This window comes from Curtobacterium luteum (genome assembly GCF_001475545.1).
Classification (GTDB): domain Bacteria; phylum Actinomycetota; class Actinomycetes; order Actinomycetales; family Microbacteriaceae; genus Curtobacterium; species Curtobacterium luteum_A.
Window position 1 is genome coordinate 1 of sequence record NZ_LDQC01000038.1, and the last position, 55032, is coordinate 55032.

The following is a 55032-nucleotide window of genomic DNA, read 5'->3' on the forward strand; positions in this document are numbered from 1 at the left end:
GCGTATACGCATCACCACCGACCTCCGCTCCACGCCGGCCCCTGCGCGGGTCCCCGGCGGGCCACTCCGCTCGGCCGTCCCGGACCTGCCCGAACCCCGGGTCTTCGCCTCGCTGCGGGCGCACCACGCGACGCACATCGACAACCTGCCGGACATCGTGTCCGCCGGCGCGGTCCTCGCCGCCACCGAGGCTGCGCCGACCATCGACGTCAGTTCCGACACGACCCGGGAAGCCCGTGCCGAGGCGTCCGCGCCGGACGGGTCGCCCGTCGCCGGCCACGTCACGTTCTCGCTGTCGCCCGACGCGACGCGCTGGGACGAACTCCGCCGCGGTGCCGAGGGGGAGCGGTGGTCCGACGCCGCCCGTCGGTCCCGCGCGACCGACTACGTCGTGCTCGTCGTCCCGGTGTCGGCGTTCGGCGCCTCCGTGATCGTGGCCGACCAGGATGCCGAGGCCGAGGACGTGCGCTTCGCTGTCGGTCCGGAGGCGGCGACGAACCTCATCCGTCGCACCGACTTCACCGACCCGGAGATGCACGACCTCGAGCTGCTCGCCGGGCCGAGCGTGTCGTTCTCCGCCGTCGCCGTGATCGGCGTGCCGAACGACCGCGCGCGCCAGCACGTGAAGGCGATCCTCGCCGAGCACGGCGGCCACGCTCCCCGGGTCGCCGTCTTCCCACCGTGGTTCGTGCCCCCGGTGACCGCCGAGTAGGACCGCGTCGCGAAGTCGGCCGCACGTCCGCCCGGCCGCGTCCGGCGTGCCCTCCCGACGAAGTCGGGAGGGCACGTTGCGTGGCGGGGGCGGGTCGTGCCTCCAGGCCACCGATCCCCGTCGTTCCGGGGAAGCGCGCCGATTCCGACACGCCCACGATCCGCGACACGCCCGGGTTGCACGGATGCCGTGCCTATGGGAGACTTGTCCGGTTCCGAATTCCGCAGGGCGTCCGCGCCCGCAGGATCACTGCTCTGGCAGTGCACAACCCCCTTGTTCAGCAGGGCTGGGTTGGGCCGCAGGCAGCAGAACACGATCGAATCCCCTGCGAAGCGCTGCGAGCACTGCTGTGTCCGGAGCGTGGGGGAAGCGACATGCCCACGCTGGACGGCCCAGGTCGCCCGCGCGGTTGACAGGAGAACAGCGGTCATCCCCAGCGGATGCGGCCGGTTGGTTCAGGAAAACAGCCAAGCCCTGCAGGAATGCACGGTGACGGCGGCGTCAGGCGGCCCGAGGGTGCGCGGCGCAGAGAGGACAAAGAGACACATGGCGGGACAGAAGATCCGCATCCGGCTCAAGTCGTACGACCACGAGGTCATCGACACGTCGGCCCGGAAGATCGTCGACACGGTGACCCGTGCCGGTGCGACCGTGGTCGGCCCGGTGCCGCTCCCCACCGAGAAGAACGTGGTCACCGTGATCCGTTCTCCCCACAAGTACAAGGACTCGCGCGAGCACTTCGAGAAGCGCACGCACAAGCGGGTCATCGACATCGTCGACCCGACGCCGAAGGCCGTCGACTCGCTCATGCGACTCGACCTCCCGGCCGACGTCAACATCGAGATCAAGCTGTAAGGGGGCTGACCAATGGCGAACTCCACCAAGACCGTCAAGGGCCTCCTCGGCAAGAAGCTCGGGATGACCCAGGTGTGGGATGAGAACAACAAGTTCATCCCCGTGACCGTGATCGAGGTCGGCCCGAACGTGGTCACCCAGATCCGCAACGTCGAGCGCGACGGCTACGAGGCGATCCAGATCGCCGCCGGCGCCATCGACCCGCGCAAGGTCAACAAGCCGACCGCCGGCCACTTCGAGGCCGCAGGCGTGACCCCGCGTCGCACCCTCACCGAGATCCGTACCAACGACTCCGCTGAGTACACGCTCGGCCAGGAGCTCACCGTCGACACGTTCGAGGCGGGCCAGAAGGTCGACGTCGTCGGTACCTCCAAGGGCAAGGGCTTCGCCGGTGTCATGAAGCGCCACGGCTTCGCCGGCGTCTCCGCATCGCACGGTGCGCACCGGAACCACCGCAAGCCCGGTTCGATCGGCGCCTCGTCGACCCCGTCGCGTGTCTTCAAGGGCATGCGCATGGCCGGTCGCATGGGTGGCGAGCGCGTGACCGTCCTCAACCTCACGGTGCACGCCGTCGACGCCGAGAAGGGTCTGCTGCTCGTCAAGGGCGCCGTCCCCGGTGCTCGTGGCCGCTCCGTCTTCGTCCGCACCGCCGTGAAGGGTAAGTGATCATGGCCACCGAGACCGCAACCACGATCGACGTCCTCGACGCGACCGGGGCCGTCGCCGGCAGCATCGAGCTGCCCGCCGCGCTCTTCGACGTCGAGACCAACGTCCCGCTGATCCACCAGGTCGTCACCGCGCAGCTCGCCGCCGCGCGTCAGGGCACCCACAAGACCAAGAACCGCGGCGAGGTCCGCGGTGCTGGTCGCAAGCCGTTCAAGCAGAAGGGCACCGGCCGCTCCCGTCAGGGTTCGGTCCGCGCTCCGGAGCACACCGGCGGTGGCGTCGTCCACGGACCGACCCCGCGCGACTACTCGCAGCGCACCCCGAAGAAGATGATCGCCGCTGCTCTGCTCGGCTCGCTCTCGGACCGCGCCCGCGGTGGACGCATCTCCGCGGTTGAGTCCTTCGTCCCGGCCGAGGTGCCGTCGACCAAGACCGCCCGCACGCTCCTCGAGAAGGTCGCGCCCGTCAAGAACGTGCTCGTCGTGCTCGAGCAGGACGACGAGCTCGCGCTCAAGTCGATCCGCAACCTGCCGGGTGTCCACGCACTCTCGTACGGCCAGCTCAACGCCTACGACGTGCTCAAGTCCGACGCCCTCGTCTTCAGCAAGAGCGCACTCGACGCCTTCATCGCGTCGAAGTCCGCGAAGGAGGTCTCCGCATGAGCGGCTTCAACAAGGACCCGCGCGACATCATCATCTCGCCGGTCGTCTCGGAGAAGAGCTACGGCCTGATCGACCAGGGCAAGTACACGTTCATCGTGGACCCCCGTTCGAACAAGACCGAGATCAAGCTCGCCATCGAGAAGATCTTCGACGTCAAGGTCGCGAGCATCAACACGCTGAACCGTCCGGGCAAGACCCGTCGCACGCGTTTCGGCATGGGCAAGCGCAAGGACACCAAGCGCGCCATCGTGACGCTCAAGTCCGGTTCGATCGACATCTTCACGGCTGTCGGCTGAGGACCAGAGGGATAAATCATGGCTATTCGTAACTACAAGCCGACGACCCCCGGTCGTCGCGGCTCGTCGGTCGCCGACTTCGCCGAGATCACCCGTTCGACGCCGGAGAAGTCGCTGCTTCGTCCGCTGCCGAAGACCGGTGGGCGCAACAGCTCCGGCCGCATCACGACCCGTCACATCGGTGGTGGCCACAAGCGCCAGTACCGCGTGATCGACTTCCGTCGTCACGACAAGGACGGCGTCGACGCCAAGGTCGCACACATCGAGTACGACCCGAACCGCACCGCGCGCATCGCACTCCTGCATTACGTGGACGGCACGAAGCGCTACATCATCGCGCCGAACAAGCTCAAGCAGGGCGACGTCGTCGAGCAGGGCCCCGGCGCCGACATCAAGCCCGGCAACAACCTGCCGCTGCGCAACATCCCCGTCGGTACCGTGGTCCACGCGATCGAGCTCCGCCCCGGTGGCGGCGCGAAGATGGCCCGGTCCGCCGGTGCCTCGGTGCGTCTCGTCGCCAAGGACGGCCCCTACGCGCAGCTCCGCCTGCCGTCGGGCGAGGTCCGCAACGTCGACGCCCGCTGCCGCGCCACCATCGGCGAGGTCGGCAACGCCGAGCAGTCCAACATCAACTGGGGCAAGGCCGGCCGCATGCGCTGGAAGGGCGTCCGCCCGACGGTGCGTGGTGTCGCCATGAACCCGGTCGACCACCCGCACGGTGGTGGTGAGGGCAAGACCTCCGGTGGTCGTCACCCGGTCAGCCCGTGGGGTCAGGCCGAGGGCCGGACGCGCAAGCCGAACAAGCCGAGCGACAAGCTCATCGTCCGTCGCCGTAACGCCGGCAAGAAGCGCAAGTAGGAGTTCAGAAGATGCCACGCAGTCTGAAGAAGGGCCCCTTCGTCGACGAGCACCTGCTCCGCAAGGTCGTCACGCAGAACGAGGCCAACACCAAGAACGTGATCCGCACGTGGTCGCGTCGCTCGATGATCGTCCCGAACATGCTCGGGCACACGATCGCCGTGCACGACGGCCGCAAGCACATCCCGGTGTTCGTCACCGAGTCGATGGTCGGTCACAAGCTCGGCGAGTTCGCGCCGACCCGCACCTTCCGTGGTCACGTGAAGGACGACAAGAAGGGCCGTCGCCGCTAACGCGGGGACGCAGAGGAGGAACGAAATGGTGGAGTCGATCGCACGCGTGCGACACATCCGCGTCACGCCTCAGAAGGCCCGTCGCGTCATCGAGCTGATCCGCGGCAAGCAGGCCCACGAGGCGCTCGCCATCCTGAAGTTCGCGCCGCAGGCCGCTTCGGAGCCCGTGTACAAGCTGGTCGCCTCGGCGATCGCGAACGCCCGGGTGAAGGCGGACTCGACGAACAGCTTCCTCGACGAGCGCGACCTCTACGTGAGCCGCGTCTTCGTCGACGAGGGCACGACCCTGAAGCGGTTCCAGCCGCGTGCCCAGGGCCGCGCCTTCCGCATCAACAAGCGCACCAGCCACATCACGGTCGTCCTCGCGACGCCGGAAGAGGCTGAGGCCGCCGCGACGAGCAAGAAGGCGAGCAAGTAATGGGCCAGAAGGTCAACCCGTACGGCTTCCGTCTCGGGATCACGACGGACCACGTCTCGCACTGGTTCACCGACAGCACCAAGGCCGGTCAGCGCTACGCCGACTACGTGGCCGAGGACATCAAGGTGCGCGAGTACCTGAAGAAGACCCTCGACCGTGCCGGCGTCGCCCGCATCGAGCTCGAGCGCACCCGTGACCGTGTCCGCGTGGACATCCACACGGCGCGTCCGGGCATCGTCATCGGTCGTCGTGGTGCCGAGGCCGAGCGCGTCCGCGGTGAGCTCGAGAAGCTCACCAAGAAGCAGATCCAGCTCAACATCCTCGAGGTCAAGAACCCCGAGACCGAGGCCCAGCTCGTCGCGCAGGGCATCGCCGAGCAGCTCTCCGCCCGTGTCGCGTTCCGTCGCGCCATGCGCAAGGGCCTGCAGGGTGCGCAGCGCGCCGGCGCCAAGGGTGTCCGCATCCAGGTGTCGGGTCGTCTCGGCGGCGCCGAGATGTCGCGCTCGGAGTTCTACCGCGAGGGCCGCGTGCCCCTGCACACGCTCCGCGCGAACATCGACTACGGCTTCTACGAGGCCCGGACCACGTTCGGCCGCATCGGCGTGAAGGTCTGGATCTACAAGGGCGACATCACGAACAAGGAGCTCGCTCGCGAGCAGGCGAACCAGCGTTCGTCGCGCCCGGAGCGTCGTGGCGGCCCCCGTGGCGAGCGCGGCGACCGTCGTGGCGGCGACCGTGGCGGCCGTCAGCAGCAGGCCCCGCAGGACGCGCCGGCCGGCGCAGGAGTTGAGGCGTAACCATGCTTATCCCCCGTCGAGTCAAGCACCGCAAGCAGCACCACCCGAAGCGTTCGGGTCAGGCGACCGGTGGCACCAAGGTCAGCTTCGGCGACTTCGGTATCCAGGCGCTCACCCCGGCGTACGTGACGAACCGGCAGATCGAGTCCGCTCGTATCGCGATGACCCGTCACATCAAGCGTGGCGGCAAGGTCTGGATCAACATCTACCCGGACCGTCCGCTCACCAAGAAGCCCGCCGAGACCCGCATGGGTTCCGGTAAGGGTTCCCCCGAGTGGTGGGTCGCCAACGTCAAGCCGGGTCGTGTGCTCTTCGAGCTCTCCGGCGTCAACGAGGACATCGCCCGCGAGGCGTTGACCCGTGCAATCCACAAGCTGCCCCTCAAGGCACGCATCATCAAGCGCGAGGAGGGCGACGCATAATGGCGATCGGTTCCAAGGAGCTCCGTCCGACTGAGCTCGACACGTTCGAGAACGAGCGGCTCGCCGACGAGCTGAAGAAGGCCAAGGAGGAGCTGTTCAACCTCCGCTTCCAGTCGGCCACCGGCCAGCTGGAGAGCCACGGTCGTCTTCGTGCCGTCAAGCGCGACATCGCCCGCATCTACACCGTCCTCCGCGAGCGCGAGCTCGGCATCCGTGCCACCCCCGCGCCCGTCGAGACCGCCCCGAAGGCCAAGAAGTCGACGAAGAAGGCTGACAAGCCCGCCGAGTCGACCGCGGCCGAGACCGCCGAGGAGAACTGATGGCGAACGAAGAGAACACCTCCGCCGCCTCGACCCGCGGCTACCGCAAGACGCGCCGCGGCTACGTGACGAGCGACAAGATGGACAAGACCATCGTGGTCGAGGTCGAGGACCGCGTGAAGCACGCGCTCTACGGCAAGATCATCCGCCGCACGTCCAAGGTGAAGGCCCACGACGAGCTCGGCACCGCTGGTGTCGGCGACCTCGTCGTGATCAGCGAGACCCGTCCCCTCAGCGCCTCCAAGCGCTGGCGCCTGGTCGAGATCCTCGAGAAGGCCAAGTAGGCCACGGCCTGCTTCGGAACAGGAGACAACAGTGATTCAGCAGGAATCCCGCCTGAAGGTCGCCGACAACACGGGTGCCAAGGAGATCTTGACCATCCGCGTGCTCGGCGGCTCGGGCCGTCGCTACGCCGGTCTCGGTGACGTCATCGTCGCCACGGTGAAGGACGCCATCCCCGGCGGCAACGTGAAGAAGGGTGACGTCGTCAAGGCGGTCATCGTTCGCACCAAGAAGGAGACCCGTCGTCAGGACGGCTCCTACATCAAGTTCGACGAGAACGCGGCAGTGATCCTCAAGGCTGACGGCGACCCGCGCGGCACGCGCATCTTCGGTCCGGTCGGTCGCGAGCTCCGTGACAAGAAGTTCATGAAGATCATCTCGCTCGCGCCGGAGGTGCTGTAAGCCATGGCGAACATCAAGAAGGGTGACCTCGTCGAGGTCATCACGGGCGCCACGCAGGAGCGTGGCGGCGACCGCGGCAAGCAGGGCAAGGTCATCGAGGTGCTCGTTGACTCGGAGCGCGTCGTCGTGGAGGGCGTGAACTTCGTCACGAAGCACGTCCGCGTCGGCCAGACCCAGCGTGGTTCGAAGACCGGTGGCATCGAGCAGCACGAGGCTCCGATCCACGTCTCGAACGTCGCGATCGTCGACCCGAAGACCAAGAAGCCGACCCGCGTCGGCTTCCGTACCGAAGAGGTGGAGAAGGACGGCGTCAAGAAGACCGTCCGCGTCCGCTACGCCAAGAAGTCGGGTGAGAAGCTCTGATGACCGACACGACTGCCGCGCCGGCGACCAAGGTCGAGCCGCGCCTCAAGCAGAAGTACAAGAACGAGATCAAGGCTGCCCTCACCGAGCAGTTCGGGTACGCGAACGTCAACCAGGTCCCCGGCCTGGTCAAGGTCGTCGTGAACACCGGCGTCGGCGAGGCGGCTCGTGACTCGAAGATCATCGAGGGGGCCATCAAGGACCTCACGGCGATCACGGGTCAGAAGCCCCAGGTCAACATCGCTCGCAAGTCCATCGCGCAGTTCAAGCTGCGCGAGGGTCAGGCGATCGGTGCGCACGTCACCCTCCGCGGTGACCGCGCCTGGGAGTTCCTCGACCGCCTGATCTCCCTCGCCCTGCCCCGCATCCGCGACTTCCGCGGCCTCAGCGACAAGCAGTTCGACGGGAACGGCAACTACACGTTCGGTCTCACGGAGCAGTCCGTGTTCCACGAGATCGACCAGGACCGCATCGACCGCGTGCGTGGCTTCGACATCACCGTCGTGACCACCGCGAAGTCGGACGACGAGGGCCGCGCGCTGCTCAAGCAGCTCGGGTTCCCGTTCCGTTCTGCCGAGCAGACGGTCTAAGATACTTCGGGCGGTGCGGGCCGGAGGATTCACGTCCTCCGGCCCGCACGCACGAACACACAGGTCTCCGGGAACCGCCCGGGGACCCCGATCGCTCAGGTCGGCATTCGTGGAACGGGTGTCGAAACCAGGCGAGAATGGATACGCATCATGACGATGACCGATCCGGTCGCAGACATGCTGACCAGATTGCGGAACGCGAACTCGGCGCACCACGACGCCGTCTCGCTTCCCAGCTCCAAGCTGAAGAAGAACATCGCTGAGATCCTCAAGCGCGAGGGCTACATCAGCGAGTGGAAGATCGAGGACGCCCGCGTCGGGCAGACCCTCACGATCGACCTGAAGTACGGCCCCGAGCGTGAGCGCTCGATCGCCGGCATCAAGCGCGTCTCGAAGCCGGGCCTCCGGGTCTACGCGAAGTCGACGGAGATCCCCCAGGTCCTCGGTGGCCTCGGTGTGGCGATCCTCTCGACGTCGTCCGGCCTCCTGACCGACCGCGAAGCCGAGCAGAAGGGCGTGGGTGGGGAAGTCCTCGCCTACGTGTGGTGATCGACAATGTCTCGAATCGGACGTCTTCCCATCGACATCCCCGCCGGCGTGACCGTCTCCATCGACGGCCAGAACGTGGCGGTCAAGGGCCCGAAGGGCGAGCTCGCGCTCGTCGTCGCTGAGCCCATCCAGGCCAAGGTCGAGGAGAACCAGGTCCTCGTCACCCGTCCGGACGACGAGCGCTCCTCGCGTTCGCTCCACGGCCTGACCCGCACCCTCATCGCGAACAACATCGTCGGCGTGACCCAGGGGTACTCCAAGGGCCTCGAGGTCGTCGGCACCGGTTACCGCGTGCAGGCGAAGGGCACCAGCGTCGAGTTCGCGCTGGGCTACTCCCACCCGATCACGGTCGAGGCGCCCGCGGGCATCTCGTTCGCCGTCGAGGGCAACAACAAGCTCACCGTGACCGGCATCGACAAGCAGGCCGTCGGCGAGGTGGCCGCCAACATCCGCAAGCTGCGCAAGCCCGAGCCCTACAAGGGCAAGGGTGTCCGCTACGCCGGCGAGATCGTGCGCCGCAAGGCCGGAAAGTCAGGTAAGTGATCATGGCTCTCGGTATCCGAGGAAAGAGCAAGTCGGCCGCCAAGGCGCGCCGTCACAACCGACTCCGCAAGAAGATCACCGGCACCGAGGCGCGCCCGCGTCTGGCCGTCACGCGTTCGTCGCGTCACGTGTTCGTGCAGGTCATCGACGACGCGAAGGGTCACACCCTCGCCAGCGCATCGACGATGGAGGCCGACCTCCGCTCGTTCGACGGCGACAAGACCGCCAAGGCCCGTCGCGTCGGTGAGCTCCTCGCCGAGCGCGCGAAGGCCGCCGGCGTCGAGGCCGTGGTCTTCGACCGTGGTGGCAGCAAGTACGCCGGTCGCGTCGCCGCGATCGCCGATGGCGCCCGTGAAGGAGGGCTGAACCTGTGAGCGACACCGCGAACACCACCAGCAACACCGCCAAGGAGACGACGACCGAGGCCGCGGCCACGGCCGAGCGTCCGGTCGAGACCGCCGCTGGCTCCGCGTCGAACAACCGCGACTCCGCCGACCAGCGCGGCCGTCGTGGCGGCGGGCGTGACCGCCAGCAGGGCCGCGACCGCAACAACCGCGGTGGCGACAGCCAGTTCCTCGAGCGCGTGGTGACCATCAACCGCGTCTCGAAGGTCGTCAAGGGTGGTCGTCGCTTCAGCTTCACGGCGCTCGTCGTCGTGGGTGACGGCAACGGCCTCGTGGGCGTCGGCTACGGCAAGGCCAAGGAGGTCCCGACGGCGATCTCCAAGGGCGTCGAGGAGGCGAAGAAGAACTTCTTCCGTGTCCCGCGCGTCGGCAACACCATCCCGCACCCGGTGCAGGGTGAGGCCGCTGCCGGTGTCGTGCTCCTGCGTCCGGCCGCTGCCGGTACCGGTGTCATCGCCGGTGGTCCGGTCCGCGCCGTGCTCGAGTGCGCCGGCATCCACGACGTCCTGAGCAAGTCGCTCGGCTCGTCGAACACCATCAACATCGTGCACGCGACCGTCGAGGCGCTGCAGCAGCTCGAGGAGCCCCGCGCGGTCGCAGTCCGCCGTGGCCTCGACGTCGACGCGGTCGTCCCGGCCCGTCTGCTGCGTGCCGAGGCCGCCGCAGCGCGTGCCGCGTCCGAGAAGGCAGGTGCGTGATGGCGACGCTGAAGATCACGCAGACGAAGTCCGTTATCAGCGAGAAGCAGTACCAGCGCGACACCCTCCGCAGCCTGGGTCTCAAGCGCATCGGCCAGACGGTCGAGCGCGAGGACAACTCCCAGAACCGCGGGTACGTCGCGACGGTCGCGCACCTTGTGAAGGTCGAGGAGGTCGACGCATGAGCGACGAGAAGAACGAGCGCGTGCAGGTCCTGAAGCTGCACCACCTCCGCCCGGCCGCCGGTGCGAAGAAGGACCGCACCCGTGTGGGTCGCGGTGAGGGCTCGAAGGGCAAGACCGCAGGCCGCGGTACCAAGGGTCAGAAGGCTCGGTACCAGGTCAAGGTCGGCTTCGAGGGTGGGCAGATGCCGCTGCACATGCGCACCCCGAAGCTCCGCGGGTTCAAGAACCCGTTCCGTGTCGAGTACCAGGTCGTGAACCTGGACAAGATCGCGGAGCTCTACCCGAACGGTGGCGACGTCACCGTCGCGGACCTGGTCGCCAAGGGCGCGGTCCGCAAGAACGAGAAGGTCAAGGTTCTCGGTCAGGGCGACATCAACGTGAAGCTCACGGTCTCGGTCGACAAGGTCTCGGCGTCCGCCGCCGAGAAGATCGCGGCTGCTGGCGGCACCGTCTCCCAGTAACACCCGTCGGCGGCCCGTGCGTTTGCGCACGGGCCGCCGTTACGGTTTCCTTGACAGTGGTCGACGTCCGTCGGCCTGGTCGGCCCTGCCGGCCGACACCGGAACGGTCGCGCTCGACGGCCCCGGTCCCAGAAGTTCGGAGTCCTCGTGTTCAGAGCGGTCGCGCGCATCATGCGCACCCCAGACCTTCGCAAGAAGATCGGCTTCACCCTCGCGATCATCGCGCTCTTCCGCCTGGGGTCGTACATCCCCGCCCCGTTCGTCGACTACGCGTCCGTGCAGAGCTGCCTCGCCAGCGCGTCCTCGCAGCAGGGTCTCTACGACCTGATCAACCTCTTCTCCGGCGGCGCGCTGCTGAAGCTCTCCGTCTTCGCGCTCGGCATCATGCCGTACATCACCTCGTCGATCATCGTGCAGCTCCTGCGCGTGGTCATCCCGCACTTCGACGCCCTCTACAAGGAGGGCCAGTCCGGTCAGGCCAAGCTGACGCAGTACACGCGCTACCTCACCATCGCGCTCGGTGTCCTGCAGTCCACCACCCTGATCACCGTCGCACGCTCGGGTGCCCTGTTCGGCACGAACGCGTCGGCCTCCTGCTCGTCGATCATCTCGAACGACAGCTGGTACGCCATCATGCTGATGGTCATCACCCTGACCGCCGGCACCGGCCTCATCATGTGGATGGGCGAGCTCGTCACCGAGCGCGGCATCGGCAACGGCATGTCGCTCCTGATCTTCACGTCGATCGCGGCGCAGTTCCCCTCGGCCCTCTGGGCGATCGAGCAGTCGAACGGCTTCGAGCTGTTCCTGTTCGTGATCCTCGTCGGCCTGGTCATCATGATGGCCGTCGTCTTCGTCGAGCAGTCGCAGCGGCGCATCCCGGTCCAGTACGCGAAGCGCATGGTCGGGCGTCGGACCTTCGGCGGGAACAACACCTACATCCCCATCAAGGTGAACATGGCCGGCGTCGTGCCCGTCATCTTCGCCTCGTCCCTGCTGTACCTGCCGGCCCTGGTCGCGCAGTTCAACCAGCCCTCGGACGGTTCCGCGCCGGCCGCGTGGGTGACCTGGATCCAGAACAACCTGACCTCGGGTGACAACTGGTTCTACATGGTCCTGTACTTCCTGCTCATCGTCGGGTTCACCTACTTCTACGTCGCGATCACCTTCAACCCCGAAGAGGTCGCGGACAACATGAAGAAGTACGGCGGCTTCATCCCGGGCATCCGCGCCGGACGCCCCACCGCCGAGTACCTCGACTACGTCCTGACCCGGGTGACGTTGCCCGGTTCGCTCTACCTCGGTCTGATCGCACTCATCCCGCTGGGCGCCCTGGCGTTCTTCGGTGCGAACCAGAACTTCCCGTTCGGTGGCGCCAGCATCCTGATCATCGTGGGTGTCGGCCTCGAGACGGTGAAGCAGATCGACTCCCAGCTCCAGCAACGTCACTACGAAGGGCTTCTCCGTTGAGCGCACGTCTCATCATCGTCGGACCTCCCGGAGCCGGGAAGGGCACGCAGGCCGGCCGCATCGCCGAGGCCTTCGGCGTCCCGGCGATCTCGACGGGCGACATCTTCCGCAAGAACGTGGCCGAGGGCACCCCGCTCGGCATCGAGGCGAAGAAGCTGATGGACGCCGGCGAGTACGTGCCGGACCAGCTGACGAACGAACTCGTGAAGTCGCGGCTCGCCGAGCCGGACGCCGAGCACGGGTTCCTGCTCGACGGATACCCACGCACGCTGAACCAGGTCGCGTACCTCGACACCATGCTGACCGAGCAGGGCACCCAGCTCGACGCCGTCGTGCAGCTCGTCGCGGACCAGGACGAACTCGTCGGTCGCCTCCTCAAGCGCGCCGAGGACCAGGGTCGCAGCGACGACAACGAGGAGACGATCCGTCGTCGGCAGGAGGTCTACCTCGAGCAGACCGCTCCGATCGTCGGCGCCTACGCCGACCGCGGTCTCGTGCTCGACGTCGACGGACTCGGTGGCATCGACGAGGTCGGCGACCGCATCCAGTCGGCGCTCGTCTCGCGCGGTCTGACCGCGGGCGTCTGACCCCGACGTGGTCCGCTTCCGCAAGCCCTCGATCTACAAGACGCCCGAGGAGCTCCGTGCCATGGTGCGTCCGGGGCTCCTCACGGCCCAGGCGCTCGACGCGGTGCGTACCGCGATCCGGCCCGGCGTCACGACCGGTGAACTCGACGCGATCGCCGAGCGGACCATCCGCGACGGCGGTGGCGTGCCGAACTTCCAGCTGGTCCCGGGCTACCGGCACACCCTGTGCGTCTCGGTGAACGACGAGGTCGTCCACGGCATCCCGGGCGACCGGGTCGTGCAGGCGGGCGACATCGTGTCGGTGGACGCGGGCGCCGAGGTCGACGGGTGGAACGGTGACAGCGCCTTCACGATCGTCGTCGCCGGCGGCGACGCTGCGGTCGCCGAGGCGCGGCGGAAGCTCTGCGACACGACCGAGCGGTCGCTCTGGCACGGCATCGCCGCCCTCGCGTCCGCGAAGCACCTGAACGAGGTCGGTGCGGCGGTCGAGGACGCCATCGAGGAGACCGGCGCCTGGGGCATCGTCGAGGACTACACGGGCCACGGCATCGGACGGTCCATGCACGAGGACCCGCCGGTCTTCAACTACCGCGTGCGCGGCGGCGGTCCGGTGGTGAAGCCCGGTCTGGTCGTCGCCGTCGAGCCGATGGTGACCGCCGGGACGATCGACAGCTCGACCGACGACGACGACTGGACGGTCCGGACGCTGGACGGCTCCGACGCCGCGCACTGGGAGCACACCGTCGCGGTGCACGCCGACGGCATCTGGGTCACGACGGCGGCCGACGGCGGCGCTGCGGGCCTGGCCCCGCTGGGCGTGACGCCGGTCCCGATCCCGTAGGGCGGGCCTCCCGGCGGGTCGGTCCGTCCGGTCGCACCGCGGCTCAGGCGGCACCGGCCGCCACCGGGTCGCGTCCCGACCGGCCTGGAGGCGCGGTTCGCCCCCGGCGCGCCGGCTCAGTTGCCGACGGAGCAGGTCTGCTCGCTCGCGCTCTGTCCCGTGATCGAGGACGGCAGCGGGGTCGCGCTGGTCGCGGGCGTCGCAGCGGTCGCCGGCGCGCTCGACGTCCCCGAGGCGGATCCGGAGGCGGACGTCCCGGACGAGGACGACCCCGACGAGGACGAGGCCGAGGACGAGGCCGATGACGAGGAGCCGGCGGCTCCGGCCGCGGGGGAGGACCCGGCCGACGCCGAATCCTTCGACTCCTCGGACGCCCGCCCGGTCGTGGAGTCGGACAGCGACGTCCTCTGGTCGGTCTGCAGCGCGACGTTGAGGGTGTGCGCCGCCTCCTGCGAGACGATCACCCGGGCGTTGTCCGCCGGGTCGTCGACGACCGGGTACTGCACGAAGAGCATGTTCGCCGTGCTCATGCCGCGCAGCGTGGTCGCGAGTCCGACGAGGCTCTTCGCCTGCGCGAGCCCGTCCGAGAGGGTCATGTTGTGCAGCGCCGCGGACGCGAGGCGGTACAGCGTCACCGGGTCGGACAACGTGTCGCCCGAGGTGATCTTGCGGAGGAGCGCGGAGAGGAACACCTGCTGCGAACTGATCCGTGCGAGGTCGCTGCCGTCGCCGACGCCGTGCCGGGTGCGGAGGAACGCGAGCGCGTCCGAGCCCTGCAGCGTGTGCTCCCCGGCGGTGAGGTGGAGCCCCGTGTAGGTGTCGTTGATCGGCTGGGCCACGCAGACGTCGACGCCGCCGAGCGCGTTCGACATCGAGATCACGCCGTTGAACGTGATGAGCCCGGCGTAGGGGATCTGCAGCCCGGTGAGGTTCTCGACGGTGTCCACGACGCACGAGACGCCGCCGTTGCCGAGCGCCGTGTTGAACTGCGCGGAGGTCGATGCCGGGTACGTGGTCCCGGTGGCGGGGTTGCTGCACGCCGGGATCGGCACCATGAGGTCGCGCGGGAAGCTCACGGCGGTGAGCTGCTGGTGGTCCTGCGAGATGTGCACGAGGATCGTGACGTCGTTCCGGGCGCCCTGGACGTCCTCGTCCGAGTCGAACTGGCCGATCCGGGTGTCGCTGCCGATGAGCAGGATGTTCGCGCCGCCCTTCATCGCGGTGATGTCCGCGGTGGAGGCGACCTGCTGGTCGTCCTTGCTCAGGGCGACGGTCTTCGGGGCCGCGGCGAGCGTGCCGCCGGCGATCGCGGCGACGCTCGTCCCGCTCACCAGCACGACCGCGAGGACGGACGCGACGATCCCGAGGGCCGACGCCCACGCTCGGTGACGGGGCAGGCGTCCGTGGCGGGCCAGGGGGCCGCGGGTCTTCGGCACGGTTCTCTCCGTTCGGTGGGCTGCCGTGACACGGTACGGTCGGTGCACTCGAGACGGCCCAGAACGGGCCAGGCAACCACTGTGGAACGTTCAGGCTCGGACCGGGAAGCCCCAGGTCGAGGGGCCGGGGCCGCCCGCACTTGGCAATCCGGCGTCTGGCCAGTAGGATCGATCCTTGGTGTGTCATGCCCTCCGGGCGTGGCGCCCGACCCGCAGACCGGCTCGGGGATCACACCGGTAATCCAACCAAGCGACAGTGAGGCTATGGCCAAGAAAGACGGCGTCATCGAGATCGAGGGCTCGGTGCTCGAAGCTCTGCCCAACGCGATGTTCCGCGTTGAGCTGACCAACGGACACAAGGTCCTCGCGCACATCTCCGGGAAGATGCGCCAGCACTACATCCGCATCCTCCCCGAGGACCGCGTGATCGTGGAGCTGAGCCCGTACGACCTGACCCGCGGCCGGATCGTCTACCGCTACAAGTGATCCGCGAGCTGGAAAGGAACGGCCCGGCGAACCCGCCGAGCACGAAGCCAGCGAGCAACAGGAAGCAACCATGAAGGTCAACCCCAGCGTCAAGCCCATCTGCGAGCACTGCCGAGTGATCCGCCGGAAGGGCCGCGTCATGGTGATCTGCAAGAGCAACCCGCGCCACAAGCAGCGCCAGGGCTGAGCTCCCAGCAGGACCCACAACTCAACACCGAACACGCAGTACCAGAACCCGCGGCTCCGGCAGCGGGGGACACCTCGGGGCGGAGGCCCGGGCACCGGTACTGCGCCACACCTCCACCAACCACAGGAGCAGCCAGCACATGGCACGTCTAGCAGGCGTCGACATCCCGCGCGAGAAGCGCGTGGAGATCGCACTCACGTACATCTACGGCGTCGGCCGTACCCGGTCCGTCCAGGCTCTCGCCGAGACCGGCATCTCCGGCGACATCCGCGTCAAGGACCTCACCGACGACCAGCTCGTCGCCCTCCGCGACTACATCGAGGGCAACTTCAAGGTGGAGGGTGACCTCCGCCGCGAGGTCGCCGCCGACATCCGCCGCAAGGTCGAGATCGGTAGCTACGAGGGTCTCCGCCACCGTCGTGGTCTCCCGGTGCGCGGTCAGCGCACCAAGACCAACGCGCGTACCCGCAAGGGACCGAAGCGCACCGTGGCAGGCAAGAAGAAGGCCCGATAGGAGATCATCATGGCTACCCCCAAGACTGCCGCGCGCAAGCCGCGTCGCAAGGAGAAGAAGAACGTCGCCGTGGGCCAGGCCCACATCAAGAGCACGTTCAACAACACGATCGTCAGCATCACCGACCCGTCGGGTGCCGTCCTCAGCTGGGCGTCCTCGGGTGCCGTCGGCTTCAAGGGTTCGCGCAAGTCGACGCCGTTCGCGGCGCAGCTCGCCGCCGAGTCCGCTGCGCGTCAGGCGCAGGAGCACGGCGTCAAGAAGGTCGACGTCTTCGTGAAGGGTCCGGGTTCGGGCCGCGAGACCGCGATCCGCTCCCTCCAGGCCGCCGGCCTCGAGGTCGGTTCGATCAACGACGTCACGCCGCAGGCGCACAACGGGTGCCGCCCGCCGAAGCGTCGCCGCGTCTGACGCGAGGAGCAACCGGCCGTTCCCCGCTCGTTCCCTGACCGGGACGAGCGGGGCCGGCCATTCCTGGTCGTTCGATCGCGCACGACGAGCCGTTCGTGGCCGTCGGTGCGCGTGATCACAACTCAACAGACCCGTCGGGGCCCGGTCGGCCCCGTCGTACCGCCGAGTGTCATATAGCGGACACTCCGCCGAAAGGAATCCCACAGTGCTCATTGCACAGCGCCCCACCCTGACCGAGGAGTCGATCTCCGAGCACCGCTCGCGCTTCGTCATCGAGCCGCTCGAGCCGGGCTTCGGTTACACCCTCGGCAACTCGCTGCGCCGCACGCTCCTCTCCTCGATCCCCGGCGCGGCCGTCACCAGCATCCGCATCGACGGCGTCCTCCACGAGTTCAGCACCGTGCCCGGTGTCAAGGAAGACGTCACCGAGATCATCCTCAACATCAAGAGCCTCGTCGTCTCCAGCGAGCACGACGAGCCGATCACCGCGTACCTGCGCAAGCAGGGTGCCGGTCAGGTCACCGCGGCGGACATCTCCGCCCCGGCCGGCGTCGAGATCCACAACCCGGACCTCGTCATCGCGACCCTGAACGACACCGCGCGGTTCGAGCTCGAGCTCACGATCGAGCGTGGCCGCGGCTACGTGTCGGCGACGCAGAACCGCTCGGAGTTCTCCGAGGCCGGTCAGATCCCGATCGACTCGATCTACTCGCCGGTCCTCAAGGTCACCTACCGCGTCGAGGCGACGCGTGCCGGTGAGCGCACGGACTTCGACCGTCTGGTCGTCGACGTCGAGACGAAGCCGGCGATCTCGCCGCGCGACGCCATCGCCTCGGCCGGCCGCACGCTGGTCGAGCTGTTCGGTCTCGCCCGCGAGCTGAACACGGCGGCCGAGGGCATCGAGATCGGCCCCGCGCCGGTCGACGCGGTGCTCTCGAACGAGCTGCAGACCCCCATCGAGGACCTCGACCTGTCGGTCCGCAGCTACAACTGCCTCAAGCGGGAGGGCATCAACACGGTGTCCGAGCTCGTCGCCCTCTCGGAGACGCAGCTCATGAACATCCGCAACTTCGGTCAGAAGTCGGTGGACGAGGTCAAGGACAAGCTCACCGAGCTCGGCCTGTCCCTCAAGGACACCGTCCCCGGATTCGACGGCGCCCACTTCTACAGCGGGTACGACGAGGACGAGTCCAACAACTGACCTCGCGCGCGAGCGCACGCGTGCTGAGTCAGCGCGCACCACATTCACCACTGGAGAACTGACATGCCGAAGCCCACCAAGGGCCCCCGCCTCGGTGGCGGTCCCGCCCACGAGCGCCTGCTCCTGAGCAACCTCGCCAACGCCCTCTTCACGCACGGCCGCATCACCACGACCGAGACGAAGGCCAAGCGCCTCCGCCCGGTCGCCGAGCGGCTCATCACGTTCGCGAAGCGCGGCGACCTGCACGCCCGTCGTCGCGTGATCAGCATCCTGCGCGACAAGTCCGTCGTGCACACGCTGTTCACCGAGATCGCCCCGCAGGTCGAGGACCGTCAGGGCGGCTACACCCGCATCACGAAGCTCGGCTTCCGCAAGGGCGACAACGCTCCCCTCGCGTCGATCGAGCTCGTCCTCGAGCCGGTGTCGGGCAAGCCCGCCCCGGTCAAGCGCGACGCTGCTCCGGCTGCCGCCGCTGCCCCGGTCGAGGAGACCCCGGCCGAGGACACCACCGAGGAGGCTCCGGTCGACGCGACCGAGACCACCGAGGAGTCCGCGCCGGTCGAGGCCGAGACCGAGACCGACGCTGCCGCCGAGGTCGAGGACGACGCCGCCGCCAAGGCCGACGACGCCAAGTAGTCATCTGCGCCACATCGAGGAAGCCCCCGCGACGCACGTCGCGGGGGCTTCCTCGCGTTGCAGGGTGACCGACAGGCGGCCTGGAGGCGCAGTGCGGGCCCGCCCCGCGCCTCCAGTCCGTCGCGTGGCGGTGCGGCGCGCGGGTGGCACGCCTCACAGGCCGCCGTGCGTAACCTGACCGGCCGTATGGCACGAGCAGAACGCATCACAGGCGCCGCGCGGCGCATCTGGCGGTGGAGCCGCGACTCCGGCACCCAGCCGCGGCTGCTGCTCGCCGGGAAGGCGGCACTGGCCGCGACCATCGCGTGGGTCCTCGCCAAGTACGCCCCGGGCGTCGCGGCCGAGTACCCGTACTACGCGCCGCTCGGCGCGATCGTCGCGATGCGCACGACCGTGTTCGCCGGCATCCGTTCCGGCGTGCAGACGCTCGTGGGCATCACCCTCGGCGTCCTGATCGCCTGGTTGACGATGCTCGTCGGCGACCCGGGCGTGATCGCGGTCGCCCTCGCGGTCGGTCTCGGCGTCCTCGTGAGCGGGTTCCGGATCCTCGGCGAGGGGTACTCGTGGGTGCCGATGGCGGCGCTCTTCGTGCTGCTCGTCGGCGGCGGCAACGCGGAGGGGTACTCGTTCGCGTACATCGTCCAGATGGCGATCGGGATCACGATCGGCCTCGCGGTGAACTTCGCCGTGTTCCCGCCGCTGCACTTCTGGGACGCGGAGCGACGCATCGACCAGGTGAACGGGGTCCTTGCGCAGCAGCTCGACGACCTCGCGGACGTGCTCGTCGACGGCGAGCCCGACACGGCCGCGTGGGACCGGCAGCAGGAGCGGCTCGACAAGGCGATCGCGGACGTACGGGACCGGGTCGCGACCGCGCAGGAGAGCCGGCGGATGAACCCCCGTGGCGCGCTCCGTGGCTCCCGGGCACGTCTGCAGTCGGACGGTGCTCGGTTCCGGGCGGTCGAGCGGGCGGCCTGGTACACGACGGACCTCACCGAACTCGTGGCGCGCTCCGGGCCGGTGGCTGACAACATCGGTCGGCCGGACTCCGCGTTCGCCGAGCCCTTCGCGGCGGCGCTGCGGCAGGTCGCGTGCGTGGTCCGTGGCGACTGCCCGGCGGAGGAGGGCGACGAGGCCCTCGCGGTACTCGAACGAGCGCTCGACGCCAGTCGGTCGAACCCGTCGCGGGTGACGGTCACGGCGAGTGCGATCGTCGCGCTGCGGGGGGTCATCGAGTCGGAGAAGCGTGCGACGGAGGACGTGGACACCGAGACCGGGCCGTTCGGCAAGAAGCAGCGCGGCGGTCCTCGACAACGATAACGTCCAGGTTATATAGTACGTGCATGCACGCCTTCGACGTCCTCGGTGATCCCGTCAGGCGACGCCTGACCGAGCTCCTCGCCACCGGCGACCGAGCCGCGGGCGAGCTGGTCGACGTCATCGCGGCGGAGTTCGGGATCTCGCAGCCGGCGGTCTCGCGGCACTTGCGGATCCTCCGCGAGGCAGGGTTCGCGTCGTCGGAACCTCGCGGGACGGCTCGCGTGTACCGCCTCGAGCCCCGTGTGGTGGCCGAGCTCGACGGCGCCGTCGAACGCTACCGCGCGCTCTGGCGACAACGACTCGATGCGCTCGGCACCGAGATCGCACGGGGGCAGCGCGAAGCTCGGCCGGCGGCACCCGAGCCGGCGTCCACGGCACCCGGGCCATCCACACGACACGACGAGGAGTCCTGACATGCGCACCACCGACGGCACCGCAGAACCGCTCTCCGAGGGCGGGTACCTCATCCGCTTCGCCCAGACCTACCCGACCAGCCCGGAGGACCTCTGGCACGCGGTGACCGACCGCGAGCGGCTCTCCCGGTGGATGGCCCCGTACGAGGGCGACCTGCGACTCGGCGGGCACTGGACCGCCCGGTACGACGACGGCAGCGTCTTCACCGTCGGGCAGGTCACAGCGTGCGACCCGCCCCGGAGCTTCACGACCACCTGACACGCCGTCGAGGAACAGCAGACCACGATCACGGTGACGGTCGAGCCGACCGAGTTCGGTGCCGCACTCCGGCTCGTGCACGAGGGGGTCGGGAGCGTCGACTACCTCGCCGGGTGGCACACGTACCTCCAGCTGCTCGAGCTCGATCTGGACGGCGACGTGGACGCGGCCGCGACGTTCGACTGGGACGCCCGGTACCGGGAACTCCGGACGCGGTACCGGGAGAACGGCGCGCGAGGCGTGACGCCCGAGCGTCCGTAGACTCGGGACGTGACCGCGCGTCCCCGTCTCGCCGTCCTCGGACCCGTGCTCGTCGAGGGGGCGTCGGGGACGCCCACCGCGGTCACCGGAGCGCTCGCGCGGTCGTTCCTCACCGCGCTGGTCCTCGCGCCCGGTCGGAGCCTGTCGACCAGCGCGCTCATCCGCGACCTCTGGCCCGACGAGCAGCCCCGTGCGGCACGGGCGGCGCTCCAGACCATGGTGTCGCGCCTGCGCCGCACGACCGCCGAGGGACTCGTCCGCTCCACCACGTCGGGCTACGCCCTGGGGTGCGACGCGGACGACGTCGACCTGCTCCGGGCGGAGCACGCGGCGTCGTCGACCGACGTCGGCGCCGTGGAGGGCGCTCTTGCGCTCTGGCGGGGTGCTCCCGGCGAGGACGTCGACGGTGACCTCGGCGATGCGCTCGCCGCGCGGGCCGCCACCGCGCGCGGCGCCCTGCGACGATCGCTCGGTGCGGTCCTGCTCGAGACCGGGCGGGCGGACGAGGCGGTCGCGGTGTGGCGGTCCGCCGCCGAGGCGGACCCCTTCGACGAGGTCAGCGTCGCGGGCACGATGCGTGCGCTCGACGCTGCCGGGCGCCCGGCCGAGGCGCTCGCCGTGTTCGCCGCGCACCGCGACCGGCTGGTCGACGAGCTCGGTGCCGACCCCTCGGGTGACCTCGTCCGACTGAACGCGGACCTGCTGCGTCGGTCGGCCGACCAGGTGCAGCGGGCGCGACGCATCGGCCTCCGGGCTGCGCCGAACCGGTTGGTCGGACGGGAGGCCGACCTCGCCGCCGTCACGGACCTCCTGTCGCGAGACCGGTTGGTCACGGTCCTCGGTTCGGGTGGGCTCGGGAAGACCCGCCTCGCGCAGGCGGTCGCTGCGGGTCTGCCGGACGACGTCGGCGTCGTCGTCGTGGAGCTCGCGTCGGTCGCGGCGGCCGAGGACGTCCTCCCCGCGCTCGGTGCCGTGCTCGGGATCGTGGAGGTCCGATCGGCCCGGACGCTGCGCGACGCCGTGGTGACGGACCTGTCGGCCAGGGTCGTGCGCTCGCTGTCGGACGGCCCGACGGTGCTCGTGCTCGACAACTGCGAGCACCTCCTCGGCCCGGTCGCCACGCTGACCGCCGAGCTGCTCGCCGCGGCGCCGGACCTGCGGGTGCTCGCGACGTCGAGGGCGCCCCTCGCGATCGCCGGCGAGGTCGTGGCGCCCCTGGCGCCCCTGCCGGTCGAGGCCGACGGTGCCGCGGTGCGCCTCTTCACCGAGCGTGCCCGCGCGGCCCGGCCCGGCGCCGTGCTGCCCGTGGACGCCGTCCGCCGGATCTGCACCCGTCTCGACGGCTCACCCCTCGCGATCGAGCTCGCCGCCGCACGCATCCGCGGCATGAGCACCGACGAGATCGAACGCCGGCTCGACGACCGCTTCGCGTTGCTGCGCGGCGGCGACCGGAGCGCCCCGGAACGACACCGCACCCTGCTCGCGGTCATCGAGTGGAGCTGGCGTCTGCTCGACGACGGCGCCCGCGATCTCCTGCCCCGACTCGCGCTCTTCCCCGACGGGCTCGCGGTCGACGCGGTGGAGGCGGTCGCGGCTCCGGGCCAGCCCGACGCACTGGACGACCTCGCCGACCTCGTCGAACAGTCCCTCGTGCAGCTCGTCGAACACGAGGGCGAACCGGTCCGCTACCGCCTGCTCGAGACCGTCCGGGAGTTCGGCGCGGCGCGGCTCCGCGACCTCGGACGCACGGACGACGTCCGACGTGCGATGCTCGGGTGGGCGCACGACTTCGGTGCCGCGCACGACCTGTTCGCCATCACCGGCCCGGAGCAGCTCGCCCGGTTCCACGAGGTCCGCCGCGAAGCCGACAACCTCGTCGGGCTCCTGCGATGGGCGCTCCGCGACCAGGACGTCGGGGCGACCGCGACGCTGTTCGGCGCTCTGGGCGCCTACTGGACGCTCCGGGGCACGCAGGAGGAGATCACCGCGGTCGCCCCGGACGTCGTGACCGTCCTGCGGTCCCGCGAGCCGGCAGCGGCAGACCGCACCGCCGCGTACATCGGGCTCGTCGTGGCCGGCGGTGCGTCCGCGTTCGACGACCGACGCACCACCGCATGGGCCGTGTCGACGCTCCGCCGGTGGCGCCGGACCTCGACCGCCGACGATCCCGTCGTCGAGGCACTCGCCGCGCTCTTCGCCGAGCTCGGTCGCCCGGAGGCCGCGACCGCACTCCTCGCGGGATTCCGTGGCGACCCGGACGACCGCGTCGCATGCATCGGCAACCTGCTCAGCGCGCCGCTCGCCGAGAACGGCGGGGAGCCGGCCGAGGCGCTCCGCTTCGCCGTCGCCGCCCAGGAGCTCGCGAACCGCGCCGGTGACGTGTGGACCACAGGGACCTCCGCGGTGACGATGACGCAGCTCCTCGCGCAGACGGGGCGGTACCGGGACGCCCTCGACGCGGCCGATCGGGCGCGGGGGCGTCTCGAGATCCTGGGTGCCGACGACGACCTGTCCGAGATCGCGTGGTCCGTCGGACTCTGCGCCGCTGCGACCGGCGACGTCGACCGGGCCCGGACGGTCGCCCGCGAGTTGCAGCACCGACCGTCCGGCGGTCGTGGCCCCGAGGCCGACGGCGCGATGGTGGCCCTCATCGCGCTGGCGATCGAGGCGGAGTGCCGGCGGGCGGAGGGCGACCCGGCGGCGGCCGCCGAGCGGTACACGGCGGCGTGGGAGGCGGCATCGGAGCGGCGCGGCCCCGCCCCGAACTGGCGGCTCATGGCCGGTGCGGCCCGCATCGCCGCGGTCGACGAGACCGCGGGTGGTCTCGACGGACTCCGCCCGGCCGAGCGAGCGGTCGCGCGACGCATGCGGAACGCGACACTCGCCCTGCTCCGGGTCCGCCCGTGGTGGACCGACCTCCCCGTGGTCGGGACGACCCTCGCCGGCCTGGCGCTCGCTGCCGCTCGTGAGGGTGCCCTCGACGCGGCCGCGCGGTGCTGGGCGCTCGCCGTGCGCTTCGGCACCCGGCAGGACTTCGCCGTGCTCGCGCACGAGCGGCTCCGGCCACTGCTGGCGGCCGCGGTCGGCGCCGAGGTGCTCCGGGACGCCGAGACGGCCTCGTCCCGGTGGGACCGGGACGAGGCCGAGGCGGCCACGCGGGGCGTGCTCGGAGACCTCAGGTCGGGACCTCAGGCCTTCCGCATGTAGGTCCGCACCGTCAGCGGGGCGAACACGGCGACGACGATCGCTGCTCCGAGGAGACTGATCCAGAGGTCGCCGGTCACCGCACCGTGGTTGACCAGCTCGCGCACCGCGGTGATGAGGTGCGAGATCGGGTTGACCTCGGTGAACCACCGCAGCCAGCTCGGGAGGGTGTCGACGGGGACGAACGCGTTCGAGAGGAACGTCAGCGGGAACAGCACGAGGTTCGCGATGCCGGAGACGCTCGACGCGGTGCGGGCCACCACGCCGAAGTAGGCGAAGATCCAGCTGATCGCCCACGCGACGACGATCACGAGGAGTCCGGCGAGCACGACGGCCGCGGGGCCGCCCTCGGGGCGCAGGCCCATGATGATCCCGACGGTGAAGGTGATCGTGGTCGCGATGGCGTACCGGACGGTGTCGGCGAGCAGGGCCCCGGCGAGCGGGGCGATCCGCGCGATCGGGAGCGACTTGAAGCGGTCGAAGACGCCCTTGTCCATGTCCTCGCGGAGCTGCACGCCGGTCACGATCGACGACGTGATGTTCGTCTGCACGAGGATGCCGGGGATGATCACGGGCAGGTAGCTGCCGATGTCGCCGGAGATCGCGCCACCGAAGATGTACGTGAACATCACGGTGAAGACGATCGGCATGAGCGTCACGTCGAAGAGCTGCTCGGGCGTGCGGCGGATCTTCACGAGGCCGCGGTAGGCCATCGTGAACGACTGCCGGACCGTCGCGCCGAGTCCGGTGCTGCCGACGCCGGCGCGGGGCGTGACACGCGGCGTCGAGGTCGGGGTGGGGGCGATGGTGGTCATGCGATGCTCCCTTCGAGCTCGCGGTCGGCGCCGTCGGACGCGTCGGCGTCCGTCGGCCTGCCGGTGATGGTCAGGAAGACCTCGTCGAGTGTCGGCTTCTGCACGCTCATCTCGGCGAGGGAGATGCCGGCCTCGCGGAACGAGACGAGCAGGTCGGTCACGCGGTCGGGGTCGGTCATCGGAGCGGTCAGGCGGGAGCCCTCGGGGCTGGCGACCGCGTCGACGCCGAGCGTGGTGCGCACGATCGTCCGTGCGGCGTCCGACCGGAGTCCGTCGGTCAGCCGGAGCTGCAGGGACGAGGTGCCGATCGACGCCTTGAGCTCGTCGCCCGTGCCCTCGGCGACGACGCGACCGTGGTCGATGACGGCGATGCGGTCGGCGAGCTGGTCGGCCTCGTCGAGGTACTGCGTGGTCAGCAGGACGGTCGAACCGGTCGCGACGAGCTCCCGGATGGTGTCCCACATCTGCGCCCGGGTCCGTGGGTCGAGCCCGGTCGTGGGCTCGTCGAGGAAGATCAGCGGCGGCTGGGCGATGAGGCTCGCCGCGAGGTCGAGGCGACGACGCATGCCGCCGGAGAACGCCTTGAGCGGTCGGGACGCCGCCTCGGTCAGGCCGAAGCGGTCGAGCAGCTCGGACGACTTGGCCTTGGCCTCGCGACGGGAGAGCCCGAGCAGCCGCGAGAAGATCACGAGGTTCTCGGTCGCGCTGAGGGTCTCGTCGACGCTCGCGTACTGGCCGGTCACGCCGATGAGCGACCGGACCGTCTGGGCTTCGCGCCGGACGTCGTGCCCGAACACGCGGGCCTCGCCGGCGTCCGCCGCGAGCAGGGTCGCCAGCATCGAGATCGTGGTGGTCTTCCCGGCGCCGTTCGGGCCGAGCACGCCGTACACCGTGCCGGCCTCCACGCGGAGGTCGACACCGTCCACGGCGCGGTTCGTCCCGAAGGTCTTCACGAGGCCGGATGCCTCCACCGCGAGGGGGGTCGTGGTCATCGCAGGTTCCTTTCGTCGATGTCGGGGTCGATCGTGCAGCCACCCGCTCACACGCCACTGACGCGTCGCTGACACCGCTACCGTGGGGGCGTGAGCGACACCGAGACCCCCGACGGCGTGCGGCTCCGGCTCGACATCGCGTACGACGGAGCAGCCTTCTCCGGGTGGGCCCGTCAACCGGGGCTCCGCACGGTGCAGGGTGCGCTCGAGTCGGCGCTCGCCACGGTGTTCACGCGGTGGGGTGAGCCGCCCGTGCTGACCGTCGCCGGCCGGACCGACGCCGGGGTGCACGCCACCGGTCAGGTCGCCCACCTCGACCTCTCCGGCGAGCAGTGGGCAGCACTGCGGTCGAAGCGCGGCAGCACCGGGCGCTCGCCGCTGGACGGCCTCGTGAAGCGTGTGAACGGCATCGCGGCACCGGAGGGTGACGTCGTCGTCACGCGGGCATCGGTCGCCCCCGAGGGTTTCGACGCCCGGTTCTCCCCGCTCTGGCGTCGCTACCAGTACCGGGTCGCCGACGCCGGGGCGCCCCGCGACCCACGTCGTCGTGGGCACACCACCTGGCACCCGACGCGCCTCGACCCCGCGGCGATGGAGCGCGGTGCGCTGGTGCTGCTCGGGCTGCACGACTTCGCGACCTTCTGCAAGCCGCGGGAGGGCGCGACCACGATCCGGACGCTCCAGGAGTTCCGCTGGGACCGCGAGCCGGACGGCACGCTGGTGGCGAGCCTCCAGGCCGATGCCTTCTGCCACTCCATGGTGCGCGCGATGGTCGGGGCGACCATCGCCGTCGGTGAGGGCCGTTTCGGCCCGGACCGTCTCGAGGAGCTGCGGACCGCGCAGCGGCGGACGAGCGAGTTCAAGGTTGCGCCAGCCCGCGGCCTCACCCTGACCGAGGTCGGGTACCCCGCCGACGACGAGCTCGCAGCCCGGGCCGACCAGACACGAGCGCGCCGGACCGAGGACGCGGCGGACGCCGGTACGGTCGGGGGATGAGTCCCCGCGCCGCCCGGTCCGTCGTCTCCGTCGCCCCCGGCGTGGTGTTCGTCGAGGGTCCGGTGTCGAACTGGGTCGTCCTCGCCGAGGAGGACGGCGTCGCCCTCATCGACGCCGGGTACCCCGCGGACACGGACCTCGTGCTCGACACGGTCCGGTGGGCGGGACACGACCTCGACGACCTCCGTCGGGTGTACGTCACCCACGGGCACGTCGACCACGTCGGTGGCGTCCCGGGGATCCTCGAACGCTTCCCGCACGTCGAGGTCCTCGCGCACGCGGACGAGGTCGACAACGTGCGCGGACCGTCGCGCCAGCAGGTCACGCCCGCGGAGATCGGCGGTCGGCTCGCTGCACCGCGGACACTGCGGTGGCTCCTGCGGGCGCTCGGCTCCGACGCGCTGCGTCCGACCGAGGTGCCGACGGTCCGGGCGTTCACCGCCGCGGACTTCGACGGCCGCGCGATCACGCCGTTCCCCGCCGACGGCCACACCGCCGGGTCGACGGCGTACCTGCTCCCCGCTGCCGACGCCATCGTGACCGGTGACGCGGTGGTCTCGCGGCACGACACCCAGCCGGCGTCCTGGGCGCCGCGGCCGCGCATGATCACGCCGTTCTTCACGGCCGACCAGGAGCGTGCCCTGGAGTCAGCGCGCGCGTTGCCGATGCCGGGCATCCTGCTCCCCGGCCACGGTCCGGCGGTCCACCGCGTCGGCGCCGAGTGGTTGCCGGTCGCGCACTGAGCCCCCCGTGACTTCGTACCGGGACGCAATCATTTACCTGACCGCAACCTGAGCGACCGGTCAGGCGGGTAGGTTCCGAGGGTCGTTGCCCCCCGACCGGGGGGAACCAACCCACGAACGCGAAGGTCCTCATGCTCCGAACCGAACGCTCGGCGGGGGTGACGAGCCGCACGCTGGTGTGCGCCGTCACCGCCGCAGCCCTCCTCGCCGCCCCGCTCGTCGCCACCGCCCCGGCGTCCGCGAACCCGGACGGCACCGGCCTCGTCATCGAGGAGGCCTACCTCAAGGGCGGCAGCGCGAACCAGCCGTTCACGAACAAGTTCGTCGAACTCGGCAACCCCACCGACGCCCCCGTCAGCGTGGACGGGTGGTCGCTCCAGTACCGCGCCGCGACGAGCACGGGGGCGCCGTCGGTCGGCAAGCTCGCCGGCTCCGTACCCGCGCACGGCACGTACCTCGTGCAGATGGGGTCGAACGGGTCGACCGGCCAGGCGCTGCCCGAGCCCGACGCGGTCACGGGCCTCAACCCGTCGGGGTCGACGGGCACGCTCGTCCTCGCCGACCAGGCGACCGCGCTGACCCTGCCCGCCGGTGCGGTGACGACCGGCACGCCCGGCGTCGTCGACCTGCTCGGCTACGGGACGTCGAACACCTTCGAGACGGCGGTCGCGACGACCGGCACCGCCAACTCGGTGCCCGACGCGCTGACCCGCACGGGGACGACCGACACCGACTCGAACGCGGCGGACTTCTCGCTCACGAGCACGGTCACGCCGGAGAACGCCGCTGGCGAGACGACCCAGCCGACCGAGCCCACCGACCCGACGGAGCCGACCGATCCGGGCACGCCTGCGACACCGGCCCAGCAGGTCACCATCGCGCAGCTGCAGGGCACGACGGACACGTCGCCGTACGTCGGCACGACCGTCCGCACCGACGGCGTCGTCACCGCGGTCTACGCCACGGGCGGCTTCAACGGCTACACGATCCAGACCGCAGGCACCGGCGGCGCCCTCGACCTCGCGACGCACACGGCGTCGGACGCGGTGTTCGTGTACTCCGCGGCCACCGTCGGGAAGGTCGCGGTCGGCGACGTCGTGCGCCTCACGGGCACGGTCTCCGAGTTCAACGGGCTGACCGAGCTCACCGTCCCGAGCACCGCGGGCCTCGAGCAGCTGCCGAAGGACGGCGTCGCGAAGCCGGTCCCGGCCACGCTCACCCTCCCGCGCACCGACGCGCAGCGGGAGTCGCTCGAGAGCATGCTCGTCGCGCCGCAGGGCGACTACACGGTCGCGGACAACTACACGACCAACCAGTACGGCGAGATCGTGCTCGCCAGCGGGAAGCAGCGCCTGCTCCAGCCGACCGAGGTCGCCCGCCCCGGCAGTGCCGAGGCCGCTGCGGTCGCCGCCGACAACGCCGCCCGCCAGGTCACCCTCGACGACGGTGCGAGCACGAACTTCCTCAGCGCCGCGAACCAGTCGATCCCCGTGTCCTGGCTGACCCAGGGCCCGGTCACGGTCGGTGCCGCCGCGACCTTCGACGAGCCGGTCGTCCTCGACTTCCGGAACGACTCGTGGAAGTTCCAGCCGACGACGCCCATCACCGGTGCCACCCCGGCGGCCGACCTGCCCGTGTCGTTCTCGAACGTCCGCACCGCGGCGCCGGAGAACGTCGGCGGCGACATCCGCCTCGCCGGCTTCAACGTCCTCAACTACTTCCCGACGACCGGCGACCAGCTCACCGGGTGCACGTACTACACCGACCGTGACGGCGACCCCGTGACGGTGCGCGGTGGCTGCGACGCCCGTGGTGCCGCGAACGCGGACGACCTCGCGCGGCAGCAGGTGAAGATCGTCAAGGCGATCAACGGTCTCGGTGCCGACGTCGTCTCGCTCGAGGAGATCGAGAACTCGGCCCGGTTCGGTCAGGACCGCGACGCGGCCGTGGCCACCCTCGTCGCAGCCCTGAACGCTGCGACCGGCAAGGACACCTGGGCCTACGCGAAGTCGCCGGCGAAGCTCCCTGCCAGCGAGGACGTCATCCGCCTCGCGCTGATCTACAAGAAGGACCGTGTGCAGCCGGTCGGCGGTTCGACGATCCTCACCGACTCGGAGGCGTTCGCCAACGCCCGGCAGCCGCTCGCCCAGGCCTTCGCGCCGGTGGTGGCCAAGCCCGGCAAGGGCAAGGGCGTCGAGAAGCCGAAGCAGGCGGACACGTTCCTCGTGATCGCGAACCACTTCAAGTCCAAGGGGTCCGGGACGGGCGCGGACGCCGACCAGGGCGACGGTCAGGGTGCCTCCAACGCCTCCCGTGTCGCGCAGTCGAAGGCGCTGGTGGCGTTCTCGACGACGATGCAGAAGACCGCCGGCACCGACAAGGTGTTCATGCTCGGCGACTTCAACGCCTACAGCCAGGAGGACCCGGTCACGGTGCTCGACGACGCCGGCTACACGGACCTCGGCCCGTCCGAGGACCCGACCGAGTGGTCGTACGTCTTCAGCGGGCTGAGTGGCTCGCTCGACCACGTGTTCGCGTCGAAGGCTGCCCTGAAGACCGTGACGGGCGTGGACATCTGGAACATCAACTCGGTCGAGTCGGTCGGTCTCGAGTACTCGCGCTACGACTACAACGTCACGGACCTGTACCGCGACGACGTCTACCGCGCGAGCGACCACGACCCGATCCTGGTCGGCATCGACCTGCCTGGCGTGGGCCAGCCCGGCAAGCCCGGCGACGGACCCGGGAAGCCCGGTGACGGACCCGGCAAGCCCGGCCACGGCCACGCGGGCAGCGGCCCCGTCGCCGCTGCGATCGCAGCGCTGATCGCGTGGTTGCGCGGCCTCTTCGGCTGACGGCCGTCCTGACGGCCGGAACCACCTGACGGACTGGAGGCGCGGTGCCAGCGGGCACCGTGCCTCCAGTCCGTTGCTGGGTGCGTTCGACAACGCGAGTCGCGTCGGGTAGGCTCTCTCCTTGGTCTGTGCGCCCCGTGCGCCGGACAGTCAGATGAGCCCTCCACCGGGCAGTTCCACGTGCATCGCGCGGGGAACACCCACCGGAGCGGGATTCACGGACTCCTCACCTCGACACGAAAGCAGCACACCTGTGACTCGTACGTTCTCCCCGAAGCCGGCAGACGTCCAGCACGACTGGATCGTCATCGACGCGACCGACGTCGTCCTCGGCCGCCTCGCCACCCACGCGGCTGCGCTCCTGCGCGGCAAGCACAAGGCCACCTTCGCCCAGCACATGGACATGGGTGACTACGTCATCATCATCAACGCGGACAAGGTCGCCCTCACCGGCTCCAAGCTCGCCAAGAAGGTCTACTACCGTCACTCGGGCTACCCGGGCGGCCTCACGGCGACCTCCTACCCGGAGATGCTCGAGAAGCACCCCACCCGCGCCGTCGAGAAGGCGATCCGCGGCATGCTGCCGAAGAACACCCTCGGCCGTGAGCAGCTCAAGAAGCTGAAGGTCTACGCCGGCGCGGAGCACCCGCACGCCGCGCAGCAGCCCAAGGCGTACACCTTCGACCAGGTCGCGCAGTAACGACGGCCACGACGACTTCAAGGACTGATACAACTCATGGCACAGATCGCTGACTCCCTCGACCAGACCCCGGAGAGCTTCACCACGGAGAGCGCACCCGTCGCTGCCGAGGCCGCTCCCCGCCAGATCCTCAACGTCTCGGGCGGTGCCGTCGGGCGCCGCAAGGAGGCCATCGCCCGCGTCCGCCTCGTCCCCGGTGGCGGCGCGTTCACGGTCAACGGCCGCACGCTCGAGGACTACTTCCCGAACAAGCTGCACCAGCAGCTGATCAACGACCCGTTCAAGGTGCTCGAGCTCCTCGGCGCCTACGACGTCACCGCCCGCATCACCGGTGGTGGCCCCTCGGGTCAGGCCGGTGCGCTCCGCCTCGCCATCGCGCGTGCGCTGAACGAGATCGACCGCGAGAACAACCGCCCGGCGCTCAAGAAGGCCGGCTTCCTCACCCGTGACGCCCGCGTCATCGAGCGCAAGAAGGCCGGTCTCAAGAAGGCCCGCAAGGCGTCGCAGTTCTCGAAGCGCTAGTCGCTCACCGAACCCGATCGCAATGCCGCGTCTGTTCGGTACCGACGGTGTTCGTGGTCTCGCCAATGGCGAGCTGACGGCCGCGCTGGCGCTGGGTCTCGCCCAGGCCAGCGCGGCCGTGCTCACACACGGACACCATGCGGACGCCCGTCGGGCGTCCGGTCGACCGCGCCCCCGTGCGGTCCTGGCGCGCGACCCGCGCGTCTCCGGTGAGTTCCTCGGTGCGGCCGTCGCCGCCGGGCTCGCCTCCGCCGGCGTCGACGTGCTCGACGCCGGGGTCATCCCCACCCCCGCCGCCGCGTTCCTCGTCGCGGACATCGACGCCGACTTCGGTGTGATGATCTCCGCGTCCCACAACCCGGCCCCCGACAACGGGATCAAGTTCTTCGCCGCCGGCGGTCGCAAGCTGCCGGACGAGGTCGAGGACCGCATCGAGGCGGCCATGCACGACCACTCGGCGCCCACCCCGACCGGCGGCGACGTCGGACGGATCACCCGGTTCGCCGATGCCGAGGACCGCTACGTGGTGCACCTGCTCGGCACGCTCCCGGCGCGGCTCGACGGCATCCACGTGGTGCTCGACTGCGCCAACGGTGCGGCCTCCGCCGTCTCCCCCGAGGTCTTCGTCAACGCCGGCGCCCGTGTCACCCTGATCGGTGCGGACCCGGACGGCGTGAACATCAACGACGGCGTGGGCTCGACGCACATCGACAACCTCGCGCGCGCGGTGCTCGAGGCCGGAGCCGACGTGGGCATCGCGCACGACGGTGACGCCGACCGCTGCCTCGCGGTGGACGCCGCGGGCAACGCCGTCGACGGTGACCAGATCATGGCGATCCTCGCGCTGTCCCTCAAGGAGCGCGGGCGTCTGGCGAACGACACCCTCGTCGCGACGATCATGTCGAACCTCGGGCTCATCCGGGCGATGGCGGACAACGGCATCGCGGTCGAGCAGACCGCGGTAGGGGACCGCTACGTGCTCGAGCGCATGAACGAGGGTGGGTTCTCCCTCGGCGGCGAGCAGTCCGGCCACGTCATCTTCAACGAGTACGCCACCACGGGCGACGGCATCCTCACCGGGCTGCACCTGGTCGCGGAGATGGCACGTACGGGCAAGTCGCTCGCGCAGCTCGCGGAGTGCATGACCGTCTTCCCGCAGGTGCTGCTCAACGTCCGGGGCGTCGACCGCACCGGGCTCGCCGACCAGGGCGTGCAGGACGCCGTCGCGGCGCACACCGCTGCCCTCGGTGATTCCGGGCGCGTGCTGCTGCGGCCGTCCGGCACCGAGCCCGTCGTGCGGGTCATGGTGGAGGCTGCGTCGCAGGCCGACGCCGAGCGGATCGCGGAGGACCTCGCGGACGTCGTGCGCGCGCGGCTCGCGATCGAGGACGCCGCGTAGGGTACGGACGGCACTTCCGCGTCGAACCACGAAACCGACGTCGAACCAGGCTCAGCAGCTGGTTCGACGTCGGTTTCCTGGTTCGACGCCAGGGAAGCTGCGCCCGCGCCTGCTAGATCTTGCGGAGCAGCACCGAGTTGACCGTGTGGTTCGCACCCTTCTTGAGCACGAGGGTCGCCCGGGAGCGCGTCGGCAGCACGTTCTCGACGAGGTTCGGCTCGTTGATCGCCCGCCACACCTCGGTCGCCGTGCGCACCGCGTCCTCGCGTGAGAGCGAGGCGAAACGGTGGAAGAACGAGTCCGGACTGGAGAACGCTTCCTCCTGCAGGGCGAGGAACCGGTCGACGTACCAGGACTCGATGTCCTTCGTCTTCGCGTCGACGTAGATGGTGAAGTCGAACAGGTCGGACAGCGCGAGCCGCCCGTTCGTCGGCGCCGCGAGCACGTTCAGCCCCTCGACGATGAGGATGTCCGGCTGTCGGACGACCACCTCGGCGTCGGGCACGATGTCGTACACGAGGTGCGAGTAGAACGGCGCCCGGACCTCGGCTGCCCCGCTCTTGACCTGGCTCACGAAGCGGAGCAGCGACCGGCGGTCGTACGACTCCGGGAAGCCCTTCCGGTCCATGATCCCGCGGCGCTCGAGCTCGGCGTTCGGGTACAGGAACCCGTCGGTCGTCACGAGTTCGACCCGTGGCGTGTCCGGCCACCGTTTCGTCAGTTCGCGCAGCAGTCGCGCGACGGTGGACTTGCCGACCGCGACCGAGCCTGCGACGCCGATGACGAACGGCGTCCGGCTCGCGCGCTCCCCGAGGAAGGCGGAGGTCGACGCGTGCAGGTTGCGGGCGCCGGCGGCGTACAGCGTCAGGAGGCGCGACAGCGGCAGGTAGACCTCTTGCACCTCCTGCATGTCCAACCGGTCGCCGAGCCCGCGCAGCTGCACGATCTCGGTCTCGGTGAGGGACAGGTGCTCCCTCGGTGCGAGCTGCGCCCACTCGTCGCGGGGGATCTCCACGAAGGGGGTCGGGTGCGCGACGGCGGTGTCCGTGATCGGCATGGGGACGAGCGTACCGACGGGAGGCCCGGATCACGTGAGCGGGCGCGCTCACCTGATCCGGGCCTCCCGTCCGGTCCGCGGTGCGCGACCGCGCGACGCTGGCCGGCCTGCTCGGGAGGCGATCAGGCGGGCAGGGCCGCCTCGATCGCAGCGATGACCTCGGGGGCGTCCGGCTTCGTGGTCGGGCGGAACCGCGTGACGGTGCCGTCCGGGGCGACGAGGAACTTCTCGAAGTTCCAGCTCACCCGACCGGCCTTGCCCGCGCTGTCCGGGGTCTCCTTGAGCGCCTGGTAGAGCGGGTGGGCGCCCTTGCCGTTGACCTTGACCTTCTCGGACATCGGGAACGTCACGCCCCAGGTCGTCGAGCAGTACTCCTCGATCGCCTCGGAAGAGCCGAGCTCCTGCAGGAACTGGTTGCTCGGGAAGCCGAGGACCGTGAAGCCCCGCGGGCCGTACTCCTTCTGGAGTGCCTCGAGTTGCTCGTACTGCGGCGCCAGCCCGCAGCGCGACGCGACGTTCACCACGAGCACGGCCTTGTCGGAGAACTGCCCGAACGTGGTGTGCTCACCGTGCAGTGTCGTGATCTCGATGTCGTCGAACCGTCCCATGGCCCAAACGTTATCCGCGACCCCGGGGCTTCGCAGGGTGGGGTCCCAGGCAGACCGTAGGATCGATGCCATGTGTGGAATCGTCGGCTACGTCGGCAGCAACAGCAGCCAGGACGTGCTCCTGGGAGGACTCCGTCGGCTCGAGTACCGCGGGTACGACTCGGCGGGCATCGCCGTCGTGGACGCTACATCGGACCTCGCCTCGGCGAAGAAGGCCGGCAAGCTCCAGGCACTCGTCGACGAGCTCGAGTCGCACCCCATCGCCGACGGCGGCACCGGCATCGGCCACACCCGGTGGGCGACGCACGGCGGTCCGACCGACGGCAACGCGCACCCGCACCTCGCTGACGGCGGCAAGCTCGCCCTCATCCACAACGGCATCATCGAGAACTTCGCCGAGCTCCGCGCCGAGCTGCAGGCCGAGGGCGTCGAGTTCACCAGCGAGACGGACTCCGAGGTCGCGGCGCACCTCGTCGCGAAGTCGTTCCGGGCCACCGGTGACCTGACGGACGCCATGCAGCAGGCCGTGCAGCGGCTCGAGGGCGCGTTCACGCTCCTCGTCGTGCACGCCGACCAGCCCGGTGTCGTCGTCGGCGCCCGTCGCAACTCCCCGCTCGTGGTCGGCCTCGGCGAGGGCGAGAACTTCATGGGCTCGGACGTCGCGGCGTTCGTCGCGTACACGCAGCGGGCCCTCGCCATCGGGCAGGACGAGATCGCGACGATCCGCCCCGACGGCGTGGACGTCATCCACTTCGACGGCAGCCCGGCGTCGCCGAGCGAGTTCGAGGTCAACTGGGACGCCTCCGCTGCCGACAAGGGCGGCTGGTCGTCCTTCATGGCGAAGGAGATCAGCGAGGAGCCCGAAGCCGTCGCGAAGACGATCCTCGGTCGCGTGCACGACGGCGCGGTGACCCTGACGGACCTCGACCCGATCGCCGAGCGCCTCGCGACCGTCGAGCGTGTCATCGTCATCGCCTGCGGGACCGCCGCGTACGCCGGCATCCTCGGCAAGTACGCCATCGAGCAGTGGGCCCGCGTCCCCGTCGAGGTCGAGCTCGCGCACGAGTTCCGGTACCGCGACCCCGTGCTCGACGAGCGCACCCTCGTGGTCTCGATCAGCCAGTCGGGCGAGACCATGGACACGCTCATGGCCGTGAAGTACGCCCGCGAGCAGGGCGCGCAGGTCCTCTCGATCTGCAACACCCAGGGCGCGACGATCCCGCGCGAGTCCGACGCCGTCATCTACACGCACGCCGGGCCCGAGGTCGCCGTGGCCTCGACGAAGGCGTTCATCGCGCAGGGCGTCGCGCTGTACCTGCTCGGACTGCACCTCGCGACCCTGCGTGGGACGCTGACGGCCGAACAGATCGCGGAGCAGGTCGCCGAGCTCGAGGGCCTCGCCCCGAAGCTGCAGCAGACCATCGACGACGCATCCGGCATCAAGGACCTCGCCCGTTGGATGGCCGACACCAGGAGCGTCCTGTTCCTGGGCCGTCACGTCGGGTACCCGATCGCGCTCGAGGGTGCGCTGAAGCTCAAGGAGCTCGCGTACATCCACGCCGAGGGCTTCGCCGCCGGTGAGCTCAAGCACGGACCGATCGCGCTGATCGAGCCCGGGCAGATCGTCTTCGTGATCGTGCCGTCGCCGCGCGACAGCCGTTCGCTCCACCCGAAGGTGGTGTCGAACATCCAGGAGATCCGCGCCCGCGGCGCCCGGGTGATCGCCATCGCGGAAGAGGGCGACGCCGCCGTGCTGCCCTTCGCCGACGAGGTCCTGCGGATCCCGCTCGCGACGCCGCTGTTCGAGCCGCTGCTCGCGGTCGCGCCGCTGCACATGTTCGGCATGGAGCTCGCCGCGGCCAAGGGCCTCGACGTCGACCAGCCGCGCAACCTCGCGAAGTCGGTCACCGTCGAGTAGTCGCTCGTGATCATCGGCATCGGGGTGGACGTCGTCGACCTGGAACGGTTCCGGGGTGTGCTCGAGCGCACCCCGGCGCTCCGGACGCGGCTCTTCACCCCGGCCGAGCTCGTCCGCGACGGTGAACCGCGTCCGGCCGCGTCGCTCGCCGCCCGGTTCGCCGCGAAGGAAGCCCTCATCAAGGCCTTCGGGTCGAGTGCGGGGCTCAGCTGGCAGGAGCTCGAGGTCGTCGCGGACGACCAGCGGAACCCGTCGCTGACGCTCCACGAGGGCGCGCGCCGGGTCGCGGAGCAGCGCGGCGTGACGAGCGTGCACCTGTCGCTGTCACACGATGGAGGGATCGCGACGGCGTTCGTGGTCATCGAAGGGAACAACACGTGAGCGCGTTCACCGGCATCACGGTCGATCGGGAGGCGTTGATCGCCAACTACGCGACCGTCGCCGAGCAGGTGGCACCGTCCGGCGTCATCGCGGTCGTCAAGGCCAACGCGTACGGCCACGGCGCGGCCGACGCCGCGAGGGCGTTCGTGGACGCCGGTGCGGAGTGGCTCGGCGTGGCGGACATCGACGAGGGCATCGCCCTGCGCGAGGCCGGCATCGACGAGGGCACCCGCATCCTGGCGTGGTTGCACGCACCCGACGAGGACTTCCGTCGCGCCGCGCAGTACGGCATCACCCCGGCGGTCTCGAGCGTCTCGCAGCTGTCGGCGGCGGCCGACTCCGAGGTGCCCGCCGTGCACGTGTGCGTCGACACCGGGCTGAGCCGCAACGGCGCCGTCGAGTCCGAGTGGCCCGAGCTCTTCGAGACCGCCGGTCGGCTCGCCCGCGGCGGCTCGCGCACCCGGGTCGAGGGGCTCATGTCGCACCTGGCGAACGCCTCACGGGACGACGACCTCGACCAGGACGCCGCGCTCCAGCGGGCGCTCGACGGCCTCGCGGCGAACGGCGTCGTGCCGGACATGGTGCACCTCGCGGCCAGCGCGGCGAGCATCGCCGTGCCGGAGACCCGGCGGGACATCGCGCGTGTCGGCGTCGCGCTGTACGGGCTGAGCCCGTTCGCGGACCGCACCTCGGCCGACCTCGGGCTCCGACCCGCGATGCGAGTGACCGCGGCGGTGCTCCGGACCGTCCCCGTCCACGCCGGCGAGGGCGCCAGCTACGGGTTCACCTGGCGCGCCGAGCAGGACACCCGTCTCGCGGTCATCGGGCTCGGCTACGCCGACGGCTTCGACCGGGCACTCGGCAACCACGTCTCGGTCCGCATCGGCGACCGCCGCTTCCCGGTGGTGGGCCGTGTCGCCATGAACGCCATGCACATCGACATCGGCGACGCCGCGGTGCAGGTCGGCGACGAGGTCGTCCTCTGGGGCGACCCGGCCGACGGCGATCCGGCGGTCGAGGAGTGGGCCGACGCGATCGGCACGATCAACTACGAGGTCGTCGCCCGCATCGGGCGCAGCGTCGAGCGGAGGACCACGTGAGCGCGTCACTGCGACAGGCATCGGTCGACCTGGACGCGTACCGGGCGAACCTCGACCTCGTCCGCGAGTGGATGGAACCGGTCGAGCTCATGGCGATCATGAAGGCCGACGCGTACGGCCACGGGCTCGAACCGATCGCGCTCGCCGCGGTCGACGCCGGGGTGCGGTGGATCGGCGTGCTGACCGTCCCGGCCGCCCTCCGGCTCCGCGCCATCGGCGTCGACGAGGACGTCCGCGTGTTCACGTGGCAGCACGCTGCGGACCTCGACTTCCGCGACGCGATCGACTCCGCGATCGACCTCGGGGTCTCGAACGTGCCCGAGCTGCAGCGGGTCGTCGACGCCGTGGACCACCGTCCAGCGCGCGTGCACCTCGGCTTCGACTCCGGCCTCCACCGCGACGGTGCGACGCCGGAGGACTGGCCGGCCCTCGTCGCCGCCGCGCTCGCCGCCCAGCGCGCCGGTCGGATCGAGGTCGTGGCCGCCTACACGCACCTCGCGGAGTCGTCGGACGACGAGGACACCGCCGCCGTCGCCGCGTTCGACGCCGCCGTCGAGCAGGCCGAGGACGTCGGGCTCGACATCCCCGTGCGGCACGTCGCCGCGTCGCTCGCGGGACTGGAGCGCAAGGAGTTCCGCAAGGACATGGTCCGGATGGGCGCGAACCTGTTCGGCATCCCCGGCGCTGACGGCGTCTCGGCCGCCGACCTCGGGCTCGAGGCCGTGATGACGCTGCGCGCCTCCGTCGCGAAGACGAAGCGGGTGCCCGTCGACACCGGTGTCTCGTACGACTACACCTACCGCACCGCCGCCGAGACGACGCTCGCACTCGTCCCGGTCGGGTACGCGGACGGTGTCCCGCGGCTCGCGCAGGGACGGGTGCAGGTGGCGATCAACGGGAAGCGCTACCCGATCGCGGGTCGGGTAGCGATGGACCAGTTCCTCGTGGACGTCGGCGACGACGAGGTGCGGGTCGGCGACGTCGTGACGCTGTTCGGCACCGGGGAGCACGGCGAGATGACGGTGCTCGAGTGGGGTGCCGCCCTCGACACGATCGGCGAGGAGATCGTCTGCCGCATCGGTGAGCGCGTGCCCCGCGTGTACGAGGGCCACGAGGCCGAGGGGCACGTGGCCGAGTACCTCCGGGGTGAGCGGTGACCGAGCCGCGCGTCCTCGTCGACACCACCGTCGCCACGACGGAGGGGATGGGCGAGCTCGGTGCTCGTCTCGCGGGCGTCCTGCGCGCCGGGGACCTCGTCGTGCTGACCGGTCCCCTCGGAGCGGGCAAGACGACGCTCACCCGCGGCCTCGGGGCAGCGCTCGGAGCCCGCGGGCAGGTGTCCAGCCCGACGTTCGTGCTCGCCCGGACCCACCCGACGACGAGCGGCCCGGACCTCGTGCACGTCGACGCCTACCGCCTGTCCGACCCGGTGGAGCTCGACGACCTCGACCTCGACTGGGACGGCTCCATCGTCGTGGTCGAGTGGGGGCGGGGGTTCGTCGACGGGATCTCCGACGACGTGCTCGACGTCGAGATCGTCCGGGCGACGGGAAGCGCCGGTGACAGCGCAGCCGACGACCTCGACCCGGACGACGTGCCCGACGAGCCCCGGCGGGTCATCGTCACGGGTACCGGCAGCCGCTGGGCCGACGTCCGGCTCTGAGGCCGGTCACCGCAGCGCGGGCTCCTGCTCCGCCACGAGGCCCCTGGCAGGACGCCTACGATGGACGGGTGCTGCTCGCGATCGACACCTCCGCCGGGACGTCCGTCGCCCTCGTCGACCCGGCCACCGGACGCGAGCTCGCGAACCGGAGCACTGACGACTCCCGTCGTCACGCCGAGGTGATCGGCCCGTTCCTCACCGAGGTCCTGACGGAGGCCGGGGTCACACCAGCAGAGGTCACCGGAGTGGTGGCCGGCATGGGCCCGGGGCCGTTCACGGGCCTCCGCGTCGGCATCGCCGCCGCCCGTACCTTCGCCGCCGCACGCGGCGTCGCCTTCCTCCCGCTCGTCAGCCACGACGCCGTCGCGGCCGACCAGCCCCACACCGGCCCGTTCATCGTCATCACGGACGCCCGCCGCCGCGAGGTCTACTGGTCGGCGTACGACGTCGACGGCGTCCGCGTCGCCGGCCCGGGACTCGCCAAGCCGGCGGACCTCGACGAGGTGATCCGCGCCTCCCGTCCGGAAGCGGCCACCTGGGAGCGCGTCACCGCCGTCGAGATCCCGGCCGGGAGGCTCGGCGCGCTCGCCGCGGATCGTCTCGCCTCCGGCGCTCCCCTCGCCGACGACACCCCGCTCTACCTGCGCGATCCCGACGTGACGATGCCGGGAGCCCCGAAGCGGGTCGTCCGGTGACGGGCCTCCCCGACGGGCTGCGGCTCCGACCGGCCCACCCACAGGACCTCGACGACATCATGTGGCTCGAGCACGTGTCGTTCCCCACGGACGCCTGGTCGGCGTCGCAGATGTCCGGCGAGCTGTACTCGCCGCACGGGTACTACGTGGTCGTCGAGACCGTGGCCGAGGGCACGGCGCCGACGGTCGTCGGGTACGCCGGGCTGTCCTCGCTCGCGGGCAACCCGGTCGCCGACGTGCAGACGATCGCCGTCGCCGCCGACCATCGCGGGCGCGGCATCGGCAGGGTGCTCTTCGCGGAGCTGCTCGACGAAGCGCGTCGTCGCGGCGTGCACGAGGTCTTCCTCGAGGTGCGGGCGGACAACCCGGTGGCGCAGGCGATGTACACCGCGTTCGGCTTCGAGCACATCGCCACGCGGCCTCGCTACTACCAGCCGGACGGCGTCGACGCGTGGGTGATGCGCGCGGAGCTGCCCGCCGGAGCCGGCAGCGGTTCCGTCGGGCCGATCGGACAGGAGGCGCTCGATGAGCACCGCTGAACCACTCGTGCTCGGCATCGAGACGAGCTGTGACGAGACCGGCGTGGGCATCGTCCGGGGGAACACCCTGCTCGCGAACGTCATCGCGTCGAGCATGGACGAGCACGCCCGGTACGGCGGCGTCGTGCCCGAGGTCGCCGCACGGGCGCACCTCGAGGCCATGACGCCGACGTTGCACGAAGCGCTCGACCGCGCCGGTGTCACCCTCGACGAGCTCGACGCCGTCGCGGTCACCGCGGGGCCCGGCCTCGCCGGGGCGCTCATGGTCGGGGTCGGCGCGGCGAAGGCCCTGGCGGTCGCGACGGGCAAGCCGCTGTACGGGGTGAACCACCTCGTCGGGCACGTCGGTGCTGACGTCCTGCGGGCGGACGGCTCCGAGATCGAACTGCCGACCGTCGCGCTGCTCGTCTCCGGTGGTCACACGTCGCTGTTGCTCGTGCGGGACCTCGTCGGTGACGTGGAACTCCTCGGCGAGACGATCGACGACGCCGCGGGTGAGGCGTTCGACAAGGTCGCGCGGCTCCTCGGCCTGCCGTACCCGGGCGGCCCGCAGATCGACGAGGCGGCAGCCGAAGGGGACACGACGGCGATCCGGTTCCCCCGCGGCCTGACGCTGCCGAAGGACATGGCGGCGCACCGCTACGACTTCTCGTTCTCCGGCCTGAAGACCGCGGTCGCCCGATGGGTCGAGAAGTGCCGCGACGAGGGCCGCGAGGTACCCGTCGCCGACGTCGCCGCGTCCTTCCGCGAGGCCGTGGTCGACGTGCTCCTCACGAAGGCCCTGAACGCCTGCCGCGACACCGGGGTCGACCGACTCCTGCTCGGCGGCGGTGTCGTGGCGAACGCCCGTCTGCGTGCCGTCGCGACCGAACGGTGCGCGGCCTCCGGCATCGCGCTCAGGATCCCGCCGTTCGACCTCTGCACCGACAACGGCGCGATGATCGCTGCGGTCGCCGCACGGCTCGTCGCCGACGGACACGCGCCGAGCGACCTCGGGATCGCCGCAGACTCGACGCTGCCGGTCACGACCGTCCAGGTCTGACGTCCGACGGCACCGCTCGGCGTCCTGCACGGGCTCGGGCTCCGTGTGGAACGATGGGGGCCGGTACCCGACCAACGGTGCCGGGAGGGGTGGACACGGTGTCCGATCAGAACCAGTGGCCGAGGCCGGGGCAGCCCGACGAGCAGCCGAGCAGCGGGTACCCCGGCGCCGCGCAGCCCGACGGCACCCGTGCGTCCGAGCCGGCGTCGACCCCGGCGCCCGGTGAGGCACCGAGCGCCCCGCAACCCCCGAGCGCGCCGCAGCCGCCCGAGAACCCGTACGGCCAGAACCCGTACGGCTCGCAGCAGACCGGCTCGCAGCAGACCGGCTCGCAGCAGAACCCCTACGCCGCGCCGAGCAACCCGTACGCTGCGCCGAACCAGCAGCAGTACGGGCAGCAGCAGTACGGACAGCCGCAGTACAGGCAGTCGCAGTACGGGCAGCAGCAGTACGGGCAGTCGCAGTACGGGCAGCCGCAGTACGGCGGCCAGCAGCCGTACGGCGGTCCGTACGCCGCGGCGGGCTACCAGCCGTACGCGCAGCGCCCGAAGACGAACACCCTCGCGATCCTCTCGATCGTGTTCGCGTTCGGCGGCATCCTGATCTGGCCGATCGTCATCCTCACGAGCCCGGCGGGCGCGATCATGGGCCACGTCGCCCTCGGCAAGATCAGGGAGACCGGGGAGGGCGGCCGCGGACTCGCGCTCGCCGGCATCATCGGCGGCTGGGCGCTGACCGGTCTGTACGTCCTGGGCGCGCTCGCGTTCTTCGCGCTCATCGGTGTCGCGAACTCCCACGGGACCAGCGTGTACGGCGACCCCGGGACCTCGGGGGCCTTCATCGGCTAGCCCGTCTCCGAACGGACTGCGCGACGGCGGGTTCCCGGTCGGGTCCCCGCCGTCGTCGTGATCAGCTCGCCACGTCCGAGAGCCGCTCGCACAGGATCGCGGTGTGCCGTCCATCCACGCGGGTGAGCACGAGCGTGACCGCACGCCGCCCCCGGAGCCGCAGCCGCTTCCGGAACTGCGCCGGGTCGACGTCGACCCCGCGCTTCTTGATCTCCACGGTGCCGACGTCGTCCGCGGCCAGTCGTGCCGCGAGCTGCTTCACGTCGAGGGGCATCGTGTCGACGACCCGGAACCCCTGGGCGAACGGCGTCGAGACGGCGCGGTCCGACGTGACGTAGGCGATGCCGTCCGAGAGCATGCGACCGTCGATCGACCGCGCGAGGTCCCCGATGAGGCGTGCGCGGATCACGGCGCCGTCGGGCTCGTAGAGGTACGTCCCCAGTGCACCGACGGGCACGTCGGGTGCATCGGCCGCCGCGGTCAGTTCGGCCACTCCGTGCGCCCCGATCACGGTGGCAGCGCGCCGGACCCCGTCGCGGGCGAGCGGGCCGAACCAGAGGGCGAGCTCGACGACCTCGCGGTCGACGGACACCCACTGCGCCTCGGCCGTGTCGGGGACGAGGTCGCGGTCGATGCCCGGGCCGAGCTTCACGCCGGTGGGGGGCGTCGTCGCGGCGGCGAACACGGTGTCGAGCGACGGCGACCAGTCGTCCGGGTCGGCCAGGCGTCGGGTGTTCCCGTGTCCGGCGGTGCGACGCGCGGGGTCCATCCACACGCCGTCGACGCGCGAGAGGTCGAACGCTGCGGCGTCGCCGAGTTCCACGCGGGCATCGGGCCACGGCGCGAGGTTGTGCGTCGCGACCGCCGCGGTGACCTCGTCGCGGTCCACCGCGGTGACGTCGAGGTCGAGCGCTGCCATCGCCATCGCGTCACCGCCGATCCCGCACCCGAGGTCGGCCACCCGTGTCAGCCCGGCGGCGGCGAACCGGCCGGCGTGCTGCGCGGCGACCTGCAGCCGGGTCGCCTGCTCGAGCCCGGCCTCGGTGAACAGCATGCGCGCGGCGAACGGGCCGAACTTCGCGGCCGCCCTCTGCCGGAGCTTCGCCTGGGTCAGGACGGCGGCGACGAGCCCGGGGTCGTGCCCCTCGCCACGGAGGCGCGAGACGACCCGGACGATCTCGCCACCGTCGGAGACGCTCGGAGTACGGTCGAGCAGGGCCATCCCCTCGGGGGTGAGCAGCTGGGCGAGTTCGGCGGCGTCCACCCGACGATCCTCCCAGGTCGCCGGCGAGCCCGACACGTGCTGGCACTCGGATTGACCGAGTGCCAGACTGTCCCTAGAGTTGGCGTTGGCACTCTCCTGTGCGTAGTGCCAACCGGTTCCCATCTGTACCGAGTCAGTACCGAGAAAGAAGAGGTCACCGTGGCCGTCAGCATCAAGCCGCTCGAGGATCGCATCGTCATCCGCCAGGTCGAGGCGGAGCAGACCACCGCTTCCGGTCTGGTCATCCCGGACACCGCCAAGGAGAAGCCCCAGGAGGGCGAGGTCGTGGCCGTGGGTCCGGGCCGCGTCGACGACAACGGCAACCGCATCCCGCTGGACATCGCCGTCGGCGACAAGGTCATCTACTCCAAGTACGGCGGCACCGAGGTCAAGTACTCGGGCGAGGACCTGCTGGTCCTCTCGGCCCGCGACGTCCTCGCGGTCGTCGTGCGCTGATCCAGCCCACACTGCGAACGCCCCGTCGGCCACCTGGTCGGCGGGGCGTTTGTCCGTCCGCGCTCGGTCCGGCGGTGCGCTCCGCGCCTTCCGTCCGGGAGGCACGGTGCCGGTCCGCAGCGTCGGCGTGGCTTCCTAGGATGGTTCCGTGAGTGAACCGACGACCACGCGACCCGTCCGCAGCGAGGCATCCGTCGGGGTCCTCCAGGCGATCGTGGCCTACGGGCTGTGGGGACTCATGCCGCTGCTCTTCGCGGCGATGTCCCCGGCCGGAGCGTTCGAGATCGTCGCCTGGCGGATCGTCTTCGGGCTGGTGTTCTGCGCGGTCGCCATCGCCGTCACCCGCTCGTGGCTGCGCACCCGTTCCCTGGTCGCCCAGCGCCGGGTGATGCTCGTGATGGGGCTCGCGGCGGTGCTCATCCTGGTGAACTGGACGGTGTACGTCGCGGCGACGACCACCGGGCACACGGTCGAGGCGGCCCTCGGCTACTTCATCAACCCGCTCGTCACGATCGCGCTCGGCGTCGTCGTGCTCCGTGAGCGGCTTCGTCCGGCGCAGTGGGCCGCGGTCGGCATCAGTGTCGTCGCGGTGGTCGTGATCGCGGTCGGGTACGGGCAGATGCCGTGGATCTCCCTCGCGCTGGCGTTCTCGTTCGGACTGTACGGGCTCGTGAAGAAGCGGGTCGGCGGGACGGTCGACGCACTGAGTGGTCTGACGATCGAGACCGTGTGGCTGCTGCCGATCGCGGTCGTCGCGCTCGTGGTGATGGGGGTGACGGGCCTCGGCGGCGGCGTGACGTTCACGAGCGAAGGGTGGGCGCACGTCCTCGTCACGGTGCTGACCGGACCGGCGACCGCGGTGCCGCTGCTGCTCTTCGCGTCGTCGGCGCGGCGGGTGAGCCTGTCGACGCTCGGGTTGACGCAGTACCTCGCGCCGGTGGTGCAGCTGCTCGTCGGTGTGGTCGTGCAGCACGAGCCGATGCCGCCCGAACGGTGGATCGGCTTCGCGATCGTGTGGCTGGCGCTCGTCGTGCTCACGGTGGACAGCTTCGCTGCGGCACGGTCCTCGCGGCGTCGTGCCCGGGCAGCACCGGTTGCTGACCCGGCCTGACCTGTCGGCCGTGCGCCGTGCCTCCAGGCCGTCCCGCGGTGGGCCGGAGGTCCTGGCCTGGCGCGCGCAGCGGGCCGAGTCTCGGCCCCGCGGACAGTTTCCCGCCCTCGCGGCCGCGAAACCGTCCGCGGAGGCGAGTCTCGGGGTCGGCGACCGACCGTGCGCCGAGGAGCCACGAGACATGACGCCGGCCCCGAGTCTCGGCTGCGTGCAGCCGAGACTCGGGGCCGGTCGTCGTGAGCCGGACCTACTTCGAGACCGAGCCCTGGATGGCGCTCTGGTACACAGGCTTGTTGTCCGCGTCGAACTTGTAGATGCCGATGTAGGCGCTCGACGGGTCGTTGTTCTCGTCGAACGGCCCGATGCCGGAGGGACCGGTGTAGTGAATGTCCTTGCCGTCACCGAGGAGCGTCGAGCACTCCTTGAACGTCGAGCACTCGGTGCCGCCGTCCGCGCCGGAGACCGCAGCCATGTTGGCCTGGATCGTGCCGGAATCGGTGCCCTTGCCCTTCACCGCGGCGAGGGCGGCGAGCATCGTGGCGTCGTAGGACTCGGCCGCGTACGAGTAGTCGGCGAGCTCCTTGCCCGAGGACTGCTTGTAGAACGCGGCGAGCTTCTTCTTCAGGTCGTCCTTCGGCGAGGCGCCGGGGATGGTGCCCTGCGCGCCCTCGAGGGTGCCCTTGTCGAAGTCCTTCGAGTAGTCAGCGGTGTTGCCGTCGGACATGTAGATGCTCGACATCTTCGCGTTCTGCGCCTTGAGCTCCGGGATGATCGACTTCGTCTCGTCGAAGGCCAGGACGACGATCGCGTCCGGCTTCGAGTCGAGCGCTGCGGTCACCTCGGACGAGAACGTGGTCTGTCCGGGCGGGAACTCCTGACCCTTGCCCTTGCCGCCGTAGACGACCTGGCCACCGGACGCCTCGACCGCGGCCTGGACCGAGTTGCGCAAGCCCGTGCCGTAGGTGTCGTTGAAGACGAGGAACGCGACCTTGGCGTTGCCGTCACCCGTGATGAGCTGGCCGAGCGCCGAACCCTGCACCGAGTCCGGCGGTGCCGTCCGGAAGTAGTACGACGAGTAGCCGGAGAGGTCGGTCGCAGTGTTCGCGGGGGAGATCTCCACGATGCAGTTGCTCGTGAGCTGGTCGATCACGTTGAGCGTGACGGACGAGGACTCGGCGCCGATCGCGACCGGGACCTTCGCGTTGACCAGCTTGTTCGCAGCGGCGCTCGACACGGTCATGTCGTTGCTGTCGCCGGAGTCCGTCGCCGGGCTGATCGAGACGTCCTTGCCCAGCACGCCGCCGGCGGCGTTGATGTCCTCGACCGCGAGACCCACACCGGACTCGGCGGGCGGGTTGAGGTACGCGAGCGAACCGGTGAGCGGCAGGATCGTGCCGATCTTCAGCGCGTCGGTGCTGCGGGAGTCCGGAGCCTTGCAGCTCGCGGCCGGGTCCTTCTTCGCGCCGCCGGAGGCGGACTCCGAAGGCGAGCTGCCGCCCGAGGTGGTGGAACACGCGGCGAGCAGGAGTGCTGCAACTCCCGCCACTGCCAGTGCCGAGGTGGCACGGGTGGTTCTGATCATCCGTGGAGCCCTTTCTCTGCGCGGGGGACCGGACCGCATCGGGTCGAGCGCGGTGTCCTCCGCGTGGGATGTCGAGAAAGCTAGAGCGGATCTGTTTCGCCCGTGTGACGATCATCCACCCCTGGATGTTTCGTTACAGAGCCGTGATGCAAGCTGAGCAGCCGCACAACCGCCCTGTCCCCCGGACGCGCGAGCGCCCCGCTCCTCGTGGAGGAACGGGGCGCTCGGAGGGTCGGGTCAGCGGCTGTAGTTCGGCGCCTCGACGACCATCTGCACGTCGTGCGGGTGCGACTCCTTGAGCCCGGCCGGGGTGATCCGGACGAACTTCCCGCGGGCCTTGAGCTCGGGGACGGTCCGGCCGCCGACGTAGAACATCGACTGCCGCAGGCCGCCGACGAGCTGGTAGACGGCGTTCGCGACCGAGCCGCGGTACGGCACCTGGCCCTCGATGCCCTCCGGGATGAGCTTGTCGTCCGAGGGCACGTCCGCCTGGAAGTAGCGGTCCTTCGAGTACGAGGTCTTCTTGCCGCGGGTCTGCAGCGCGCCGAGGGAGCCCATCCCGCGGTACGCCTTGAACTGCTTGCCGTTGACGAAGACGAGGTCACCGGGGGACTCGTCGGTGCCCGCGAGGAGCGAGCCGAGCATCACCGTGTCGGCGCCGGCGACGAGGGCCTTCGCGATGTCGCCCGAGTACTGCAGGCCGCCGTCGGCGATGACCGGGACGCCGGCCTCACGCGCGGCGAGGGAGGCCTCGTACACGGCGGTGACCTGGGGGACGCCGACGCCCGCGACCACGCGTGTGGTGCAGATCGACCCCGGGCCGACACCGACCTTGACGGCGTCGACACCGGCGTCGATGAGGGCCTGTGCGCCGGAACGCGTCGCGACGTTGCCGCCGATCACGTCGACGCCGGCGAACGCGGGGTCGGCCTTGATGCGACGGACCATGTCGAGGACGCCCTCGCTCTCGCCGTTGGCGGTGTCGACGACGAGCACGTCCACGCCGGCCTCGAGCAGGGCGGTCGCGCGCTGCCAGGCGTCGCCGAAGAAGCCGATCGCCGCGCCGACGCGGAGGCGCCCCGCGTCGTCCTTCGTGGCGTCCGGGTACTTCTCGCTCTTGTCGAAGTCCTTCACCGTGATGAGGCCCTTGAGACGGCCGGACTCGTCCACGAGGGGGAGCTTCTCGATCTTGTGCTCGGCGAAGATCGCGACGGCGTCGTCCGGGTCGATCCCGACCGGGGCCGTGATGAGCGGCGCCTTCGTCATGACGTCGCGCACGAGCGTGGTCTGGTGCTCGAACGGGGCGACGAAGCGCATGTCGCGGTTCGTGATGATGCCGACGAGCTTGCCGTCACCCTCGACGACCGGCAGGCCGGAGACCCGGAACTGTCCGCAGATCGCGTCGACCTCGGCCACGGTGGCGTCCGGGGTGGTCGTCACCGGGTTCGTGATCATGCCCGACTCGGAGCGCTTCACCTTGTCGACCGCGGCGGCCTGGTCCGCGATGGACATGTTGCGGTGCAGGATGCCGATGCCGCCCTGGCGCGCCATCGCGATCGCCATGCGGGCCTCGGTGACGGTGTCCATCGCGGCGGAGAGCAGCGGGACGTGCACCTGGATGCGCTTGGTGAGCCGGGACGTCGTGGACGCCTCGCTCGGGATGACGTCGGTGTGCCCGGGCAGGAGCATGACGTCGTCGTACGTGAGTCCGATGAATCCGAACGGATCCGGCTGGTCCATGAGTCCCCTCCGTGGGCTGGGTGTCGTGTGGGCGGCACGTGCCGTGGGGCGGCACCTGAAGTGGTCGAGACACCGGGAACGCTGCGACGGGTTCCGGATGAGCAATGGTAACGCGCGCGGGTGGGCGCGCATTCCGGACCGGGAAGCACCGCCGAACCTGTGCAGGATCACGGTCAGGGCACGATTTCTCCAGGGAACGTGGTGGAAACACGGGGGACACAAAAACTCCCTAGGGTCCTCGACTATCCGAACGAGAGGCTCATCCGTGGGTTCCATCACTCCGCCGGGGCCGGCGCTCCTACGCCGGTTCCGCCGAGGGGCACCAGGCCGCAGCCGCCTGCTCCTCGCCGCAGTACTCTTCCTCGCTTTCCTCGCCACCTTCGCGGTCGACTGGGCAGTGTCGCCCGCGGCCCACGCGGCGACGAGCAGTCCCTCCGCCAGCGCCAGCACCTCGGCGCCGACCGGCCCGTGCGTGGTCAGCCCGACGAACGGGTGCATCCGCGGCACGATCCTCGACTCCGAGCGGGACCCCGCCTCGGGCGTCGCCGTCGACGTCGCCGGAGCGGGCGGGTTCGCCCAGACCGCGACGACCGACGACTCCGGTCGCTGGTCCGTGACGATCACGACGCCGGGGCAGTACACCGTCAGCGTCGACCAGGACTCCCTGCCGAAGGGCCAGTACCTGACGAACGCCGCGGACGCCGAGCGGAAGGTGACCGCGACGCTGAACGCCAACGTCGGACAGATCTTCCAGCTCTCCGACCAGCAGGGCGCCACCACGCAGGCGGACACGAGCAGCTTCAGCTTCACGCGTGCCTGGCAGCAGTTCGCCTCCGGCATCCGGCTCGGACTCCTCATCGCACTCGCCTCGATCGGCCTCTCGCTGATCTACGGCACGACCGGGCTCTCGAGCTTCTCGCACGGCGAGCAGGTCACCCTCGGCGGCCTCCTCGCATACGTGTTCGCGAACCAGCTCGGATGGAACATCTGGGTCACGGGCATCGTCGTCACCCTGCTGTGCGCCGCGACCGGGTACCTGCAGGACGCCGGGATCTGGCGGCCACTCCGCCGGAAGCGGATCAGCCTGACGCAGCTCATGATCGTGACGATCGGCCTGTCGATCGCTGCGCAGTACGCCTTCCAGTACTTCTTCGGCGCCTCGACCGTCCGCATCCAGCAGGGCAACCCGGAGACGGTGTCGTTCGCGGGCATCACGCTGACGGTGCAGTCCTACGTCGCGATGGCGATCGCGCTGGTCGTGCTCGTCGCCACCGGGCTCTTCCTCGCGAAGACCCGCTTCGGTCGGGCGACCCGTGCGGTCTCGGACAACCCGGCGCTCGCCGCGGCGTCCGGCATCGACGTCGACCGGGTGATCCGGTTCGTGTGGACGCTGGCCGCCGGCCTCGCCGGACTGTCCGGCGTGATGCTCGGCCTCGTGCTGAACGGCGTGAACTGGCAGACCGGCCTCCAACTGCTCCTGCTCATGTTCGCGTCGGTGACCCTCGGTGGTCTGGGCACCGCGTACGGGGCGCTCGCCGGCTCGATGATCATCGGCATCGTCGTGGAGCTCACGAACCTCGTGCTGCCGGGTGACTTCAAGTACGCGACGGCCCTCGTGATCCTCATCCTCATCCTGCTGTTCCGGCCGCAGGGCATCTTCGGTCGCGCCGAGCGGATCGGCTAAGGGAGCGCGTCATGGACTACTTCGTCAACCTGCTCAGCAGCCTCAGCCAGGAGGCCCTGGCACCCACCACGGCCGCGTTCGCCCTCGCCGCGATCGGCCTGAACGTGCACTTCGGCCTCACCGGACTCGTCAACATGGGCCAGGCGGCGTTCCTGCTGCTCGGCGCCTACGGCTTCGCGATCTCGATCACGAACGGTCTGCCCTTCGTGGTGGCGGTGCTCATCGCCCTCGCCATCGCCATCGTCTTCGCGATCATCCTCGGCATCCCGACCCTGCGGCTCCGCGGTGACTACCTGGCGATCGTGACGATCTCCGGCGCCGAGATCATCCGCATGGTCGGCCGGTCGAGCCTGCTCACGGACACCACCGGCGGCTCGAACGGCATCGCCGGATCGACCTACCGCGACCCGTTCAACGCGATCAGCCCGCTGCCGGACGGCACCACGACCATCCTGTGGTTCACGTACTCGAACAACGGCGTCAACGGCTGGTGGATCCGACTCGCGGCGTGGGGACTCGTCGCCCTCTTCACCCTCGTGCTCTTCCTCCTCATGCGCAGCCCGTGGGGCCGCGTCGTGAAGGCGATCCGCGAGGACGAGGACGCCGTCCGCTCCCTCGGCAAGAACGTCTACTCGTACAAGATGCAGGCGCTCGTCTTCGGTGGCGCACTCGGAGCCCTGGCCGGCGTCATCTACGTCCTGCCGAGTTCCGTGCAACCGGACGCCATGGGCCGCTCGATGACGTTCTTCATCTGGACGGCGCTCATCCTCGGCGGTGCGGCGACGGTGTTCGGGCCGGTGCTCGGCGCGGTGCTGTTCTTCGTCGTCCGGCTCTTCATCCGCACGGTCGCGAGCGACTTCATCCCCGACTCGATCATGAACCAGCAGCAGGCGGAGCAGTTCTCCTACGTGCTCGTCGGCGTCGCGCTCATGCTCCTCATCGTGTTCCGTCCACAGGGACTCCTCGGCAACAAGAAGGAGCTGACGTTCAGTGTCTGAGTACAGCCACCCCAAGGCCGACCCGATCCTGACGGTCGACACCGTCACCCGGCGCTTCGGCGGCATGACCGCGGTCGACGTCGACCACCTCGAGGTCCAGCGGGGCTCGATCACCGCCCTCATCGGCCCGAACGGCGCGGGCAAGACGACCTTCTTCAACCTGCTCACCGGGTTCGACAAGCCGAGCCCCGGCGCGACGACCCGCTTCAACGGCGACACGCTGCAGAAGACGAGCGCGACGCACATCGCGAACAAGGGCATGGTCCGCACGTTCCAGCTCACCAAGGCGCTCTCGCGGCTCACAGTGATGCAGAACATGCTGCTCGGAGCACGCGACCAGCCGGGCGAGAACTTCTTCGCCGCACTCGTCCCCGCTCTCTGGCGACCCCGTGAGCGGGCGATCACCGCGAAGGCCGAGGAGATCCTCGCCCGCTTCAAGCTCGACACGAAGGCCGACGACTACGCCGGCTCGCTGTCCGGCGGTCAGCGGAAGCTCCTCGAGATGGCCCGCGCGCTCATGTCCGACCCGACGATGATCATGCTCGACGAGCCGATGGCCGGCGTGAACCCCGCGCTGACCCAGTCGCTCCTCGGGCACATCCAGTCCCTCCGCGACGACGGCATGACCGTGCTGTTCGTCGAGCACGACATGCACATGGTCCGGCACATCTCGGACTGGGTGGTCGTGATGGCCGAGGGCAAGGTCGTGGCCGAGGGGCCGGCCGACACCGTGATGGACGACCAGGCCGTCATCGACGCGTACCTCGGTGCCCACCACGACACCGACCTGGGCGACGACTCGCTCCTCACCGAGGAGACCTACGAGGAGCTCGCCGAGGAAGTCAAGGAAGAAGACGAGCAGGAGGCGACCCGATGACCGACGCACCGAACGCTGCCGACGCGAGCCGCGCCTCCAGTCCGACGTCGGCGGCTGCCGAGACCGGCGCGACCGCAGCGCCGACCGCCACCGCCACCCTGGACCGCGAGCCGGTCCTGAGCGCGAAGAACCTCGTCGCCGGCTACCTGCCCGGGGTCAACATCCTCAACGGGTGCGACCTCGACTGCTACCCCGGCGAGCTCATCGGCATCATCGGCCCGAACGGTGCCGGCAAGTCGACGCTCCTCAAGGCGCTCTTCGGTCTCGTGTCCATCCGCGAGGGGTCGGTGAGCCTGCAGGGTGAGGACATCACGAACCTCAAGGCGAACAAGCTCGTCCAGGCGGGTGTCGGCTTCGTCCCGCAGACGAACAACGTCTTCCCGTCGCTCTCCATCGAGGAGAACCTGCAGATGGGGCTGTACCTCCGTCCCCGGAAGTTCGCCGAGCGCCTGGAGGTCATCTACGACCTCTTCCCGGTGCTCGCGCAGCGCCGCAACCAGCGGGCCGGATCGCTCTCCGGCGGTGAGCGGCAGTCGGTCGCGATGGCCAGGGCGCTCATGATGGACCCCAAGGTGCTGCTCCTCGACGAGCCGAGCGCAGGCCTGTCGCCGGTGCGGCAGGACGAGACGTTCATCCGCACGCGCCGGATCAACAAGGCCGGTGTGTCGATCATCATGGTGGAGCAGAACGCGCGACGCTGTCTGCAGATCTGCGATCGTGGGTACGTGCTCGACCAGGGGAGGAACGCGTACTCGGGCACCGGGCGCGAGCTCGCCGACGACCCGAAGGTCATCGAGCTGTACCTGGGGACGCTCGCCAAGGACGTCGACTCGGCGCGGTAGCGCCGGTCGGCCGCGGGTCCCGCTGTGGGGGTGGGATCCGCACCGGGTGGGGCCGTGCGTGGACGCTCCGCGCCGCACGGCCCCATTCCCGTGTGCGCCCGGTCCCGGTGTCCCGGGTGCGGCTCCCGGTGGTCCCGGCGGGTCGGCCGCCGGGTCGCGCCGTGCACCGGCCTGGAGGCACGGGTCTGCCCCGACGGTCGGCTACCGTTGCGCAGGTGCGCACCCCCGGTCCCCGTCCGCGCGGCTCCCGCCCGCTCGGGCCCCTCGCGCTCGACGCCGTCGTCTGGCTGCTCTTCGTGGCGCTGTTCGTCGGGGCCGCACTGCTCGTGAAGGTCGCCGCGGTGCTCCTCGTCGTCCTCGTGGTGCTCGCGGTGCTGCTCGGCCTCACCCTCCGGGTCCTGCGGAAGCGTCGGTCGCGCGGCTGATCGCACTTCATCCTCCGGGACGACCGCGCTCACCCGCCGCCCCGATCCGCCACGTGCACCCTGCCGCCACCCTGAGGGTGTGACCACGCTCATCAACGATCCGCGCGTCCTCGCGGTCCCCGTCCGCCCGACGCACGAGCCGCTCGTTCGCCTGGCCGACCTCGGTGTCCGCAGCGCGTCGTCCGGTCCCGGTGGGCTCGTCCGGCCCGGCGTGGCCGACCGGCTCGTGCGTGCCGACCGATCGCTCCCCGCCGGCGTGCACCTGCTCGTGGTAGAGGGGTACCGCACGCTCGAGGCCCAGTGCGCGATCATCGCCGACTACCGGGCGACCCTGGCCGCCCTGCACCCCGACGCCACCGCCGGCGACCTCGACGACCTCGTCTCCCGCTTCGTCGCACCCGCGCAGGCCGCGCCGCACGTCGCCGGGGCCGCGGTCGACTGCACCCTCGTGGACGACGACGGCGTCGAGCTCTGGCTGGGGACGGCGATCGACGACACCCCGGAGCAGAGCGGCGGCCGGTGCTTCACCGGCTCCCCGGACATCGACGACGAGGCCCGGGCGAACCGAGCGGTGATGGCCTCGGCCCTCGAACCGGTCGGCATGGTGAACTACGAGACCGAGTGGTGGCACTGGAGCCACGGCGACCGGTACTGGGCGCACCGGACGGGTGCCGCCGCCGCCCGGTACGAGGCGGTCCCCGCTGCCGCGTCGGGAGCGGCGGCGTGACCGTCCGGGGTCGCGGTGCGGCCGTCGGCGCGGTGCTGGCGCCGGCGGCTGGGCCCGAGCGGGTGGCGACGTCGGCAGCCGGGCCCGCTCCGGTGACGACCCCCCGGACGGTCGGTCCGCTCCGCACGGTGCACCCCGCCGCGATCGCCGCGAACGTCCGCCGGGTCACCGCCCGCGGGCACGACCTCGTCGCCGTGGTGAAGGCCGACGGGTACGGACACGGCGCCGCGGTCGTCGGTCGCACGGCGCTCGCCGCGGGTGCCGTCGCGCTCGGCACCGCCACCCTGGCCGAGGCGCTCACGCTCCGGGCCGCCGGCATCGACGCCCGCGTGCTCTGCTGGCTGCACCTCCCCGGAGCCGACTTCGCCGCCGCCGCGCGGGACCGGATCGAGGTCGCGGTCGGGGACGAGGACACGCTGGCCGCCGTCTCGGCCGCCGGGCGGCGCACCCGCAC

At 70.5% G+C, this 55032-nt stretch carries 67 protein-coding genes (1 of these 67 only partly in view); 59 read left to right on the top strand and 8 right to left on the bottom strand.

The window, feature by feature from the left end; translation table 11 throughout:
- The 24 genes from NS184_RS06795 to map form a co-directional block, all read left to right on the top strand.
- The coding region (locus NS184_RS06795) for a DarT ssDNA thymidine ADP-ribosyltransferase family protein (protein ID WP_058725376.1) at positions 1–712 on the top strand (712 nt) is incomplete at its 5' end.
- 546 nt (positions 713–1258) lie between these two features.
- Positions 1259–1567, top strand: coding sequence for a 30S ribosomal protein S10 (gene rpsJ / locus NS184_RS06800; RefSeq protein ID WP_022903286.1), 309 nt, complete (start codon positions 1259–1261; stop codon positions 1565–1567).
- Positions 1568–1579: 12 nt separating this feature from the next.
- Complete coding sequence (rplC, locus tag NS184_RS06805) at positions 1580–2233, top strand: 50S ribosomal protein L3 (protein ID WP_058725377.1); 654 nt, start codon at positions 1580–1582, stop codon at positions 2231–2233.
- Between the two features lie 2 nt (positions 2234–2235).
- Positions 2236–2895: a 50S ribosomal protein L4 gene (gene rplD, locus NS184_RS06810; protein WP_058725378.1), complete on the top strand. Its 660-nt coding sequence runs from the start codon at positions 2236–2238 to the stop codon at positions 2893–2895.
- The gene (gene rplW / locus NS184_RS06815) at positions 2892–3191 is read left to right on the top strand and encodes a 50S ribosomal protein L23 (RefSeq protein ID WP_022903283.1); all 300 of its coding nucleotides are present in this window, start codon (positions 2892–2894) and stop codon (positions 3189–3191) included. The genes rplD and rplW overlap by 4 nt, the downstream gene beginning before the upstream one ends.
- 18 nt (positions 3192–3209) lie before the next feature.
- Positions 3210–4049 carry a 50S ribosomal protein L2 gene (rplB, locus tag NS184_RS06820; RefSeq protein ID WP_058725379.1) on the top strand — a complete coding sequence of 280 codons (840 nt, stop codon included), beginning with the start codon at positions 3210–3212 and terminating at the stop codon, positions 4047–4049.
- Positions 4050–4060: 11 nt separating this feature from the next.
- Positions 4061–4342, top strand: a complete 282-nt coding sequence (rpsS, locus tag NS184_RS06825) for a 30S ribosomal protein S19 (RefSeq protein ID WP_017885529.1) — start codon at positions 4061–4063, stop codon at positions 4340–4342.
- Positions 4343–4367: 25 nt separating this feature from the next.
- Complete coding sequence (rplV, locus tag NS184_RS06830; RefSeq protein WP_058725380.1) at positions 4368–4760, top strand: 50S ribosomal protein L22; 393 nt, start codon at positions 4368–4370, stop codon at positions 4758–4760.
- Positions 4760–5557, top strand: coding sequence for a 30S ribosomal protein S3 (gene rpsC, locus NS184_RS06835; RefSeq protein WP_022903280.1), 798 nt, complete (start codon positions 4760–4762; stop codon positions 5555–5557). Before rplV ends, rpsC begins: the two co-directional genes overlap by 1 nt.
- A gap of 2 nt (positions 5558–5559) precedes the next feature.
- Positions 5560–5979, top strand: coding sequence for a 50S ribosomal protein L16 (gene rplP / locus NS184_RS06840; protein ID WP_022903279.1), 420 nt, complete (start codon positions 5560–5562; stop codon positions 5977–5979).
- Complete coding sequence (gene rpmC, locus NS184_RS18870) at positions 5979–6299, top strand: 50S ribosomal protein L29 (RefSeq protein WP_058725381.1); 321 nt, start codon at positions 5979–5981, stop codon at positions 6297–6299. The genes rplP and rpmC overlap by 1 nt, the downstream gene beginning before the upstream one ends.
- Positions 6299–6583, top strand: a complete 285-nt coding sequence (gene rpsQ, locus NS184_RS06850; RefSeq protein ID WP_022903277.1) for a 30S ribosomal protein S17 — start codon at positions 6299–6301, stop codon at positions 6581–6583. Before rpmC ends, rpsQ begins: the two co-directional genes overlap by 1 nt.
- A 31-nt stretch (positions 6584–6614) precedes the next feature.
- The gene (gene rplN / locus NS184_RS06855) at positions 6615–6983 is read left to right on the top strand and encodes a 50S ribosomal protein L14 (protein WP_017885523.1); all 369 of its coding nucleotides are present in this window, start codon (positions 6615–6617) and stop codon (positions 6981–6983) included.
- 3 nt (positions 6984–6986) lie between these two features.
- The gene (rplX, locus tag NS184_RS06860; RefSeq protein ID WP_058725382.1) at positions 6987–7346 is read left to right on the top strand and encodes a 50S ribosomal protein L24; all 360 of its coding nucleotides are present in this window, start codon (positions 6987–6989) and stop codon (positions 7344–7346) included.
- Positions 7346–7936, top strand: coding sequence for a 50S ribosomal protein L5 (rplE, locus tag NS184_RS06865; protein WP_058725383.1), 591 nt, complete (start codon positions 7346–7348; stop codon positions 7934–7936). Before rplX ends, rplE begins: the two co-directional genes overlap by 1 nt.
- Before the next feature lie 150 nt (positions 7937–8086).
- Entirely contained in the window at positions 8087–8485 is a 399-nt protein-coding gene (gene rpsH, locus NS184_RS06870; protein WP_058725384.1) for a 30S ribosomal protein S8, read from the top strand.
- A gap of 6 nt (positions 8486–8491) precedes the next feature.
- Positions 8492–9028 (top strand): 50S ribosomal protein L6, encoded by a 537-nt coding sequence (rplF, locus tag NS184_RS06875; protein ID WP_058725385.1) that lies wholly within the window; start codon positions 8492–8494, stop codon positions 9026–9028.
- A 2-nt stretch (positions 9029–9030) separates the two neighbouring features.
- Positions 9031–9402 carry a 50S ribosomal protein L18 gene (gene rplR, locus NS184_RS06880; RefSeq protein WP_058725386.1) on the top strand — a complete coding sequence of 124 codons (372 nt, stop codon included), beginning with the start codon at positions 9031–9033 and terminating at the stop codon, positions 9400–9402.
- Positions 9399–10130: a 30S ribosomal protein S5 gene (gene rpsE, locus NS184_RS06885; protein ID WP_058725387.1), complete on the top strand. Its 732-nt coding sequence runs from the start codon at positions 9399–9401 to the stop codon at positions 10128–10130. Before rplR ends, rpsE begins: the two co-directional genes overlap by 4 nt.
- The gene (gene rpmD, locus NS184_RS06890; protein ID WP_083513518.1) at positions 10130–10315 is read left to right on the top strand and encodes a 50S ribosomal protein L30; all 186 of its coding nucleotides are present in this window, start codon (positions 10130–10132) and stop codon (positions 10313–10315) included. Before rpsE ends, rpmD begins: the two co-directional genes overlap by 1 nt.
- Complete coding sequence (rplO, locus tag NS184_RS06895; protein WP_058725389.1) at positions 10312–10776, top strand: 50S ribosomal protein L15; 465 nt, start codon at positions 10312–10314, stop codon at positions 10774–10776. Before rpmD ends, rplO begins: the two co-directional genes overlap by 4 nt.
- Positions 10777–10923: 147 nt before the next feature.
- A complete protein-coding gene (secY, locus tag NS184_RS06900; RefSeq protein ID WP_058725390.1) occupies positions 10924–12246 on the top strand; it encodes a preprotein translocase subunit SecY in 1323 nt (440 codons plus the stop codon).
- Positions 12243–12833 (top strand): adenylate kinase, encoded by a 591-nt coding sequence (locus NS184_RS06905; protein ID WP_058725391.1) that lies wholly within the window; start codon positions 12243–12245, stop codon positions 12831–12833. Before secY ends, NS184_RS06905 begins: the two co-directional genes overlap by 4 nt.
- A gap of 61 nt (positions 12834–12894) precedes the next feature.
- Complete coding sequence (gene map, locus NS184_RS06910; protein ID WP_058725464.1) at positions 12895–13674, top strand: type I methionyl aminopeptidase; 780 nt, start codon at positions 12895–12897, stop codon at positions 13672–13674.
- 116 nt (positions 13675–13790) lie between these two features.
- Here map and NS184_RS06915 read toward each other — a convergent pair whose 3' ends face one another.
- Complete coding sequence (locus NS184_RS06915) at positions 13791–15110, bottom strand: LCP family protein (RefSeq protein WP_058725392.1); 1320 nt, start codon at positions 15108–15110, stop codon at positions 13791–13793.
- A gap of 264 nt (positions 15111–15374) precedes the next feature.
- Here NS184_RS06915 and infA point away from each other — a divergent pair, with 264 nt between their 5' ends.
- The 11 genes from infA to NS184_RS06965 all read left to right on the top strand — a co-directional run bounded on the left by infA (position 15375) and on the right by NS184_RS06965 (position 24002).
- Positions 15375–15596, top strand: coding sequence for a translation initiation factor IF-1 (infA, locus tag NS184_RS06920; RefSeq protein ID WP_017885509.1), 222 nt, complete (start codon positions 15375–15377; stop codon positions 15594–15596).
- A gap of 70 nt (positions 15597–15666) precedes the next feature.
- The gene (gene rpmJ, locus NS184_RS17340) at positions 15667–15783 is read left to right on the top strand and encodes a 50S ribosomal protein L36 (protein WP_022903266.1); all 117 of its coding nucleotides are present in this window, start codon (positions 15667–15669) and stop codon (positions 15781–15783) included.
- 139 nt (positions 15784–15922) lie between these two features.
- A complete protein-coding gene (gene rpsM / locus NS184_RS06925; RefSeq protein WP_058725393.1) occupies positions 15923–16297 on the top strand; it encodes a 30S ribosomal protein S13 in 375 nt (124 codons plus the stop codon).
- Positions 16298–16306: 9 nt separating this feature from the next.
- Entirely contained in the window at positions 16307–16705 is a 399-nt protein-coding gene (gene rpsK / locus NS184_RS06930) for a 30S ribosomal protein S11 (protein WP_017885507.1), read from the top strand.
- A gap of 205 nt (positions 16706–16910) precedes the next feature.
- Positions 16911–17906, top strand: coding sequence for a DNA-directed RNA polymerase subunit alpha (locus NS184_RS06935; RefSeq protein WP_058725394.1), 996 nt, complete (start codon positions 16911–16913; stop codon positions 17904–17906).
- A 63-nt stretch (positions 17907–17969) separates the two neighbouring features.
- Positions 17970–18542, top strand: coding sequence for a 50S ribosomal protein L17 (gene rplQ / locus NS184_RS06940; protein ID WP_058725395.1), 573 nt, complete (start codon positions 17970–17972; stop codon positions 18540–18542).
- Between the two features lie 186 nt (positions 18543–18728).
- A complete protein-coding gene (locus NS184_RS06945; RefSeq protein WP_058725396.1) occupies positions 18729–19862 on the top strand; it encodes an FUSC family protein in 1134 nt (377 codons plus the stop codon).
- A gap of 23 nt (positions 19863–19885) precedes the next feature.
- Positions 19886–20275, top strand: a complete 390-nt coding sequence (locus tag NS184_RS06950; protein ID WP_058725397.1) for an ArsR/SmtB family transcription factor — start codon at positions 19886–19888, stop codon at positions 20273–20275.
- Between the two features lies 1 nt (position 20276).
- Positions 20277–20534, top strand: a complete 258-nt coding sequence (locus NS184_RS06955; protein ID WP_058725398.1) for an SRPBCC domain-containing protein — start codon at positions 20277–20279, stop codon at positions 20532–20534.
- Between the two features lie 33 nt (positions 20535–20567).
- Entirely contained in the window at positions 20568–20795 is a 228-nt protein-coding gene (locus NS184_RS06960) for a hypothetical protein (protein ID WP_058725399.1), read from the top strand.
- Between the two features lie 9 nt (positions 20796–20804).
- A complete protein-coding gene (locus NS184_RS06965; RefSeq protein ID WP_058725400.1) occupies positions 20805–24002 on the top strand; it encodes a BTAD domain-containing putative transcriptional regulator in 3198 nt (1065 codons plus the stop codon).
- On the opposite strand, the gene NS184_RS06970 is transcribed toward NS184_RS06965, so the two are convergent.
- Both NS184_RS06970 and NS184_RS06975 read right to left on the bottom strand, forming a co-directional pair.
- A complete protein-coding gene (locus NS184_RS06970) occupies positions 23984–24814 on the bottom strand; it encodes an ABC transporter permease (protein ID WP_058725401.1) in 831 nt (276 codons plus the stop codon). The two genes, NS184_RS06965 and NS184_RS06970, sit on opposite strands and share 19 nt — an antisense overlap.
- Positions 24811–25806, bottom strand: coding sequence for an ATP-binding cassette domain-containing protein (locus NS184_RS06975; RefSeq protein ID WP_058725402.1), 996 nt, complete (start codon positions 25804–25806; stop codon positions 24811–24813). The genes NS184_RS06970 and NS184_RS06975 overlap by 4 nt, the downstream gene beginning before the upstream one ends.
- Before the next feature lie 90 nt (positions 25807–25896).
- On the opposite strand from NS184_RS06975, the gene NS184_RS06980 reads away from it, so the two are divergent.
- From NS184_RS06980 to glmM, 6 genes are all read left to right on the top strand, one after another.
- Complete coding sequence (locus tag NS184_RS06980; protein ID WP_242862984.1) at positions 25897–26802, top strand: tRNA pseudouridine synthase A; 906 nt, start codon at positions 25897–25899, stop codon at positions 26800–26802.
- Entirely contained in the window at positions 26799–27545 is a 747-nt protein-coding gene (locus tag NS184_RS06985; protein WP_058725403.1) for an MBL fold metallo-hydrolase, read from the top strand. Before NS184_RS06980 ends, NS184_RS06985 begins: the two co-directional genes overlap by 4 nt.
- A gap of 131 nt (positions 27546–27676) precedes the next feature.
- A complete protein-coding gene (locus tag NS184_RS06990; RefSeq protein ID WP_083513521.1) occupies positions 27677–30400 on the top strand; it encodes an ExeM/NucH family extracellular endonuclease in 2724 nt (907 codons plus the stop codon).
- A gap of 253 nt (positions 30401–30653) precedes the next feature.
- A complete protein-coding gene (rplM, locus tag NS184_RS06995) occupies positions 30654–31100 on the top strand; it encodes a 50S ribosomal protein L13 (RefSeq protein WP_022904636.1) in 447 nt (148 codons plus the stop codon).
- Positions 31101–31136: 36 nt separating this feature from the next.
- On the top strand, positions 31137–31622 hold the full coding sequence (gene rpsI, locus NS184_RS07000; RefSeq protein WP_058725404.1) for a 30S ribosomal protein S9: 486 nt from the start codon (positions 31137–31139) through the stop codon (positions 31620–31622).
- 22 nt (positions 31623–31644) lie between these two features.
- A complete protein-coding gene (gene glmM / locus NS184_RS07005) occupies positions 31645–33021 on the top strand; it encodes a phosphoglucosamine mutase (RefSeq protein ID WP_058725405.1) in 1377 nt (458 codons plus the stop codon).
- A 112-nt stretch (positions 33022–33133) separates the two neighbouring features.
- Here glmM and coaA read toward each other — a convergent pair whose 3' ends face one another.
- Both coaA and NS184_RS07015 read right to left on the bottom strand, forming a co-directional pair.
- A complete protein-coding gene (coaA, locus tag NS184_RS07010) occupies positions 33134–34078 on the bottom strand; it encodes a type I pantothenate kinase (RefSeq protein WP_058725406.1) in 945 nt (314 codons plus the stop codon).
- A gap of 122 nt (positions 34079–34200) precedes the next feature.
- Positions 34201–34686 (bottom strand): glutathione peroxidase, encoded by a 486-nt coding sequence (locus NS184_RS07015; protein WP_058725407.1) that lies wholly within the window; start codon positions 34684–34686, stop codon positions 34201–34203.
- Between the two features lie 70 nt (positions 34687–34756).
- On the opposite strand from NS184_RS07015, the gene glmS reads away from it, so the two are divergent.
- From glmS to NS184_RS07060, 9 genes are all read left to right on the top strand, one after another.
- Entirely contained in the window at positions 34757–36604 is a 1848-nt protein-coding gene (gene glmS, locus NS184_RS07020) for a glutamine--fructose-6-phosphate transaminase (isomerizing) (RefSeq protein WP_058725408.1), read from the top strand.
- A gap of 6 nt (positions 36605–36610) precedes the next feature.
- Positions 36611–36985: a holo-ACP synthase gene (locus tag NS184_RS07025; RefSeq protein WP_058725409.1), complete on the top strand. Its 375-nt coding sequence runs from the start codon at positions 36611–36613 to the stop codon at positions 36983–36985.
- On the top strand, positions 36982–38085 hold the full coding sequence (gene alr, locus NS184_RS07030; protein ID WP_083513522.1) for an alanine racemase: 1104 nt from the start codon (positions 36982–36984) through the stop codon (positions 38083–38085). Before NS184_RS07025 ends, alr (NS184_RS07030) begins: the two co-directional genes overlap by 4 nt.
- The gene (alr, locus tag NS184_RS07035; protein WP_058725410.1) at positions 38082–39242 is read left to right on the top strand and encodes an alanine racemase; all 1161 of its coding nucleotides are present in this window, start codon (positions 38082–38084) and stop codon (positions 39240–39242) included. The genes alr (NS184_RS07030) and alr (NS184_RS07035) overlap by 4 nt, the downstream gene beginning before the upstream one ends.
- Entirely contained in the window at positions 39239–39748 is a 510-nt protein-coding gene (tsaE, locus tag NS184_RS07040; protein WP_058725411.1) for a tRNA (adenosine(37)-N6)-threonylcarbamoyltransferase complex ATPase subunit type 1 TsaE, read from the top strand. Before alr (NS184_RS07035) ends, tsaE begins: the two co-directional genes overlap by 4 nt.
- Positions 39749–39816: 68 nt before the next feature.
- A complete protein-coding gene (gene tsaB / locus NS184_RS07045) occupies positions 39817–40443 on the top strand; it encodes a tRNA (adenosine(37)-N6)-threonylcarbamoyltransferase complex dimerization subunit type 1 TsaB (RefSeq protein ID WP_058725412.1) in 627 nt (208 codons plus the stop codon).
- A 17-nt stretch (positions 40444–40460) separates the two neighbouring features.
- Positions 40461–40982 (top strand): ribosomal protein S18-alanine N-acetyltransferase, encoded by a 522-nt coding sequence (gene rimI, locus NS184_RS07050; protein WP_058725467.1) that lies wholly within the window; start codon positions 40461–40463, stop codon positions 40980–40982.
- Complete coding sequence (tsaD, locus tag NS184_RS07055) at positions 40969–42024, top strand: tRNA (adenosine(37)-N6)-threonylcarbamoyltransferase complex transferase subunit TsaD (RefSeq protein ID WP_058725413.1); 1056 nt, start codon at positions 40969–40971, stop codon at positions 42022–42024. Before rimI ends, tsaD begins: the two co-directional genes overlap by 14 nt.
- Before the next feature lie 98 nt (positions 42025–42122).
- Positions 42123–42872, top strand: a complete 750-nt coding sequence (locus NS184_RS07060; protein ID WP_152998098.1) for a DUF4190 domain-containing protein — start codon at positions 42123–42125, stop codon at positions 42870–42872.
- A 61-nt stretch (positions 42873–42933) separates the two neighbouring features.
- Here NS184_RS07060 and NS184_RS07065 read toward each other — a convergent pair whose 3' ends face one another.
- Positions 42934–44136 (bottom strand): class I SAM-dependent methyltransferase, encoded by a 1203-nt coding sequence (locus NS184_RS07065; RefSeq protein ID WP_058725415.1) that lies wholly within the window; start codon positions 44134–44136, stop codon positions 42934–42936.
- Between the two features lie 159 nt (positions 44137–44295).
- Here NS184_RS07065 and groES point away from each other — a divergent pair, with 159 nt between their 5' ends.
- Both groES and rarD read left to right on the top strand, forming a co-directional pair.
- A complete protein-coding gene (gene groES / locus NS184_RS07070; protein WP_022904625.1) occupies positions 44296–44592 on the top strand; it encodes a co-chaperone GroES in 297 nt (98 codons plus the stop codon).
- A gap of 148 nt (positions 44593–44740) precedes the next feature.
- Positions 44741–45703, top strand: coding sequence for an EamA family transporter RarD (rarD, locus tag NS184_RS07075; RefSeq protein ID WP_058725416.1), 963 nt, complete (start codon positions 44741–44743; stop codon positions 45701–45703).
- 247 nt (positions 45704–45950) lie between these two features.
- On the opposite strand, the gene NS184_RS07080 is transcribed toward rarD, so the two are convergent.
- Positions 45951–47285: an ABC transporter substrate-binding protein gene (locus tag NS184_RS07080; RefSeq protein ID WP_058725417.1), complete on the bottom strand. Its 1335-nt coding sequence runs from the start codon at positions 47283–47285 to the stop codon at positions 45951–45953.
- 237 nt (positions 47286–47522) lie between these two features.
- The gene (gene guaB / locus NS184_RS07085; protein WP_058725418.1) at positions 47523–49025 is read right to left on the bottom strand and encodes an IMP dehydrogenase; all 1503 of its coding nucleotides are present in this window, start codon (positions 49023–49025) and stop codon (positions 47523–47525) included.
- Between the two features lie 472 nt (positions 49026–49497).
- Between guaB and NS184_RS07090 the strand changes: the two genes are divergently transcribed.
- From NS184_RS07090 to alr (NS184_RS07120), 7 genes are all read left to right on the top strand, one after another.
- Positions 49498–50709: a branched-chain amino acid ABC transporter permease gene (locus NS184_RS07090; protein WP_242862985.1), complete on the top strand. Its 1212-nt coding sequence runs from the start codon at positions 49498–49500 to the stop codon at positions 50707–50709.
- A gap of 11 nt (positions 50710–50720) precedes the next feature.
- Positions 50721–51707 carry a branched-chain amino acid ABC transporter permease gene (locus NS184_RS07095; protein ID WP_058725419.1) on the top strand — a complete coding sequence of 329 codons (987 nt, stop codon included), beginning with the start codon at positions 50721–50723 and terminating at the stop codon, positions 51705–51707.
- A complete protein-coding gene (locus NS184_RS07100; protein WP_058725420.1) occupies positions 51700–52584 on the top strand; it encodes an ABC transporter ATP-binding protein in 885 nt (294 codons plus the stop codon). Before NS184_RS07095 ends, NS184_RS07100 begins: the two co-directional genes overlap by 8 nt.
- Positions 52581–53426, top strand: coding sequence for an ABC transporter ATP-binding protein (locus tag NS184_RS07105; protein WP_242862986.1), 846 nt, complete (start codon positions 52581–52583; stop codon positions 53424–53426). Before NS184_RS07100 ends, NS184_RS07105 begins: the two co-directional genes overlap by 4 nt.
- Positions 53427–53641: 215 nt before the next feature.
- Positions 53642–53851, top strand: coding sequence for a hypothetical protein (locus NS184_RS07110; RefSeq protein WP_058725421.1), 210 nt, complete (start codon positions 53642–53644; stop codon positions 53849–53851).
- 79 nt (positions 53852–53930) lie between these two features.
- Positions 53931–54578 (top strand): M15 family metallopeptidase, encoded by a 648-nt coding sequence (locus NS184_RS07115; RefSeq protein ID WP_058725422.1) that lies wholly within the window; start codon positions 53931–53933, stop codon positions 54576–54578.
- Positions 54575–55032, top strand: the 5' end (the start) of a protein-coding gene (gene alr, locus NS184_RS07120) for an alanine racemase (RefSeq protein ID WP_058725423.1). The gene runs 844 nt beyond the window's last position; only the first 458 of its 1302 coding nucleotides appear in the window; it begins with the start codon at positions 54575–54577; the stop codon falls past the right edge of the window. Before NS184_RS07115 ends, alr (NS184_RS07120) begins: the two co-directional genes overlap by 4 nt.

What these genes read in the sequence shown, in the direction of transcription:
- rpsJ (WP_022903286.1), top strand. Translation starts at nt 1,259, where the DNA reads ATGGCGGGACAGAAGATCCGCATCCGGCTCAAGTCGTACGACCACGAG.
- rplC (WP_058725377.1), top strand. Translation starts at nt 1,580, where the DNA reads ATGGCGAACTCCACCAAGACCGTCAAGGGCCTCCTCGGCAAGAAGCTC.
- rplD (WP_058725378.1), top strand. Translation starts at nt 2,236, where the DNA reads ATGGCCACCGAGACCGCAACCACGATCGACGTCCTCGACGCGACCGGG.
- rplW (WP_022903283.1), top strand. Translation starts at nt 2,892, where the DNA reads ATGAGCGGCTTCAACAAGGACCCGCGCGACATCATCATCTCGCCGGTC.
- rplB (WP_058725379.1), top strand. Translation starts at nt 3,210, where the DNA reads ATGGCTATTCGTAACTACAAGCCGACGACCCCCGGTCGTCGCGGCTCG.
- rpsS (WP_017885529.1), top strand. Translation starts at nt 4,061, where the DNA reads ATGCCACGCAGTCTGAAGAAGGGCCCCTTCGTCGACGAGCACCTGCTC.
- rplV (WP_058725380.1), top strand. Translation starts at nt 4,368, where the DNA reads ATGGTGGAGTCGATCGCACGCGTGCGACACATCCGCGTCACGCCTCAG.
- rpsC (WP_022903280.1), top strand. Translation starts at nt 4,760, where the DNA reads ATGGGCCAGAAGGTCAACCCGTACGGCTTCCGTCTCGGGATCACGACG.
- rplP (WP_022903279.1), top strand. Translation starts at nt 5,560, where the DNA reads ATGCTTATCCCCCGTCGAGTCAAGCACCGCAAGCAGCACCACCCGAAG.
- rpmC (WP_058725381.1), top strand. Translation starts at nt 5,979, where the DNA reads ATGGCGATCGGTTCCAAGGAGCTCCGTCCGACTGAGCTCGACACGTTC.
- rpsQ (WP_022903277.1), top strand. Translation starts at nt 6,299, where the DNA reads ATGGCGAACGAAGAGAACACCTCCGCCGCCTCGACCCGCGGCTACCGC.
- rplX (WP_058725382.1), top strand. Translation starts at nt 6,987, where the DNA reads ATGGCGAACATCAAGAAGGGTGACCTCGTCGAGGTCATCACGGGCGCC.
- rplE (WP_058725383.1), top strand. Translation starts at nt 7,346, where the DNA reads ATGACCGACACGACTGCCGCGCCGGCGACCAAGGTCGAGCCGCGCCTC.
- rpsH (WP_058725384.1), top strand. Translation starts at nt 8,087, where the DNA reads ATGACGATGACCGATCCGGTCGCAGACATGCTGACCAGATTGCGGAAC.
- rplF (WP_058725385.1), top strand. Translation starts at nt 8,492, where the DNA reads ATGTCTCGAATCGGACGTCTTCCCATCGACATCCCCGCCGGCGTGACC.
- rplR (WP_058725386.1), top strand. Translation starts at nt 9,031, where the DNA reads ATGGCTCTCGGTATCCGAGGAAAGAGCAAGTCGGCCGCCAAGGCGCGC.
- rpmD (WP_083513518.1), top strand. Translation starts at nt 10,130, where the DNA reads ATGGCGACGCTGAAGATCACGCAGACGAAGTCCGTTATCAGCGAGAAG.
- rplO (WP_058725389.1), top strand. Translation starts at nt 10,312, where the DNA reads ATGAGCGACGAGAAGAACGAGCGCGTGCAGGTCCTGAAGCTGCACCAC.
- map (WP_058725464.1), top strand. Translation starts at nt 12,895, where the DNA reads ATGGTGCGTCCGGGGCTCCTCACGGCCCAGGCGCTCGACGCGGTGCGT.
- infA (WP_017885509.1), top strand. Translation starts at nt 15,375, where the DNA reads ATGGCCAAGAAAGACGGCGTCATCGAGATCGAGGGCTCGGTGCTCGAA.
- rpmJ (WP_022903266.1), top strand. Translation starts at nt 15,667, where the DNA reads ATGAAGGTCAACCCCAGCGTCAAGCCCATCTGCGAGCACTGCCGAGTG.
- rpsM (WP_058725393.1), top strand. Translation starts at nt 15,923, where the DNA reads ATGGCACGTCTAGCAGGCGTCGACATCCCGCGCGAGAAGCGCGTGGAG.
- rpsK (WP_017885507.1), top strand. Translation starts at nt 16,307, where the DNA reads ATGGCTACCCCCAAGACTGCCGCGCGCAAGCCGCGTCGCAAGGAGAAG.
- rplQ (WP_058725395.1), top strand. Translation starts at nt 17,970, where the DNA reads ATGCCGAAGCCCACCAAGGGCCCCCGCCTCGGTGGCGGTCCCGCCCAC.
- NS184_RS06945 (WP_058725396.1), top strand. Translation starts at nt 18,729, where the DNA reads ATGGCACGAGCAGAACGCATCACAGGCGCCGCGCGGCGCATCTGGCGG.
- NS184_RS06950 (WP_058725397.1), top strand. Translation starts at nt 19,886, where the DNA reads ATGCACGCCTTCGACGTCCTCGGTGATCCCGTCAGGCGACGCCTGACC.
- NS184_RS06955 (WP_058725398.1), top strand. Translation starts at nt 20,277, where the DNA reads ATGCGCACCACCGACGGCACCGCAGAACCGCTCTCCGAGGGCGGGTAC.
- NS184_RS06970 (WP_058725401.1), bottom strand. Translation starts at nt 24,814, where the DNA reads ATGACCACCATCGCCCCCACCCCGACCTCGACGCCGCGTGTCACGCCC.
- NS184_RS06975 (WP_058725402.1), bottom strand. Translation starts at nt 25,806, where the DNA reads ATGACCACGACCCCCCTCGCGGTGGAGGCATCCGGCCTCGTGAAGACC.
- NS184_RS06985 (WP_058725403.1), top strand. Translation starts at nt 26,799, where the DNA reads ATGAGTCCCCGCGCCGCCCGGTCCGTCGTCTCCGTCGCCCCCGGCGTG.
- NS184_RS06990 (WP_083513521.1), top strand. Translation starts at nt 27,677, where the DNA reads ATGCTCCGAACCGAACGCTCGGCGGGGGTGACGAGCCGCACGCTGGTG.
- rpsI (WP_058725404.1), top strand. Translation starts at nt 31,137, where the DNA reads ATGGCACAGATCGCTGACTCCCTCGACCAGACCCCGGAGAGCTTCACC.
- glmM (WP_058725405.1), top strand. Translation starts at nt 31,645, where the DNA reads ATGCCGCGTCTGTTCGGTACCGACGGTGTTCGTGGTCTCGCCAATGGC.
- coaA (WP_058725406.1), bottom strand. Translation starts at nt 34,078, where the DNA reads ATGCCGATCACGGACACCGCCGTCGCGCACCCGACCCCCTTCGTGGAG.
- NS184_RS07015 (WP_058725407.1), bottom strand. Translation starts at nt 34,686, where the DNA reads ATGGGACGGTTCGACGACATCGAGATCACGACACTGCACGGTGAGCAC.
- glmS (WP_058725408.1), top strand. Translation starts at nt 34,757, where the DNA reads ATGTGTGGAATCGTCGGCTACGTCGGCAGCAACAGCAGCCAGGACGTG.
- tsaD (WP_058725413.1), top strand. Translation starts at nt 40,969, where the DNA reads ATGAGCACCGCTGAACCACTCGTGCTCGGCATCGAGACGAGCTGTGAC.
- NS184_RS07080 (WP_058725417.1), bottom strand. Translation starts at nt 47,285, where the DNA reads ATGATCAGAACCACCCGTGCCACCTCGGCACTGGCAGTGGCGGGAGTT.
- guaB (WP_058725418.1), bottom strand. Translation starts at nt 49,025, where the DNA reads ATGGACCAGCCGGATCCGTTCGGATTCATCGGACTCACGTACGACGAC.
- NS184_RS07095 (WP_058725419.1), top strand. Translation starts at nt 50,721, where the DNA reads ATGGACTACTTCGTCAACCTGCTCAGCAGCCTCAGCCAGGAGGCCCTG.
- NS184_RS07105 (WP_242862986.1), top strand. Translation starts at nt 52,581, where the DNA reads ATGACCGACGCACCGAACGCTGCCGACGCGAGCCGCGCCTCCAGTCCG.